This window comes from Amycolatopsis xylanica (genome assembly GCF_900107045.1).
Taxonomy (GTDB): Bacteria; Actinomycetota; Actinomycetes; order Mycobacteriales; family Pseudonocardiaceae; genus Amycolatopsis; species Amycolatopsis xylanica.
Genome location: NZ_FNON01000001.1, coordinates 1029355 through 1087025, shown reverse-complemented (window position 1 = coordinate 1087025; position 57671 = coordinate 1029355). Strand labels below are relative to the sequence as shown.

Annotated in this window: 52 protein-coding genes (2 of these 52 only partly in view); 24 read left to right on the top strand and 28 right to left on the bottom strand. The window is 69.3% G+C overall.

Features of this window, described 5'->3' with window-relative positions:
* The 3 genes from BLV57_RS04775 to BLV57_RS04765 form a co-directional block, all read left to right on the top strand.
* Positions 1-109, top strand: partial view of a response regulator transcription factor gene (locus BLV57_RS04775; protein WP_091287007.1) — the 3' end only. The gene continues 593 nt to the left of window position 1, outside the view; 109 of the gene's 702 nt are visible here — the last part of the coding sequence; its start codon lies beyond the left edge, outside the window; it ends in the stop codon at positions 107-109.
* Positions 99-1856 (top strand): sensor histidine kinase, encoded by a 1758-nt coding sequence (locus BLV57_RS04770; RefSeq protein WP_091287004.1) that lies wholly within the window; start codon positions 99-101, stop codon positions 1854-1856. The genes BLV57_RS04775 and BLV57_RS04770 overlap by 11 nt, the downstream gene beginning before the upstream one ends.
* 69 nt (positions 1857-1925) lie before the next feature.
* The gene (locus BLV57_RS04765) at positions 1926-2546 is read left to right on the top strand and encodes an L-threonylcarbamoyladenylate synthase (protein WP_091287000.1); all 621 of its coding nucleotides are present in this window, start codon (positions 1926-1928) and stop codon (positions 2544-2546) included.
* A gap of 94 nt (positions 2547-2640) precedes the next feature.
* Here BLV57_RS04765 and BLV57_RS04760 read toward each other — a convergent pair whose 3' ends face one another.
* Entirely contained in the window at positions 2641-3135 is a 495-nt protein-coding gene (locus BLV57_RS04760) for a YybH family protein (protein WP_245757152.1), read from the bottom strand.
* Positions 3136-3253: 118 nt separating this feature from the next.
* On the opposite strand from BLV57_RS04760, the gene BLV57_RS04755 reads away from it, so the two are divergent.
* Together BLV57_RS04755 and BLV57_RS04750 are read left to right on the top strand one after the other, a co-directional pair.
* Positions 3254-3541, top strand: coding sequence for an ArsR/SmtB family transcription factor (locus BLV57_RS04755; protein ID WP_245757151.1), 288 nt, complete (start codon positions 3254-3256; stop codon positions 3539-3541).
* Between the two features lie 159 nt (positions 3542-3700).
* On the top strand, positions 3701-4861 hold the full coding sequence (locus BLV57_RS04750) for a nitric oxide synthase oxygenase (protein WP_091286990.1): 1161 nt from the start codon (positions 3701-3703) through the stop codon (positions 4859-4861).
* Between the two features lie 44 nt (positions 4862-4905).
* Here BLV57_RS04750 and BLV57_RS04745 read toward each other — a convergent pair whose 3' ends face one another.
* Genes BLV57_RS04745 through BLV57_RS04735 form a run of 3 tightly spaced genes read right to left on the bottom strand, consistent with a single transcriptional unit; the run spans position 4906 to position 9023 of the window.
* Positions 4906-7605: a cation-translocating P-type ATPase gene (locus BLV57_RS04745; RefSeq protein ID WP_091286987.1), complete on the bottom strand. Its 2700-nt coding sequence runs from the start codon at positions 7603-7605 to the stop codon at positions 4906-4908.
* 14 nt (positions 7606-7619) lie between these two features.
* On the bottom strand, positions 7620-8528 hold the full coding sequence (locus BLV57_RS04740; RefSeq protein WP_091286984.1) for a polyphosphate kinase 2 family protein: 909 nt from the start codon (positions 8526-8528) through the stop codon (positions 7620-7622).
* A 12-nt stretch (positions 8529-8540) separates the two neighbouring features.
* Positions 8541-9023, bottom strand: coding sequence for a hypothetical protein (locus BLV57_RS04735; RefSeq protein ID WP_091286981.1), 483 nt, complete (start codon positions 9021-9023; stop codon positions 8541-8543).
* A gap of 112 nt (positions 9024-9135) precedes the next feature.
* On the opposite strand from BLV57_RS04735, the gene BLV57_RS04730 reads away from it, so the two are divergent.
* The 4 genes from BLV57_RS04730 to BLV57_RS04715 all read left to right on the top strand — a co-directional run bounded on the left by BLV57_RS04730 (position 9136) and on the right by BLV57_RS04715 (position 11721).
* The gene (locus BLV57_RS04730) at positions 9136-9549 is read left to right on the top strand and encodes a DUF7144 family membrane protein (RefSeq protein ID WP_245757150.1); all 414 of its coding nucleotides are present in this window, start codon (positions 9136-9138) and stop codon (positions 9547-9549) included.
* Complete coding sequence (locus BLV57_RS04725) at positions 9546-9788, top strand: LapA family protein (RefSeq protein ID WP_091286978.1); 243 nt, start codon at positions 9546-9548, stop codon at positions 9786-9788. The genes BLV57_RS04730 and BLV57_RS04725 overlap by 4 nt, the downstream gene beginning before the upstream one ends.
* Positions 9785-11131: a diacylglycerol/lipid kinase family protein gene (locus tag BLV57_RS04720; RefSeq protein ID WP_091286975.1), complete on the top strand. Its 1347-nt coding sequence runs from the start codon at positions 9785-9787 to the stop codon at positions 11129-11131. Before BLV57_RS04725 ends, BLV57_RS04720 begins: the two co-directional genes overlap by 4 nt.
* Positions 11132-11226: 95 nt before the next feature.
* Positions 11227-11721 carry a LysM peptidoglycan-binding domain-containing protein gene (locus tag BLV57_RS04715; protein WP_091286973.1) on the top strand — a complete coding sequence of 165 codons (495 nt, stop codon included), beginning with the start codon at positions 11227-11229 and terminating at the stop codon, positions 11719-11721.
* A gap of 58 nt (positions 11722-11779) precedes the next feature.
* On the opposite strand, the gene BLV57_RS04710 is transcribed toward BLV57_RS04715, so the two are convergent.
* Positions 11780-12166: a hypothetical protein gene (locus BLV57_RS04710; RefSeq protein ID WP_091286970.1), complete on the bottom strand. Its 387-nt coding sequence runs from the start codon at positions 12164-12166 to the stop codon at positions 11780-11782.
* Between the two features lie 109 nt (positions 12167-12275).
* On the opposite strand from BLV57_RS04710, the gene BLV57_RS04705 reads away from it, so the two are divergent.
* On the top strand, positions 12276-12782 hold the full coding sequence (locus BLV57_RS04705) for a LuxR C-terminal-related transcriptional regulator (protein WP_091286968.1): 507 nt from the start codon (positions 12276-12278) through the stop codon (positions 12780-12782).
* A gap of 73 nt (positions 12783-12855) precedes the next feature.
* Positions 12856-13875, top strand: a complete 1020-nt coding sequence (locus BLV57_RS04700; RefSeq protein WP_091286966.1) for a helix-turn-helix transcriptional regulator — start codon at positions 12856-12858, stop codon at positions 13873-13875.
* 383 nt (positions 13876-14258) lie between these two features.
* Here the strand turns inward: BLV57_RS04700 and BLV57_RS04695 are convergent, their stop codons facing one another.
* Positions 14259-15695 (bottom strand): glycoside hydrolase family 76 protein, encoded by a 1437-nt coding sequence (locus BLV57_RS04695; RefSeq protein ID WP_425425960.1) that lies wholly within the window; start codon positions 15693-15695, stop codon positions 14259-14261.
* 153 nt (positions 15696-15848) lie between these two features.
* Between BLV57_RS04695 and BLV57_RS04690 the strand changes: the two genes are divergently transcribed.
* Positions 15849-19853, top strand: coding sequence for an NACHT and WD40 repeat domain-containing protein (locus BLV57_RS04690; RefSeq protein ID WP_091286963.1), 4005 nt, complete (start codon positions 15849-15851; stop codon positions 19851-19853).
* A complete protein-coding gene (locus BLV57_RS04685; RefSeq protein WP_176968492.1) occupies positions 19850-22426 on the top strand; it encodes a P-loop NTPase fold protein in 2577 nt (858 codons plus the stop codon). The genes BLV57_RS04690 and BLV57_RS04685 overlap by 4 nt, the downstream gene beginning before the upstream one ends.
* Here BLV57_RS04685 and BLV57_RS04680 read toward each other — a convergent pair.
* Positions 22423-23286 carry an oxidoreductase gene (locus BLV57_RS04680; RefSeq protein WP_091286959.1) on the bottom strand — a complete coding sequence of 288 codons (864 nt, stop codon included), beginning with the start codon at positions 23284-23286 and terminating at the stop codon, positions 22423-22425. The genes BLV57_RS04685 and BLV57_RS04680 overlap by 4 nt on opposite strands.
* Positions 23287-23426: 140 nt before the next feature.
* Between BLV57_RS04680 and BLV57_RS04675 the strand changes: the two genes are divergently transcribed.
* Positions 23427-24257, top strand: a complete 831-nt coding sequence (locus BLV57_RS04675; protein ID WP_245757149.1) for a helix-turn-helix transcriptional regulator — start codon at positions 23427-23429, stop codon at positions 24255-24257.
* 105 nt (positions 24258-24362) lie between these two features.
* Positions 24363-24632: a hypothetical protein gene (locus BLV57_RS04670; protein WP_091286956.1), complete on the top strand. Its 270-nt coding sequence runs from the start codon at positions 24363-24365 to the stop codon at positions 24630-24632.
* Positions 24633-24676: 44 nt separating this feature from the next.
* Here the strand turns inward: BLV57_RS04670 and BLV57_RS04665 are convergent, their stop codons facing one another.
* The gene (locus BLV57_RS04665; RefSeq protein ID WP_245757148.1) at positions 24677-26491 is read right to left on the bottom strand and encodes a fibronectin type III domain-containing protein; all 1815 of its coding nucleotides are present in this window, start codon (positions 26489-26491) and stop codon (positions 24677-24679) included.
* 89 nt (positions 26492-26580) lie between these two features.
* Positions 26581-27519, bottom strand: a complete 939-nt coding sequence (locus BLV57_RS04660) for a helix-turn-helix domain-containing protein (RefSeq protein WP_091286955.1) — start codon at positions 27517-27519, stop codon at positions 26581-26583.
* A gap of 142 nt (positions 27520-27661) precedes the next feature.
* Here BLV57_RS04660 and BLV57_RS04655 point away from each other — a divergent pair, with 142 nt between their 5' ends.
* The gene (locus BLV57_RS04655) at positions 27662-29659 is read left to right on the top strand and encodes a phosphocholine-specific phospholipase C (RefSeq protein WP_091286953.1); all 1998 of its coding nucleotides are present in this window, start codon (positions 27662-27664) and stop codon (positions 29657-29659) included.
* A gap of 48 nt (positions 29660-29707) precedes the next feature.
* Here the strand turns inward: BLV57_RS04655 and BLV57_RS04650 are convergent, their stop codons facing one another.
* The 4 genes from BLV57_RS04650 to BLV57_RS04635 all read right to left on the bottom strand — a co-directional run bounded on the left by BLV57_RS04650 (position 29708) and on the right by BLV57_RS04635 (position 33284).
* Positions 29708-30685 (bottom strand): TolB family protein, encoded by a 978-nt coding sequence (locus BLV57_RS04650; RefSeq protein ID WP_091286951.1) that lies wholly within the window; start codon positions 30683-30685, stop codon positions 29708-29710.
* Complete coding sequence (locus BLV57_RS04645) at positions 30682-31920, bottom strand: MFS transporter (RefSeq protein ID WP_091286950.1); 1239 nt, start codon at positions 31918-31920, stop codon at positions 30682-30684. The genes BLV57_RS04650 and BLV57_RS04645 overlap by 4 nt, the downstream gene beginning before the upstream one ends.
* Positions 31921-31923: 3 nt before the next feature.
* Complete coding sequence (locus tag BLV57_RS04640; protein WP_091286949.1) at positions 31924-32796, bottom strand: alkaline phosphatase family protein; 873 nt, start codon at positions 32794-32796, stop codon at positions 31924-31926.
* A 164-nt stretch (positions 32797-32960) separates the two neighbouring features.
* On the bottom strand, positions 32961-33284 hold the full coding sequence (locus tag BLV57_RS04635; protein WP_218134593.1) for a cupin domain-containing protein: 324 nt from the start codon (positions 33282-33284) through the stop codon (positions 32961-32963).
* A 698-nt stretch (positions 33285-33982) separates the two neighbouring features.
* Here BLV57_RS04635 and BLV57_RS04630 point away from each other — a divergent pair.
* Positions 33983-34777: an alpha/beta fold hydrolase gene (locus tag BLV57_RS04630; protein WP_091286946.1), complete on the top strand. Its 795-nt coding sequence runs from the start codon at positions 33983-33985 to the stop codon at positions 34775-34777.
* Positions 34778-34799: 22 nt separating this feature from the next.
* Here BLV57_RS04630 and BLV57_RS04625 read toward each other — a convergent pair whose 3' ends face one another.
* Both BLV57_RS04625 and BLV57_RS04620 read right to left on the bottom strand, forming a co-directional pair.
* Positions 34800-38621: a discoidin domain-containing protein gene (locus BLV57_RS04625; protein ID WP_091286944.1), complete on the bottom strand. Its 3822-nt coding sequence runs from the start codon at positions 38619-38621 to the stop codon at positions 34800-34802.
* Between the two features lie 186 nt (positions 38622-38807).
* Positions 38808-39299 carry a metallophosphoesterase family protein gene (locus BLV57_RS04620; protein WP_091286943.1) on the bottom strand — a complete coding sequence of 164 codons (492 nt, stop codon included), beginning with the start codon at positions 39297-39299 and terminating at the stop codon, positions 38808-38810.
* A gap of 67 nt (positions 39300-39366) precedes the next feature.
* Between BLV57_RS04620 and BLV57_RS04615 the strand changes: the two genes are divergently transcribed.
* Entirely contained in the window at positions 39367-39546 is a 180-nt protein-coding gene (locus tag BLV57_RS04615) for a hypothetical protein (RefSeq protein ID WP_091286941.1), read from the top strand.
* On the opposite strand, the gene BLV57_RS04610 is transcribed toward BLV57_RS04615, so the two are convergent.
* On the bottom strand, positions 39547-40560 hold the full coding sequence (locus tag BLV57_RS04610) for a YhjD/YihY/BrkB family envelope integrity protein (RefSeq protein ID WP_091286939.1): 1014 nt from the start codon (positions 40558-40560) through the stop codon (positions 39547-39549).
* Between the two features lie 51 nt (positions 40561-40611).
* Between BLV57_RS04610 and BLV57_RS04605 the strand changes: the two genes are divergently transcribed.
* The gene (locus BLV57_RS04605; RefSeq protein WP_091286938.1) at positions 40612-41622 is read left to right on the top strand and encodes a PHP domain-containing protein; all 1011 of its coding nucleotides are present in this window, start codon (positions 40612-40614) and stop codon (positions 41620-41622) included.
* Here BLV57_RS04605 and BLV57_RS04600 read toward each other — a convergent pair.
* Together BLV57_RS04600 and BLV57_RS04595 are read right to left on the bottom strand one after the other, a co-directional pair.
* The gene (locus BLV57_RS04600) at positions 41606-43069 is read right to left on the bottom strand and encodes a serine/threonine-protein kinase (RefSeq protein WP_091286936.1); all 1464 of its coding nucleotides are present in this window, start codon (positions 43067-43069) and stop codon (positions 41606-41608) included. The genes BLV57_RS04605 and BLV57_RS04600 overlap by 17 nt on opposite strands.
* Before the next feature lie 82 nt (positions 43070-43151).
* Positions 43152-43592, bottom strand: a complete 441-nt coding sequence (locus tag BLV57_RS04595) for a MarR family winged helix-turn-helix transcriptional regulator (RefSeq protein WP_091286934.1) — start codon at positions 43590-43592, stop codon at positions 43152-43154.
* Between the two features lie 62 nt (positions 43593-43654).
* Here BLV57_RS04595 and BLV57_RS04590 point away from each other — a divergent pair, with 62 nt between their 5' ends.
* On the top strand, positions 43655-44044 hold the full coding sequence (locus tag BLV57_RS04590) for a DUF5313 family protein (protein ID WP_091286933.1): 390 nt from the start codon (positions 43655-43657) through the stop codon (positions 44042-44044).
* Here the strand turns inward: BLV57_RS04590 and BLV57_RS04585 are convergent.
* From BLV57_RS04585 to BLV57_RS04575, 3 genes are read right to left on the bottom strand one after another with little or no spacing between them, the layout of a single operon-like run.
* Complete coding sequence (locus BLV57_RS04585; protein ID WP_091286931.1) at positions 44041-45201, bottom strand: peptidase dimerization domain-containing protein; 1161 nt, start codon at positions 45199-45201, stop codon at positions 44041-44043. The two genes, BLV57_RS04590 and BLV57_RS04585, sit on opposite strands and share 4 nt — an antisense overlap.
* Complete coding sequence (locus tag BLV57_RS04580; RefSeq protein WP_143046982.1) at positions 45191-46564, bottom strand: RecQ family zinc-binding domain-containing protein; 1374 nt, start codon at positions 46562-46564, stop codon at positions 45191-45193. The genes BLV57_RS04585 and BLV57_RS04580 overlap by 11 nt, the downstream gene beginning before the upstream one ends.
* 53 nt (positions 46565-46617) lie before the next feature.
* A complete protein-coding gene (locus tag BLV57_RS04575; RefSeq protein ID WP_091286927.1) occupies positions 46618-47076 on the bottom strand; it encodes a DUF6292 family protein in 459 nt (152 codons plus the stop codon).
* A 136-nt stretch (positions 47077-47212) separates the two neighbouring features.
* Here BLV57_RS04575 and BLV57_RS04570 point away from each other — a divergent pair, with 136 nt between their 5' ends.
* Positions 47213-47494: a DUF3040 domain-containing protein gene (locus BLV57_RS04570; RefSeq protein WP_091286926.1), complete on the top strand. Its 282-nt coding sequence runs from the start codon at positions 47213-47215 to the stop codon at positions 47492-47494.
* Between the two features lie 90 nt (positions 47495-47584).
* Here the strand turns inward: BLV57_RS04570 and BLV57_RS04565 are convergent, their stop codons facing one another.
* Positions 47585-48253, bottom strand: a complete 669-nt coding sequence (locus BLV57_RS04565) for an HAD family hydrolase (RefSeq protein ID WP_091286924.1) — start codon at positions 48251-48253, stop codon at positions 47585-47587.
* Positions 48254-48349: 96 nt separating this feature from the next.
* On the opposite strand from BLV57_RS04565, the gene BLV57_RS04560 reads away from it, so the two are divergent.
* On the top strand, positions 48350-49789 hold the full coding sequence (locus tag BLV57_RS04560; protein ID WP_091286922.1) for a DNA polymerase ligase N-terminal domain-containing protein: 1440 nt from the start codon (positions 48350-48352) through the stop codon (positions 49787-49789).
* The gene (gene ligD / locus BLV57_RS04555) at positions 49782-50696 is read left to right on the top strand and encodes a non-homologous end-joining DNA ligase (protein WP_091286920.1); all 915 of its coding nucleotides are present in this window, start codon (positions 49782-49784) and stop codon (positions 50694-50696) included. The genes BLV57_RS04560 and ligD overlap by 8 nt, the downstream gene beginning before the upstream one ends.
* A 36-nt stretch (positions 50697-50732) precedes the next feature.
* On the opposite strand, the gene BLV57_RS04550 is transcribed toward ligD, so the two are convergent.
* The 5 genes from BLV57_RS04550 to BLV57_RS04530 all read right to left on the bottom strand — a co-directional run bounded on the left by BLV57_RS04550 (position 50733) and on the right by BLV57_RS04530 (position 53921).
* Positions 50733-51128: a hypothetical protein gene (locus BLV57_RS04550; RefSeq protein ID WP_143046980.1), complete on the bottom strand. Its 396-nt coding sequence runs from the start codon at positions 51126-51128 to the stop codon at positions 50733-50735.
* Between the two features lie 124 nt (positions 51129-51252).
* Positions 51253-52638 carry an FAD-dependent monooxygenase gene (locus BLV57_RS04545; protein WP_091286915.1) on the bottom strand — a complete coding sequence of 462 codons (1386 nt, stop codon included), beginning with the start codon at positions 52636-52638 and terminating at the stop codon, positions 51253-51255.
* 16 nt (positions 52639-52654) lie between these two features.
* Positions 52655-52939: an isoprenoid biosynthesis enzyme family protein gene (locus BLV57_RS04540; protein ID WP_091286913.1), complete on the bottom strand. Its 285-nt coding sequence runs from the start codon at positions 52937-52939 to the stop codon at positions 52655-52657.
* Positions 52939-53214: a hypothetical protein gene (locus BLV57_RS04535; RefSeq protein ID WP_091286911.1), complete on the bottom strand. Its 276-nt coding sequence runs from the start codon at positions 53212-53214 to the stop codon at positions 52939-52941. The genes BLV57_RS04540 and BLV57_RS04535 overlap by 1 nt, the downstream gene beginning before the upstream one ends.
* Before the next feature lie 53 nt (positions 53215-53267).
* Positions 53268-53921: a response regulator transcription factor gene (locus BLV57_RS04530; protein WP_176968491.1), complete on the bottom strand. Its 654-nt coding sequence runs from the start codon at positions 53919-53921 to the stop codon at positions 53268-53270.
* 1702 nt (positions 53922-55623) lie between these two features.
* Here BLV57_RS04530 and BLV57_RS04525 point away from each other — a divergent pair.
* Complete coding sequence (locus BLV57_RS04525; protein WP_091286906.1) at positions 55624-57558, top strand: sensor histidine kinase; 1935 nt, start codon at positions 55624-55626, stop codon at positions 57556-57558.
* 6 nt (positions 57559-57564) lie between these two features.
* Here the strand turns inward: BLV57_RS04525 and BLV57_RS04520 are convergent, their stop codons facing one another.
* Positions 57565-57671, bottom strand: partial view of a TIGR03086 family metal-binding protein gene (locus BLV57_RS04520; protein WP_091286903.1) — the end only. The gene runs 469 nt beyond the window's last position; 107 of the gene's 576 nt are visible here — the last part of the coding sequence; its start codon lies off the right edge, out of view; its stop codon occupies positions 57565-57567.

The following is a 57671-nucleotide window of genomic DNA, read 5'->3' as shown; positions in this document are numbered from 1 at the left end:
GCTCAACCTGCGCAAGAAAATCGAGACGCAGCCCCGGAAACCGGTGTTGCTGGTGACCGTCTACGGCGTCGGATACAAGCTGACCGCGGGGCCCGCCGGTGCGCCGTAGCCTGATCGGGCGACTGCTCGCGGTGTCGGTGCTGGTGGCCGTCTGCTCGATCGCGGCGACCGCGTGGCTCGCCGCGCGCACCACCTCCGGCGCGATCCAGCAGGAGCAGGGCCGCGCGCTCGCCGACGACAGCAAGATCTACCAGGGCCTGCTCGGCTACGCCGCGACGCACAAGGGCTGGAAGGACGTCGGCCCGGTGCTCGCGAACCACGCGGAGTTCGCGGGCAGGCGCGTCGCGCTGACCACCACGGACGGGAAACCGATCGCCGACACCGGCACCGGCCCGTTGCCGACGAAACCGTCGGCGCTGGTCGACCCGCTCGCCGTGGACGCCGATCTGACCACCTCGGCCGACCGCATCGCGCCGCAGGCGACGGGGCCGTTCACGTTGCCGCCCGATGAGCTGGAGTTCCTCAACGTGGCCGCGGCCAGGGTGCTCGACTGTGTGCGGACGCGGTCCGGCCTCGGCTCGATCGTCACCGGGCCGAACGGGCATCCGAGGGTGACCGCGCCCGACGCGTTCGTCGTGTCCCGCTGCCAGACCAAGGATCTGGTCAACCCGACGAAGACCGAGCAGGCGGCGCTCGATCAACTCGACACGCTGACCAACGCCTGCCTGGACCGGCGTGGCCTGCCGCCGATCTCGGTCCAGCTCGATTTCAGCTGGCGCGAGAAGGGACCCAGGGTCGCGGCGCCCGCCGAAGACAACACCGAGGCGAACCAGTCGTGCATCACGACCGCGCGCCACGAGCAGCTCACGCCGTTCGTGGCGCCGCCCGCGCTGCTCTACATCACCCAGCCCGACGGCGACGCGCCGGCGGGGTTCACCCTCTCCCCCGACAACTGGCGCCGGATCGCGCTGGTGGCGGGCGGCGTGCTCGTGCTGGCGGTCCTGGTGACGATGCTCGCGGGCGCCCGGCTGATCCGGCCGCTGCGGGCGTTGACCCGCGCGGCGCAGCGGGTGGGTTCCGGTGACTCGTCGGCGCGGGTGGCGGTGAAGGGCAAGGACGAGATCGGGCGGCTGGCGGTCGCGTTCAACGAGATGTCGGACACCAGGCAGCGGCTGGAGGACAACCGCAAGACCATGGTCAGCGACATCGCGCACGAGCTGCGCACCCCGCTGAGCAACATCCGCGGCTGGCTGGAGGCCACCCAGGACGGGGTGAGCACCCTCGACGACGAACTGGCCGCGTCGTTGCTGGAGGAGGCGATGCACCTGCAGCACATCGTCGACGACCTCTTCGATCTGTCGCAGGCCGACGCGGGCGCGCTGCGGTTGCACCCGGAGCCGCTGGACGTGTCGGATCTGCTGAGCCAGGTGCGTGCCGCGCACAGCGCCCGCGCGGCGAAGGCCGGGGTCACGCTGGTGACCGAGGCCGCGGACGTCGAGCTGACCGCCGACCCGGTCCGGCTGCGGCAGGCGATCGACAATCTGGTCTCCAACGCCGTCCGGCACACCCCGGCGGGCGGCTCGGTCACCGTCACCGCGCGGGCCGACGCCGGCGAGGTGGTGATCGAGGTGGCCGACACCGGGACCGGGATCAGCGAGGAGGACCTGCCGTCGGTGTTCGACCGGTTCTGGCGGGCGGACAAGTCGCGGACGCGGCAGTCCGGGGGCAGCGGCCTCGGGCTCGCGATCGTCCGCAAGCTCGCGGAGGCGCATGGCGGGACCGCGACCGCTGCCAGTCCACCCGGTCAGGGAGCGGTGTTCACGCTGCGGCTGCCCGCGCGTACAGCGGTGCGGTGAACCGCGGGCCGAGGGCGCGGTCAGCGACCCGTCACTGCGCTCTTCGGGTGAAGATCCTAGGGTGGGCGGATGGCGAAGTACTTCGACGTGCATCCAGAGAACCCGCAGAAGCGTTCGATCGGCCAGGTGGTCGACATCGTGCGTGGCGGCGGCCTCATCGCGTACCCGACCGATTCGTGCTTCGCGCTGGGCAGCGCTCTCGAGAACCGCGACGGCATCGACCGCATCCGCACGATCCGCCATCTCGACGACAAGCACCACTTCACGCTGGTCTGCCACGACTTCGCCCAGCTCGGCCAGTTCGTCCACATCGACAACACCGCGTTCCGCGCGATCAAGGCGTCGACCCCCGGCAGCTACACGTTCATCCTGCCCGCGACCAAAGAGGTCCCCCGGCGGCTCATGCACCCCAAGAAGAAGACCGTGGGCGTGCGGATCCCCGATCACCCGGTGGTGCACGCGCTGCTGACCGAGCTCGGCGAGCCGATCCTGTCGAGCACGCTGCTGCTGCCGGACCAGGAGAAGCCGATGACGCAGGGCTGGGAGATCAAGGAGCGGCTCGACTACGTGGTCGACGCGGTGATCGACTCCGGTGAATGCGGCACGGAACCGACCACGGTCGTCGACTTCTCCGGCGGCGCCCCCGAGATCATCCGTTACGGAGCGGGCGACGCGAGCCGTTTCGAGTGAATTGATCGCGCCTTTCCACGGAAATCGATTCTCGCTGATCGCTCCGGCTTAGAGTATTGATTCGGTGTTTGTCTCGTCGTCATTTTCCCCGATTTCATGCGCCGCCGCGCACAGCGTGCTGGTAGGCGCGGAGTGCCTCGGGGTCGTCGATGCTGCCGTGGTGGTGGTACTGCCGCCATCCGGCGGCGGTGAACCGGAAATACCGGCTGGTTCGGATTCGCAGTGGCACGGCAGTGCCTTCGGGTGTCGTATAGCTCCCGGTTTCGGCGCCCGCGAACACGGCGTGGCTGTCGTCGAGGTATTCGACGATGTCGCTGAAGGTCACCTGGACACGGATCGGCCCGTGGAAGATCTTGTCGTAGAGGGCGGCGACCGCGTCACGGCCGCGGAGGATGCCGCCGACCGGATTGTTCAGCTGTACCAGCGGATCGTCGGCCCAGACCTCGGCCAGCGCGGCGCCGTCGCGTGAGTTGAGTGCGTAATAGAAGGTCTGCAGTGCCGCCCGTGCCCCCTCGGCGCCGTGCGCGGTGGCCGCGTCGAGCCGGTTGGCGGAGTCGGGTCCGTAGCGGTGGGTCGCCTGTTGTATCACCGGGTCTCCGATACAGTGTTCGATGGAGGTCGACCACATGAGTGTACGACGATCATCGAACACTGTGTCAAGCGCGCGCGTCCGCGGCTTGACGCACGTGGACCCCTCGGAGGTCTCGTTGCAGACCGCGCTGGACGCGCTCGCCGACCCGGTGCGACGCACGATCGTGCGCGAGCTGGCAGCCCATCGCGACTGGGCCAAAGCCTGCGGCACATTCGATCTGCCGGTCGGCAAAGCGACCCGCAGCCATCATTTCGCTGTGCTGCGTGACGCCGGGCTGGTGGAGCAGCGCGACGAGGGACCGCGTCGCCTCAACCGGTTACGCCGCGCCGAATTCGATCGCGCGTTCCCAGGATTGCTGAAACTCGTGGTCTCGGAAGGAATCACCCCGAATAGCACGGGGTAAAGTGAATAGATCTCGAAGGCGCGAGAAATCGATTCCCTTCGATCCGCCGAACTCAGGGTATTGACTCGATGTTGTATTGTCATTGTTTTCCCCGAGCAGCCTGAGCATCGGAGGAGTTTTGCGCAGTGACGCGTTGAGATCGACTGGCAGGTGCACTCAATGACGAATTCCGACATTCGAGTGATTGACCTCCCGAATCCGCGCACAGACCGTGAGCAAGCCGTTGACCTTGCCGCCGCCGAAGAGTTCTTACGACTATTCCACTCCGAACAGCGCACCAATCGGCATTCGTTCGATCTGCAAGCCAGAATTGCCGAAGTCGATCGTCAGGTAAAGCAAACTGGTTGCTACCGGCACACAACTGCCGAGCTGGAATTCGGGGCGCGTGTCGCCTGGCGCAACTCGGCCCGCTGCATCGGAAGGCTGTATTGGAACAGCCTGTACGTGCGTGATCGACGTTCGGTTTCCACCACCGACGCGGTCGCCGACGAATGCGTCGGCCATCTCCGCGAGGCCACGCGGGGCGGCAAGCTTCGCTCCACGATCACGGTCTTCGCGCCGGACACGGCGGACGGACCCGGCCCGCGGATCTGGAACGAGCAGCTCATCCGCTACGCCGGCTATCTGCGTACGGACGACTCGGTACTCGGCGATCCCCGCAACCTCGCCTTCACCGAGTTCGTCCGGAGCCTCGGTTGGCGCCCACCGGCCCCGCGCACCCGGTTCGACGTGCTCCCGCTGGTCATCGAATGCCCTCGGGGCCGAATCCGGTGGTATGAACTTCCGGCGGACTCGGTACTCGAGGTGTCCTTGAGCCATCCCGACATGCCGTGGTTCTCCCACCTCGGCCTGCGCTGGCACGCCGTGCCCGCGATCAGCTGCATGCGACTGCTCATCGGCGGGGTGCAGTATCCGATCGCGTTTTCGGGGACCTATATGTCCAGTGAGGTCGGGTGCCGCAACCTCGCCGACGAGAGCCGGTACAACCTGCTCCCCATGCTCGCCGAACGGATGGGCCTGCCCACCGACGACGACCGCACGCTGTGGCGCGACCGGACGATGGTCGAGCTGACGCTGGCGGTGCAGCACTCGTTCACCAGCGCCGGGGTCTCCATCACCGATCACCACACCGAATCCCGCCGTTTCCTCACCCATCTCCGCCGGGAGGAAGCAGCCGGACGAACGTGCCCGGCGGACTGGAGCTGGATCGTCCCGCCGATCTCGGGTAGCCAGACCGCGGTCTTCCACCGGTACTACGACGAACCCGACGACACCACTCAACCCGCGTTCATCACCCCGGACGGTCCGTACCTCTCCTGACCTGGAACGGCCAGCCCGGGATAAAGCGCTTTATCCCGGGCGTCCTACCGGCGAGAGCGGGCCACCAGCTTGCCCAGTTCCCACAACACCAGCAGCACCAACGGAGGCACCATCGCCCAGCCGAACTGAAGCGCGTTCAGCTCCGTGAGGCCGAGCAGCCGCTGGAACGGATCCAGCTGCGTCACGAGCACCGCGACAGCGAACTCGCCGAGCACCGCCCAGTTCATTTGCTTGCTGTCGAACGTTTTCGTCGTCAGGACGGACTCTGTCTCACTGCGGCATTCGAGGCCCGCGACGATCAGGCACAGCGCGAACGTGGTGAACGCGATCGAGTTGGCGACGCGCGGATCGCCGAAACGGGACTCGCCCAGGCGCAGGACCACGAGCAGCATCGCACTGATCACCAGGCCCGCGGCGACGACCGTCACCAACACCCCGTTGCTCACCACGGACGCGCCACGAGGACGCGGGCGGCGCTCCATCAGGCCCGGGCTCTGCCGGTCGAACCCGAGTGCGAAACCGAAGGCGGCGTTGACGATGAAGTGGATCCACAACACCTGCATCGGGTTGAACGGCTCCCCCTCGGCGATGCCGAACAGCGCCGCCCCGAGGAAGGTCAGGACGAACACGGCCAGCAGCACCAGCACGAACCGGATGTACTTGGTGAGGTTGTCGTAGATCTTGCGGCCCTGCTCGACCGCGAACACGATGGTGGCGAAGTTGTCGTCGGACAGCACCATCCGGCCCGCGTTCTTGGCTACCTCCGTGCCGCTGCCCATCGCGATGCCGATGTCGGCCGCCTTGATCGCCGGTGCGTCGTTGACGCCGTCGCCGGTCATCGCGACCACGTCGCCCTTCTTCTTCAGCGTCTCGGCGAGCAGCACCTTGTGCTCGGGCGCGACGCGGCCCAGCACGCCGATCCCGTCGATGCGGGACAGCCGTTCGGGCTCGGGCAGCGCGGCGAAATCGGCGCCGAGCATGGCCTCGCCGGGGATGCCGAGTTGGGTCGCGATCGCAGCGCCGGTGATCACGTCGTCGCCGGTCACCATGCGGACCCGGATGTGCGCCTCGCGCGCGCCGGCCACCGCCTCCGCCGAAGTGTCCCTCGGCGGGTCGACCATGCCCACCAGGCTGGTGATCCGCAGCGCCGTGACGTAGCCGAGCAGGTCGCCGTGCGGGTCGAAACGCTCGGGGCTGATGTCGCGGGTGGCGGCGGCCATCACGCGTTCGCCCCTGCTTTCCATGCGCTCCAGGTGTTCCTGGGCCCTGGCGGACAGCTCCGCGTCCCACGGAATGCTGTACTGACCGGTCAGCGCGGAGTCCGCTTTGGACAGTACCGCCGGCGCCGCGCCCTTGACGAAGCAGCGGACGACCGGGCGCCCCGACTCGTCCTCGGCCTGATGGAAGGTCGCCATCAGCTTGTAGGTCGGATCGAACGGCAGCACGGCCAGCCGGGGCAGCTCCGCGCGGGTGGCGTCGACGTCGATGCCCGCCTTGTGGCCCAGCACGAGCAACGCGCCCTCGGTGGGATCGCCGACGACCTTGCCGTCGACGAGCTTCGCGTCGCTGGCCACCAGGTACGGCAGGATGGCGCCCTCGATCGTCTCCGCGGACCCGGCCACGCGCTGCACGCGGCCCGCCAGGTCGTAGCCACTCCCGGAGATCGTGTAGCGGGTGGCCGGGTCGACGACCTCGACCGCGGTCATCTGGTTCATCGTGAGGGTGCCGGTCTTGTCGGAGTTGATCGCCGAGGTGAATCCCAGCGTCTCCACCGAGGGCAGGTCCTTGACGATCGCGTCGCGCTTGGCCAGGTCGATGCCGCCGCGCGAGAGGATCGTCTGGGTCACGGTCGGCAGCGCCTCCGGAATCGCGGCGATCGCGAGCGAGACCGCGCTGACGAACAGGGCGTCCCATGCCTGTCCCCGGCTGAGCCCGAGCGCGAACATCACGATCATCGTCAGCCCCGCGGCCGCGGCGATCCACAGGGTGAGCCGGTCGAGCTCCCTGGTCATCGGCGACGGCTCCGGCCGCGTGGCCGACAGCATCCCGGAGATCCGGCCCAGTTCGGTGGCGGCGCCGGTCGCGGTGACGACCAGCATGCCGCTGCCGTGGGTGACCGGGGTCTGCATGAACGCCATGTTCACCTGGCTGCCCGGACCAATCGGCTCGGCCGGGAGCGGCTGCGCGCTCTTGGCGGCGGGCACGCTCTCGCCGGTCAGCGCGGATTCGTCGATCTGCAGCGCGTCGGCACGCAGGATGCGCCCGTCGGCGGGCACCTGATCACCCGCCGCGAGGAGCACGATGTCGCCGACGACGAGGTCTTCGGCCGGGACGAGCGCCTCGTCGCCGTCCCGGCGGACCCGGCCGGACGCCTTCATCATCGACTTCAGCGCGTTCATCGCGCTGTCGGCCTTGCCCTGTTGCCGCAGCCCCACGATCGCGTTCACCACGGTCAGCGCCAGCAGCAGGATCGCCGTGGTCCACTGCCCGATCACCAGCGAGACCACCGCGGCGACGACCAGGATGATCTGCATGTAGCTGCGGTATTCCTCGAGGAACAGCAGCCAGCCCGGCCGTGGTTTCTCCTCCGGCAACGCGTTGGGACCGTTGGCACGCAACGAGTCCGCCGCCTGAGCCGCGGAAAGCCCGCGGCCGGGGTCGACACCGAGTGCGGCGGCGACCTCCTCGGCCGGTCGGGCGTACCACGCCATGGCGGGCGCCGGGACGTCGAAACTCCGTGTCATCTCGCCACCTCGTCTCAAGCGCGGGCCGGAGGCTTGTCTTCGGCTTCGAGCTCCACCCAGGCCTTGCCCAGTTCGTCGCGGGCGTCCTCGCTCACAGTCGGGTACCGGGGATCGAGTCGCACCAACGTGTGTGCCAGCACCGCTCCTGCGCTCAGGCGCGCGAACCATTTCCGGTCGGCCGGGATCACGTACCACGGCGCCCAGGGTTTGCTCGTCGCCGACAGCATCTCGGAGAACGCGAGCTGATAGTCCTGCCAGAAACGCCGTTCCCGGATGTCGGCGGCGGAGAACTTCCAGTTCCGGTCGGGCGTGTCGATCCGTTTCAGGAACCGCTCGCGCTGTTCCTCCCACGACAGGTTGAGGAAGAGCTTCACCACGGCGATCCCGTTTTCGGTGAGGTACCGCTCCCAGTCGTTGATCTCGCGGTAGCGCATGGTCCAGAGGTCTTTGTGCCCGGGAAAGCGTTGCCGGTCCAGGTTCTGCGGGTGCACCCGGACCACGAGGACCTCCTCGTAGTGCGAGCGGTTGAAGATCCCGATCTCACCGCGCGCGGGCAGCCGGCACGCGTAGCGCCACAGGTAGTCGTGGTCGAGCTCCTCGGCCGAGGGCACCTTGAAGCTGCTCACCTTCACGCCCTGCGGGTTGACCCCGCTCATCACGTGCCGGATCGTGCCGTCCTTGCCAGCGGCGTCGAGCGCCTGCAGGCACAACAACACCCCTCGGGTCTTCTCGGCGGCCAGCTTGCGCTGGTACTCGGCGAGCAGTTCGACCCCGGTGCGCAGCAGCTCGCGGCCGTCGCGCTTCTTCGTGACCCCGGCTTTGAACGCGGGGTCGAAATCCCTGGCGAGCCGCACCTTCGAGCCCGGATCGACGCGCAGCGGCTGGATGAAGTCCGCTATCCGCTCGGCTCGTTCGTCGTTCATTTCCCCTCCTGCTCAGTGCAAGCGAACCAGGACGAAGTTCTTCATCAGGATCATCACGACGCCGAGCAGCCCGGCCGCGCAGGTCGCCCCGATCAGCGCTGGCCCGCGCAGCCGGGCGGCCCGTGCGGCCGACCACGCGTGGCACACCAGCAGCACCACCGCCGCGGTCAGCCCGGCGTTGGCCGCGGTCATCGGCTCGGCGCCGGCCAGCCGGACGAGCAGCAGGACCGCGAGCGGGCCGTAGGAGGCCGTCACCATCGGCCAGCTGGCCCGCAGCTCGGCGGCGATCTGCGCCCTGCCGGGAACCCTGCCGTCGTGCACGTGCTCGCCGAGCAGTTCCGCGTACTCCTCGGCCGTCCAATAGACCAGGAGCGTGACCACGACCGCGATCGCGAGCGGCACGGTGGGCAGCTGACCGCCGGCCGCGGTCAGGATGGCCGCGGTGACGATCGCCCCGTATATCCCCGCCGCTCGGCGGCGCCCGGCGATCCGCATGCCGCGACGTTAGGAGCGCGGCGGCCTGGCACGCATCACCCGCGACAGGCGAGGAAACGACGCCGCCCGGTAGAGCACGCTGGCAGCCAGGTTTTCCGGATTGGAGGCGGCGATGTCCGAGCAGTACTTACCGAGCACCCCACGAGCGTCCAGCCGGGCCGACGAGGGCTGGCTGGTGTTCGCCGGGCTCATGGTGATCCTCGCCGGGCTGTTCACGGCGGTCATGGGGGTCGTCGCGCTGGTCGCGGACGAGCATTACGTCGTCGGCCCCGAGGGGACCTGGCTCATCGACCTCACCGGCTGGGGCTGGCTTCACCTCGCTGTCGGCCTGTTCGCGGTCGGGATCGGTGTCGCGCTCGGGACGGGAGCGACCTGGGCGCGGGTGGTCGCGGTGCTGCTGGCGTGCTTCAACGCCTTGTCGCATCTGCTTTTCCTGGACACGTCCCCGCTCCGGTCGGCCATCGTCATCGCGCTCGACGTGCTGGTGATCTGGGCGGTCGTGACCCATCCCGCGGAGTACCGGTGACACCGCGCCCCGGCGGCGCCCCGAAACCGGCGCGGGCCAAGCGAAAGGTCCCGGTCAAGCTGATTCTCGCGGCGGCGCTGGCCGCGGTCGGCGTGACGTTCATCCTGCAGAACCGCCAAACCGTCGACATCCGCGTGTTCACCACGACGATCAGCGGACCGCTCTGGGCCGCGCTGGCCGGGGTGTGCGTGATCGGGCTGCTCGTCGGGATCCTGCTCGTCCGGGGCACCACGCGGTGACGGCCGTCCGTTCTCCCGCGGCCCGGCGCGGTTTCGCGTTCACCGCGCTGGCCTGCGGCGTCGCGGCGCCTGTGCTGACGCTCGTCGTGCTGGTGCGCGATCCGCTCGAGCTGATCGCCGCCGTCGTGCTCGTCGGCTGCGCGGTCGCCGCCGCGTGGGCGGCGCTGATCCGGCGCGGATGGCGCCGTATTCCGGCCGCCGTGCTCGCCGTGCTCGCGTTGACAGCCACCGCCGCGCTGCCGGATGTACGCGCCTACCTGTGGTTCGCCGTGGTGGCCATGCTTGTCGTGTTCTCCGCGGGCGCGGCGAGGGCCGCGCTGGGCCAGGCGCCCGTGGGCACCGTCCGCCGGACCGCGCAGGCCCGTCACGGCGTGCTGTTGCTGAACCCGCGCTCCGGCGGCGGCCGGGCCGCCCGGTTCAAGCTGGCGGACAAAGCCCGCGTGGCCGGGATCGTGCCCATCGAGCTGCGGCCGGGCGACGATCTGCGCGCGCTGGCCGAGCAGGCAGTCACGGACGGAGCGGACGTGCTCGGCATGGCGGGTGGCGACGGTTCCCAGGCGGTGGTCGCCGACGTGGCCCGCCGCCACGGCGTGGCGTTCGTCTGTGTCCCGGCGGGCACCCGGAACCACTTCGCGCTCGACCTCGGCCTGGACCGCGACGATGTGCCCGGGTCACTGGCCGCGTTCGGCGACGCCGTGGAACGACGCGTCGACCTCGCCGAACTCAACGGCCGCGTCTTCGTCAACAACGTCTCGCTCGGTGTGTACGCGACCGTCGTCCAGTCGCCCGACTACCGTGACGCCAAGGCGGCGACGGTGGTGCGGCGGCTACCCGACCTCCTCGGTCCCGACTCCCGGCGCCCGGACCTGCGCTTCGCACTGCCCGACGGCACCCGCCGTGAGTCGGCCGATCTCCTGCTCGTCTCCAACGACCCGTACCGCCTCGAGCATCTGAGCGGATTCGGCACCCGCGAGCGTCTCGACGCCGGGGCCCTCGGCATCGTCACGGTGACGGTGAACCGGGCCGCCGACGTCCCCGCGCTGATCTCGGCCGAGGTCGCCGGCCGGCTCTCCCGGTTCCCCGGATACCGGTCGTGGTCGGCGCGGGATTTCGTGGTCGACTCGGAATGTCCCCTCGTCGAGGCGGGCGTCGACGGCGAAGCGGCGCGGCTCGCGCCGCCACTGCGTTTCCGGATCCTGCCGGGCGCGTTGCGGGTCCGCATCCCGCGCCACGCACCCGGCGCGTCCCCCTCGGCCCTGCTCCCACCGGGAACGCCGGCCACGATCGTCGCGCTCTTTCACGTCATCACCGAGGCCCGGCCAGGGCCAACGGCGCCCCGATAGAGGCCCAATTCCTCTATCCGCGAGCACGGCGGATATCGATCATTATCGCTATCGCGAGTCGTTATCCGACCAATGGGCAAAAAAAGGGGCGAGCCTTGACGATTTATCTCGAGCAACCTCGAACGCACGACTTGGTCGACAACTTCATCCAGGTCGCGGGAATAGCGGGCGGAGCGTTCGAAGCGAATTTCAACTACCGTATCCACGACGGGCACGACGAGGTGACCGGCTCCTTCCTGGCCGGTGACGGCGGGGGCGGGCACGGCCAGTTCCAGATCACCGTCGATGTCGGCGGCGCGAGTTTCAAGCTGGACCGGTTGTCCGTGGAGTTGTTCCACACCTCCGGGAATGACGGTTCGGAGCTGGACAAGGTGATCGTGCCGGTCGTCTTCGGCCCGATGATCGTTCCGGGCTACCGCGCCTACCTCGAGCACGTGGTGGTGCCCGGTGAGACGCTGTCGGGCATCTCGGCCAAGTACTACGGCAATGCCACTCTTTACCACCGCTTGGTCGCGGCGAACCCCGACACGATCACCGATCCGAACCTCATCCACCCGGGTGACCTCATCCGCGTGCCCCAAGGCGACTGACAGGTGATAGCTGGAAACCCCCTTCGATCAGCCGGAGGGGGTTTCCGCATATGTCGGCTCATTGACGCTTGAGGAATGCCCAAAGGAGCTTCAGGGGTTTGATGAACTTGCCGAGGACCGTGGTGGCGACGGCACTGCAGATCCAGTGGGAGGTGCAGCCCTTGTAAAGGCTCTCCCAGGTGGTCGACGGGCCGTAGTTCCAGCGGGCCTTGAAGACGTCGAGCTTGTAGTAGATCGAGTTGTCACGGGTGCTCTTCACCGAGATGACGCCGTCGTAGCAGTCGCCAGGGTCATTCACGCTGCGCACCCAGCCGTGCATACTGCACTCCATGTAGGAGCCGTTGGGCTCGGCCTGCGCGGCCGGGGCGACGGCGCCGAAGAGCGAGGCGATCATGGCCAGCAGCAGCGCCGGGACGAGACGACGAGCTTTCGAATAGTTCTTCATGTCCGGATTGTGATCATGCCAATGCCCAGGCGCCGCCCAGATCCCGCCCAGGCGGTATCCCCAGGTTTCGGGATACCGCGCACGTTCCGCTCCCGCGACGCTGCGATACATGGGTGCGGCAGGGACGACAGTGCTGGTGTGCGATCCGGGCGCGGATGGGCTCGCGCTGATCGCCGAGCGGGTGCGCGCGGCGCCGGGCGCGCGGGTACTGGTGGTCGCGCCGCGGTGTGACGACGAGTCCGTGCTCGCGGCGCTGCGGGCGGGCGCGCACGGCTACCTGCTCGACACCGCGGATCGCGACGACGTGGCGCGGGCCGTCCGTGCGGTGGACGCGGGCGGGCTGGTGCTCGCGCCGCCGATCGCCGACCGGCTCGCGAACCTGCTTTCGGCGCCGGAGTCGTTCGACGAGCTGACGGCCCGGCAGCGCGCCGTGCTCGATCTGCTGGCCGCCGGCATGGACAACGCCGTGATCGCGCGGCAGCTGCGGCTGGCGCCGAAGACGGTGCGCAACCATCTCAGCGCGATCTTCGCGCGCTACCGCTTCACCAGCCGCGCTGACGCGATCACACGGGCGCGCGCGGCCGGTTTCGGGCGGGACAAGCCGCAGGTCGCCTGAGGCGCTGCCCGATCGGGCAGCTTGGGACAATTCGCGTTGCGGCGCTGGGAAACGAGCGGCCAGACTTGACCTCGTGACTCGATCGGGGGACCGCCTCGCGCGGGAGTTCGCCGCCTCCGCCCGGCAAGGGGCGAGCGCGGTGGAGACGGCCGAGCTGATCTCGCGGGCACTCGCGCCGGTGGTGGCGCACGACGCCGTGCGGCTGGCGGGCAGCAACCCGGCCCCCGGCTGGGACATGGGCTCGTTCGGGTTCTGGCACGGCTACGAGCCCGCGCTCGTGGTGGAACTGCAGAACCGCTATTTCCTCGGCGACGACCCATGGGCGGTCGACGCGATCGCCCGGCGGCCGGTGCCGGTCGCCATGCTCGGCGTCGGCGATCACGGCGCCCAGCGACTGCTCGCCGAGCACGGCGTCGGCTGTGAACTGAGGCTGGTGCTGCGGGACGGGCGCGGGGTGTGGGGCGTGCTGACACTGGCACGTGAGCTCGGCGGCCGTCCGTTCGACGCGGTGGACGCCCGCCGCGTGCTGGACTTGACGCCGGAGCTGATCGCGGCGCTGCGCGGGTACGTCATGGCCGTCCCGCTGCAGTCCGGAGCACCCGCGCTGCCGCCGGGTGTGGTGATCATGGGACCCGACAACCGCGTCAAGACGGCGACCCCGCAGGCTTACCGCTGGAAGGAACAGCTGAGCCGCGAGCGCGGGGTTCCAGCCTGGATGGGCGAGCTGTTCTTCGCCGGGCTGGCGATGCGCGCCCGCGACCCCCACGCGGTGCCGAGCACCGTCTACGGGCCCTCGGTGACCTACGGGCGGTGGACCGGTTTCCACGCGGAACTCCTCCCCGAAACGGGCGAAGTCGCGATGGTCATCGAGGCGGCGTCCGGCAAGCAGCTGCTACCGGTGTTCTGCGACTGGTACGGCATCACCGCCCGCGAACGCCAGGTGCTCACCGAGGTGCTCGACGGCGCGCCGCCGAAGCGGATCGCGGGCAGGCTGGGCGTCTCGCCTTACACGGTCAACGACCATCTCAAGGCCATCTTCCGCAAGACCGGCGCCGGCGGGCGGGACGAGCTGGTCACCGCGGTCACCGGCTGAACCGGGTCGTGAGTGTTGTGTCCGGTTACTGCTCGGAAGGCCAAATGTGGCGTGATCGCCGCTTGCTGGGTGAGGGTCTTCCTCGCCCAATCCGACGTGGATGAAGGCTCACGGACATGCCCTGCTGTGCCGTTTCGCTCCGAAGCGCACTCAACTCGGCCCTGCAGACTGGGGGTCGTGAGTGTTTAGGCCGGTTAGAACCGGCCGGAACGCTCACGACCCCCGGCCCCCACAAGTCAAGCAAGTTGACTGAGGGGGATTTGAGGCGTTGAACGACCCATTTCCCCCTCAGTCAACTTGCTTGACCTTGCCCGCAGGTGGCTAGCCGCGGCGAACGGAAGGATCTGGCCGCACAACGTCCAGATTCGTCCACTCACGACCAGCTACGGCGCGGCGTTCATGAGGTCGAGCGCGCTCTGCTGGCGGGCCGCGTCGATCGCGTCGATGGCGGCGTACCAGTGCAGGCCGTACTGATCGAGCGCGTTGCGGTCGACCGAGTAGGCCCGGTCGGCCTGGCGTTTCAGGTACGCCGTGTACGGATGGTCCGCCAAGGCGGCGTTCAGCGCCGCCAGTCCCCGCACGTCCGCGCCTTTGAACGACGGCCCGTCGGCGCCGCAGTCACCGCCTTCGCACGGGTCGCGAAGGATGCCGTCGCTCGTGTTCAAAGCGGAGGCCGTGACGTTCGCATCGCCGAGTTTGCGGGCTGTGGCGAGCAGGGCGCTTTCCCGGGTGGCGCGATGCAGCTCGGTGAGCGCGTGGATCAGGACGCCTTGGTTGTAGGACCAGACGGCGCTGCCGTTGTTGCGGCAGGTACCGAGGTCGACACCGTCGTTGACCAGCGAGGATCCGTTGACCATGCCGGTGCCCTGGAACCAGGTCCAACCGGCCTTCGCGCGTCCTAAGTAGACGGTGTCGCCGCCGATGCGGTTGTGCAGCGCGGCGTTGAGCTCGATGTAGAGAGAGTTGGCGATGGCGTTCTTGTAGGTGCGCGCGGTGCTCCACCAGACCCCGCCGCCGCAGGTGCCGTCCCAGTAGGCGGCCATGTGGTCGGCGTCGGCGCGGGCGGTGGTCAGGTAGCGGCGGTCGCCGGTGACGTCGTAGGCGGCGATCCAGGCCAGGCCCCACCAGCCGGTGTCGTCGATGTACTCGTTGCGGAACTGGCCGAACGCCTTGCCGAGGTTGAGGTCGTAGGTGCGCGCGATGGCGTAGCGGTAGCTGCCGAGGCCGGTGACCTGCATGTTCCGGATCAGCGCGGTGAGCGCGTTGGCCGAGTTCCACCAGCCGGTGGTGTCGAACAGGCCGGTTCCCTTGTTGTAGAACATCATCTGCGCGGTGGCCGCGGCCGTCCGCCGGTCCCCCGCGTTCCAGGTGCTGCGCGCCCACGCGGTGCACGCGATCTCGACGCGATCGCCCGCCTTGCCGCAGGCGCGCAGCGCACCGACGCCCTGGTTGTTCCAGTCGTCATTGTTGTACATCCCGGTCCGCCAGCCGGTGGCGCCCGCCGGGATCTTGGTGCTGCCCAGCCGTGAGCCGGACGCCCAGCTCCGGCCGCCGTCGAACGAGCGGTCCAGCCAGATCTCGTCACCGGGGCTGCCGTGGTCGATCGTCGCCCAGCCCATGGCGTCGGCGTCGTCGAAATGCAGTGCGATCGCCCGGGAGAACAGCGTCACCGACACCGGCCTGCGATCACCGGGCGAGGTCGCCGGATCCGCGCCGTCACACCGCTTGTTGCAGATGGCGGCAAGTTCGGCGGGTGGCGACGGGGTCGTGGTGGTCTCGTCCGCGTGCGCGGTGGACGTCGTGGACAGGAGTATCGCCAGAACCGCCAGCAGAACCTTCACCGATGACCCCCTTGAAGTGAAATCAGCGTGTGTCCGCGACTGGCGCAGTGTCAATACGAATGCCGATATTGGTCCAGACAAACGTGGACAAAATCAGCGGTTTAAGCTCTCTCCCTCGGTGAGGGAGGAACCGTGGAACCTGGCGACCCCGAAGACCTGCTGGCCCGCGTCGGCGAGGTCTGCAGGCTTTACTGGGCCAAACGCGATCACCCGGACATCGACGCGCGCGAGGAGCTCGCGGACGGGCTCCACTACGTCCGAGTGTCCTATGTGGACGCGAAACTCACCAGGCACGTGTTCATGGGCGCCCACGAGGGCACCCTCGATCTCGCCACCGTCGACGCGTTCACCAGGCTTTTCGACGAACACCCCGAAGCCCGCGTCCGCGAATTGGTCTATCTGGGTGAACCACCCGCACCGGAGGTCGAGGACGCCGCCGCCCGGTCGTATCTCGCCGTCCGGTCGTTCCGCGAGTACCAGGACCTGCTGTGGAACTCCACCGGCTACCTCGCCGCCCAGACCGGCAGGCTGACGCAGGACGGCGCGTATCCGCTGCACCAGCACGTGGACAAACGCTGGGCATTGCTCGGCCAGGAGCCGGGCGAAGTCACCGCCGCCAAGCAGATCCTGAGCTGGCTGGACACCGACGGCCCGCGGTTCGTGCTGGTACTGGGCGATTTCGGCACCGGCAAGACGTTCCTCGTCCGCGTGCTGGCCCAGGTGCTGGCAAAGCACGACGACCTGGTCCCAGTGCTCGTGACCATGCGCGACCTGGAAAAAGGACGCACCCTCGACGAGCTGCTCGGCCAGCACCTGGCCCGGCATCGCCCCGACGACTCCTTCCACGCGAACTCGTTCCGCTACCTGTTGCGCGAAGGCCGGATCGTCCTCCTCTTCGACGGCTTCGACGAACTCGCCCAGCGCCCCACCTACGACCGCGTCAAACAGCACTTCGACACCCTGCGCCAAGCCGCCGACGGCTCCGCGAAGATCGTCGTCACCAGCAGGCACCAGCATTTCGCCACCGACAGCGAGGTGCTCAACGAACTCGGCCGCGACGCACGCGCCCTGCCCGGCGCCCGCATCATGCGCCTGGTCCCCCTCGACCCGCAGCAACGCCGCGACCTCGTCGGCAAGACCCTCGACGACGCCGCGGCCGCCGACTTCCTCCGCGACCTCGAAGCCGTGCCCAACCTGCCCGAGCTGGCCGCCAACCCGCGCATGCTCACGTTCATGATGGCGCGCCGCGACAGCATCACCCGCCTGGTCAAGGCGGGTGCCAGCTTCGAGCCGATGACGGCGGGCAGGCTGTACGGGATCCTGCTCGCGGATTGGCTCGCGCACGAGGTGACCAGGCAAAGCGCGCCGGGCGCCGCCGACCCGCTGACCGCCTATACCCGCCACACCGCCGTGCGGGCACTCGCGGTCCTGATGTGGCGGTCCGGCCGGGACAGCATTCCCCTGTCCGAACTCGGCGAGTTCGCCGAGGGCATCGCCGAGCTGAGCACGTGGCAGACCCAGCCGGGCGAAGCCGCGCACGCCATCGGGTCCAGCACGGTGCTCGTCCGCACCGACACCGGTGAGTTCGCCTTCATCCACCGATCGGTGCTGGAGTGGTTCGTGGCGGACGCGATCCGCGACGACCTCATCGTGGGCCGCACCTGCTTGCTGCTGGGGGAAACCGCCCTGAGCCCACTGGTGGCCGACTTCCTGTGCGACCTCGCCGGCACCGAACGGATCGCGGGCTGGGCACGCGCGACAGTCGAGTGGGACGGCGACGCGACCGGGCCGAAGGCCACGACGAACGCGGCGCTGTTGTTGCGCCGCACCAATCAGGCCGTGCAGGTCGACTACACCGGGCAGGATCTGCGGGGCGCGGATTTGTCCCAGGAGGACCTTACGCATGCGAGGCTGGCCAATGCGTTGCTGGAAGGCGCAGTCCTGTCCGGCATCATGACGGGCGCCGACCTCAGCGGAGCGCAGCTGGTCAACGCGCGACTGGCGGGCGCGGACCTGACCGGCGCCGATCTGACCGGCGCGGATCTGACCGGCGCGTGGCTCGCGGGTGCGAATCTCACGGGCGCGAAGCTCGACGGCGCGAAGCTGGATCGAGCTGTCCTCCTCGGCGCCGTCGTGGATGAGAGCGAGTTGGCCGGCGCCAGCACTTTCGGCGCGGCGCTGCCGGGCGCGACCCTGACACCCGAGGTCAGCGGTCGTTCGCAGATCAGCGCACTCGCGACGTTCGGAGACATCCTCGTGACGGGCCACCGTGATGGTGCGGTGCGGTTGTGGGAGGCGGCCACCGGTAGACAGGTGCGCACACTCATGGGCGGCACGAGACCGATCGACGCTGTGGCCGTGCCCTTGGACGGTTCGTGGGTGGCCGCGGCGAGCACCAGTGGCTCGGTCCGGATCTGGCGCCCGGAGACCGGCGAGTTGCTGTGCCGCCTGCCTTCCCAGGCCGCTGCGATCTCGGTGCTGGCGGCCGAGCCGAGTGGCCGGTGGTTGGCGACGGCCGGTCGACGGGATCCTGTCAGGTTCTGGGATCCCCGCACCGGCACCCACGAGGCCGAGATTCGCGGCTCGACCGGTCAGGTCGAGGCGATGGCGGTGTCCGCGGATGGTGCCAAGCTGGTGTTGTCCTGTCGCCACGCCGCCACTGAGGTCTGGCATCTCGGTACCCAGTGGTTCGAGCTGGTGCACACTCTGCCACGCGACGGCAAGAACGTGAGGGCCTTGGCGATTGCTCCCCAGGGCGACTGGGTGGCCACCGGTCACGCCGACGGCACCGTCCAGGTGTGGGACCTCTCTGTCCCGAGCGCACGGCAGCTGACCTCGTTCAGTGGGCGGAGGCTCACGACCGCTGTCGAGGCATTGACCACCAGCGCCGATGGGCGGTATCTGGCTGCCACCGGCGGAGGCGAGATCCGGCTCCTGTTCCCGCGCACCGGCAGTGTCGGGCAGGTCATTCGCACCTCGCTGAAGAATTCTCCCGCGGTGACCGCCGCGGCCGACGGCTCCTGGCTCGCCTTGGTATCTAGCGACGGCACCCTGCAACGATGGGATCCCGAGACAGCGGAATCGCTGCCTGGTATCCAGGACGGCGTAGTGCCGGTCGATGGACTCGCGATCACCACTGAGCCCCCGTTGCTCACGATCGGCACCAGGGACACGATTCTGCAGTTCGACGCGAACGACGGCTACTGCGTTGAACAGATGATCGGCATGGCGGTCACCTTCGCGGGGGACATGCAAAGGCGGTTGGCTTTCGCCGTCGAGGACACGCAAGGCGTGGCGGTTCAGGTCGGATATCACCTGGGGGAAGTCCTCGACAGCGCAGGTCGGTACCGCGCCAGGAAGCCGGTGCTCGCAGTGGCGCCGGACGGGAACTCGGCGGCTGTCGCCGATTCCACCCACAGGGTCCTGCTGCGCCGTCTGCCCACAAGCGAGCATCTCCGGACTCTGCAAAGGCATGAGAAAAGAGTGTGCGCCTTGGTCTTCGATCCCGCCGGGCGCTGGCTCGCTTCCGCCGGTATCGACGGCGTGATCCACTCGCGCGACCCTGGCACCGGCGATGAACTCTGGACGCTCGCGGCCGGCGTTGGCCCCTTATACGCACTGGCGGTGGCCCCGGACGGTACTTGGCTGGCTTCCGCGGGTACAAGCGAGATCATTCGGATCCATGACCCCGCGAGCGGCAGTGAACTACTCCGGCTGAACCACAGCGGCGGGAGAGTGTTCGCGCTGGCGGCGGCACCGGATGGCTCCTGGCTTGCTTCGGCAAGTGCGGACGGGTGCATCCGCCTCTGGCGCACTAAGGGTTCACAGCCGCCCCTCCGGGTCATGCGTGGCAGCCCCAGTGCGGTACGGGCTTTGGCGGCGGACCCCGATGGCCGCTGGCTCGCCGCCGCGAGCGACGACGGCGCCGTGCGGCTGTGGGATCCCCGAACCGGCGCTCTGCTGAAGCTGTTCGTAGGTAACCACGGTGGCTGGATTGCCGCGCTCCCCGAAGCCACGGGCTACCTCTACGAAGGTGATCCAGCCGGGTTCTGGTGGACGACGGGGCTATGCCGGTTCGATCCCGCGGAACTCGAGGACCTGCCGATGGAAGCCCGAGCGCTGGCCAGGCTGCCGTGAACGAGCCGAGCGCCAAATGGCGTCCGGACGCCCCCGCGCGTGCGGCTCTGCGCTGGGCCGAAGCGGCCGGTCTCGCCTGGACCAAGTCCGGCGAGCGGCCGCACGTGGGCTCGCGTGAGTTGCTGGTCGGGATTCTCCTCGCGGATCTGCACGAGAGTCCCGCACGGGTGTTCCTCCACCATTTCGGCATTCCCGTCGGCGCGCTGCTCTCCCCCATGCCGCGACCGCTGGACCCGGCCGAGCTACTGACGCTGGTCGACCGCGTGCCGGAGAACCCACCGGTCGCCGACGCGCTCAAGGACGCGACAGCCACCCTCGCGGGCCCGGGCAAGCTGATCTCGGTGCGTGAGCTTTTCGGCGCGCTGCTCAGGGCGAGCGATGAGTTCGGGGTCCGGCTGGCGCAGTTGCTGGCGGCCAGGGGCGTCGACCTGTGGGAGGTGATCACGGCCTACCGCGAGCACCTCGCCAGCCGGATCCCGCTGGCCGAGCTGCTGCGCGAACGGTTTCCCGGTGCGGGCGCCCGGGTGCGGCTGCCGGCGTATCTGCCGGATCAGCCGCGCCGGGACACGGCGGATCTGGTCGGGGTGACCGAGGAGATCAACGCCTTCGCCAACCTCATCGCGTCGCGGCAGCTGGTGCCGCCGCTGGCGATCGGGTTGTTCGGGGATTGGGGGTCCGGGAAGAGCTACTTCTTGCGGGGGCTGCGGGACCGTGTCGGCACGATCGCGCGGGACGCGGCCGAGGACACGTTCCTGCGGCATGTCGTGCAGGTCGAGTTCAACGCGTGGCAGTACGTCGGGGGTGATCTGTGGGCGAGCCTCCTGGAACATCTGTTCCGTAATCTGCGGCGTTCCGGTGACGACAGCGATGATCTGCTCGGGCAGCGGCAACAGTTCTGGGTCGGCAAGATCCGCGACGCCGAGACCGAGCACGGTATGGCCGTAGAAGACCGGGCTGCCCTCAAGAAGGAACTCGAAGCAGCGCAACGTACCGTCGCGCTGAAAGAACAGGAGCAGCGAGACGCGCTCGCCGGACTGGCGAGAGCGCGCGAGAAAAACCCTTTCGCGGCCTGGAAACCGTCCGCTGAGCTTCGCGAGAAGATCTCCGAAGCCGCGGCGAAGGCCGGAATCGACGTGGTGGGTGAGCGGGCCGAAGAACTCGCCGCGGAGCTGGGGAACGCGCGGAAAGCGTTGGGGGCGGCCGGAACCGTACTGGCGCCGTTGCGCACCGGCGGGTGGCGGTATGCGGGCGCGGTCGGCGCGTTGCTCGTGCTTCCGGTGATCGTGGGTTTCGCGGTGCGGCACGCGGACGCGCTCGCCGGGGTCGCGGCGACCATCAGCTCCGTGCTGGCCTCGGTCATCGGGTATCTCAAGCTCGGCACCGGCGCCGTGACCAGCGCGACGAGCAAGATCGCCCAAGCGCAGACGGAACTCGCGCAGGCCGAGGCGGAGCAACGCGAGCGGTTCGAGCAGGAGATCAAGGAAGCGGAAACCACACTGACCGAAGCACAGTCCGCATTGGACAGTGCCACCTGTCAGGAACAAGAGCTGGCAAGCAAGGTCGTCGGGCTGAAGGCCGAGCTCGCCGCGATGACTCCGCGCCGGGTGCTCAGTGACTTCATCACCGACCGGCTCGCGAGTGAGGATTACCGCAGTCATCTCGGTGTGCCCGCGCTGGTACGCCGAGACCTGGAGCGGCTGTCCCGGCTCGTCGCCGCGCATCGGGACAACCCGGCAGGCGAGCCGGTGCCGGAGGACTACGCGATCGACCGGATCGTCCTCTACATCGACGATCTTGACCGCTGCCCGCCCGAGCTGGTGGTGAAGGTGCTCGAAGCGGTGCACCTGCTGCTCGCGTTCCCGCTGTTCGTGGTGGTGGTCGCGGTCGACTCGCGCTGGCTCACCAGCTCGCTCGAGAAACACTACGCGCAGCTCGGCGGGGATGGCGCGTCCCCGGACGCCTATCTGGAGAAGATCTTCCAGGTCCCGTTCTGGGTACGGCCGCTCGGCGCCGGCACGCGGCAGGACATGCTGCGTGCGCTGCTCGCGCCGAGCCTCGCCGCCGAGCCGCGGGTGAGCGATGCGGAACCCGAGCAGGGAGCCGAGCTGCAGCCTGCCGACTTCGCGGTTTTCGCCCAGCGGGTGGCTTCGCTGTCCGGTGCGCGCCGGGACGAGACCTCGGGGTTGACGGCGACCGGGCTCACCTTGACCGCTCGGGAGCTCAAGGGGGTCGAGGACGCCGCCGGGCTGCTCGGCGACACGCCCCGCGCGATCAAGCGCTTCGTCAACACCTACCTGCTCGTGAAGTCCATGAGCGTCGCACGCGGCTGGTCGATCCCCGATGACCGGCAGCTCGCGGTGCTGATCGCGCTGGTCACCTGGCACCCGGGTGTCGTCGAAGACCTGCTGTCCCGGATCACGCCCGAGGACGGAACGCTCGGCAAAGCACTGGCGGACCGGCCGATTCCGGTGCTGGAGCGCTGGATCGCCGAGAAGCCGGACCGTGCCGAGCTCGATCTGGCCCCGTTCCGGGACTGGATCGAGCTCGTGGCCCGGTTCCGGTTCTCCCGCTAGCCGATCTTGTCCAGTTCGGCGAGCGCGTCGGCCGCGAGTTCGAGTCCGGCGCCCGCGACGTTCTCCCGCAGGTGCTCGACCGACGACGTGCCGGGGATGAGCATCATGTTCGGCGAGCGGTGCAGCAGCCAGGCGAGCGCGACCGACATCGGGGTCGCCTCGAGGCGGTCCGCGACGGCGTGCAGCGCGTCGGACTGCAGGGGGCTGAAGCCGCCCAGCGGGAAGTACGGGACGAACGCGATGTCCTGGCTCGCGGTGAGGTCGACGAGCGCGTCGTCGTCGCGGCGGGCGACGTTGTACATGTTCTGCACGCAGACGACCGGGGCGATCGACTGGGCTTCGGCGAGCTGGTCGGCGTTGACCGTGCTGAGGCCGAGGTGGCGGATGAGGCCTTGCTGCCGCAGCTCGGCGAGTGCCTCGAACTGCGCGGCGAGCGAGCCGGGCTCGGGGGTGTCGAAGCCGCCGACGCGGAGGTTGACCACGGCCATCTGGTCGAGGCCGAGGCGGCGCAGGTTGTCGTGGACCTGGGCGCGCAGCTCGTCGGGGGTACGGGCGTGCGGCCAGCCGCCCTGCTCGTCGCGTCGGGCGCCGACCTTGGTGACGATGTGCACGTCGTCGGGGTACGGGGCGAGCGCCTCGCGGATGATCTCGTTGGTGACGTGCGGGCCGTAGAAGTCGGCGGTGTCGATGTGGTTGACGCCGAGTTCGACGGCGGTGCGCAGCACGGCGATCGCCGCGTCGCGGTCCTTCGGCGGGCCGAACACGCCGGGTCCGGCCAGCTGCATCGCGCCGTAGCCGACACGGGTGAGTTCGAGATCGCCCATGCGGTAGGTGCCGCCGGGCAGGTCGTGGGATGACATCGGTTCCTTCCAGCTCGCGGCCTGGGTGCCGCGAGCACCCTCTCACGATGCACTGGCGCCCGCCGCGCAGGCAGTGCCCCGCGCATCCTGGGGGTGACGGGACCAGGCAGCGCCGCCGCGCCGAACCTATAGTTGGGGTCGTGACCGGTTCGAACGCGCTCGGCGAGTACCTGCGGGCGCGGCGCGAGCTGGTCGACCCGGCGGACGCGGGCCTGCGGGTCACCGGGGTGCGGCGCACGCCGGGGCTGCGCCGCGAGGAGGTCGCGACGCTGGCCGGGATCAGCGCCGACTACTACCTGCGCCTGGAACAGGGCCGCGACCGCAACCCTTCGCCGCAGGTGCTCGAGGCGCTCGCCAGGGTGTACGGGCTCGACGCGGCCGCGACCGAGTACCTGCTGAGCCTGTCGACGGCCCGTGCGGCGCCGCGGCGGCCGCGCCGTGAGGTGGTGCCCACCGGGGTGCGGCAGCTGCTCGACACGATCGGGTTGCCCGCGTTCGTGGAGAACCGCCTGTTCGAGGTGCTGGCGGCGAACCGGCTCGCGACCGCGCTCTCCCCCACCATGGCGCCGGGGATGAACCGGCTGCGCGCGGTGTTCCTCGATCCGGCCGAGCGGGAGCTGTATCCCGAGTGGGAGCAGGCGACCGCGGGCATGGTGGCGGCGTTCCGGTCGTCGATCGGGACCGGGGTCGACGATCCGCGGATCACCCAGCTGGTCGGTGAGCTTTCGCTGGCCAGCCAGCGTTTCCGGACGCTGTGGGCGCGTCATGACGTCAAGCCGCTGAGCGGCGGGCCAGCGCGGATGCTGCATCCGGAGGTCGGGATGCTCGAGTTGCGGCGGGAGAAACTAGCCATCGGTGACTCCGATGGCCAGCTGCTGGTCATCTACCACGCGGAGCCGGGGTCCGAAAGCGCCCAATCGCTCGCTCTACTTGGGTCTTTTGCCGAGATCGGGATTTCCGAAAACGGATGATGCTAATGCAAGTGCGTCCGCATTTGCAGATATTGACCGCTCAAGAATTGGGTTACGATTTTCTCCGAGAGTTCAGCCGGAAATCATTCTTGGGGAGTACGCCATATGCGCCGCTGGGTTCGCTACCGACTTCCCGTGCTCGTGTGCGTGGACAGCGACGACCGGCAGGAGCGGCACACGGTCACCCACGTCGTGATCCCGACACCTCAGGAAGGCAGCACGCTCGAGCTCGATCCGGCCGGCGAGTTCCTGATCTACGACCAGAACATGCGGCGCACCAACGACAACGAGGTGGTCGTGCACCGGGTGGTGGCCGCGGCGGAGAACAAGGCCGAGTGGCCGCCCGCGACCAGGGGCCGCCGACGCCAGTCGTGAGTGTTGCGGCCGGTTCTAACCGGCCGCAACACTCACGACCCCCCTCAGAGGGTGACGGACCAGCTGTCCAGGACGCCGGTGTCACCAGGCCCGTAGTCGGTCACCCGCAGCTGCCAGCGCCCGCCCGCCGGGGACGACGCGTTGGGCACGGTGAAGGTGCGGACGCCGGTCCAGGCGGTGCAGGTGGCGCCGCCGCTGTACTTGAGCGGGTAGCCCTTGCCTTTCGGGTCGAGCAGGGTGAGGCCGAGGTCTTCGGCGCAGGTGTGGTCGATGGTCACCGCGACGGTGAGCGGGGTGGCCGCCTGCCCGGTCAGTGTCGAGGTGATCGGGCTGAAGATCTGCTGATAGTCGCGGATCGGGTAGTCGGTGCCATTGCTCAGGGTGCGGCCTCCCCCGGCCTGGGTGCGGGCGGACACCGGGGTGCTCGCGGGTGAGAGGTTGCCCGCGGCGTCGCGGGCCTTGATGGTGAACGTGTAGGCGGTGTCGGGGTTCAGGCCGGTGACCGTGGCGGTGGTGCCGGCGGACGAGGTCGCCAGCGTGGAGCCGTTGTAGACGTCGTAGCCGGTGACGCCGACGTTGTCCGTCGCGGCGTCCCAGGCGAGGGAGACGCTGTTCGCGGTGGTGCCGGTGGCGCGCGGGTTGGCGGGCGTGCTCGGCGGGGTGGTGTCGTCTTCGCCGCCGCCGGTGACGAGCTTGAGCTGCCACTTGTTCAGCGCTTCGGCGACGGGCTGGAAGAGGGACATGTCGCCGTCGCTGGGGTTTTCGACGCACTGCGAGGGGCCGCCGTCGTGCAGGCCGGTGGCCTTGCTGCCGAGCAGCCAGCCGCCGCCCGAGTCGCCGCCGAGTGAGCAGGCGGTGGTCCAGGTGAGGTCTTCGATGATGAGCCCGCCGCCGTAGTCGACGGACTTGTGCGTGTACTTGACCTCGCCGCACTTCCAGTGCGAGGTGTTGCCGGAGTGGCAGACGCGGTCGCCGACCATGGCCTCGGCCTGGCCGGTGACGGTGATCGCGGGCTCGCCCCAGGTGTTGACCGCGGCGGAGAGGTTCCAGCCCGCCTCGGTCACCGCGACCACGCCCATGTCGCCTTCGCGGGCGTTGACGCTGTGCGTGCCGCCGACGTTCGAGGTGCCGATGCGGTTCTGCTGGCCGGAAGCGCCGTACGCGGCCTGGTCGCGGTCGTTGGTGCAGTGCCCGGCGGTGAGGAAGTGCTTGGCGCCCGCGGAATCGGTCACCGCGAAGCCGACCGAGCAGTTGCTCTCGCCGCCCGGCCACCACGGGCTGCCGGTCTGGATGGTGCCGGACTGCTGCTGCGGCGATGAGGTCGTCTCGGTGATCCGGACGCCGAGTTCCTTGGCCCGGTAGAGGAAGCTGTCGGTCGCGGCGGTCGTGCGCGAGCGGTCGACGGACACGCCGACGCTGTTGTCGCGCACGTCGATGCCCCAGCCGAACACCCCGGGAACGCCGGTGCCGACGAGGGCGCGGACGGCGTCGTCGGTGCGGTCGAGGTCGGCCTGGGTTCTGGTGACGAGCTTGGCTTCGGCGCCGCTCGCGCGGGCCGCGTCGGCCGCCGCGGGGGTGGTGACGGCCAGTGTCAGCTTGCCGGTGGCGGCGTCGAACCAGTGCCCGGCCGACTCCGCGCGCAGCGCCGCGGGCAGCGCGGCGGCCACGCGGTGGGCGTTGTCCTGGGCGGTGAGCTGGGCGCGTGCCTGGTCGGCGGTGAGGCCGAACGCGGCGGCCACGCCGTCGACCGCGGCCTGGGGTAGCGCGGGGCCCGGCGGCGGTGCGGCGTCGGCCGGGTGCAGGCCGAGCCCGAGCGCGGCGACGCTCATGAGGGAGACGAAAGTGCTGCGACGGCGCATGCTCACTCCTTGAATCGGAATCAGATGCGCTGAAGGTAATTCCCGGGAACGCCGGAATTGTAGATCCGCGAGTAGTTAACAATTAAGAGCTACTCGTCCCACTTCCAGTCGAACCCGTAGCGGCCTGGCCCGAAGTTGAGCGCGACGCCGTGCACGGAACCGTTGCCCGGAACCACTTCCGCCGATTCGGCGGGGTGACCGTCCACTTCGGAATAGCGGCGGCAGCGCACTGGGACGGCCTTGGGCGAGAAGCGGATCTCGAGGACGTACTCGCGGACCGGGAGCCGGAATTTGCGTTCGTAGTTGGTCGCTTCCGGGCAGGGCCTGCGGTTGACGAGGGTGTGCTCGGTGAGCACGGTCTCGCCGCGCGCGAGTGGGTGTTCGAAGAGCAGCTCGACGACGAGCAGGCCGTCTTCGGGCCGGTGCACGCTGCGGCCGGGGCGGCAGCCGCGCAGTGACCGCAGCGCGGGCAGTGGCCGGTCGTGCTCGTCGATGTGCAGGATGACCACCCAGCGGTCGGGGCCGTCGGCTTCGGCGCGCAGCACCTGCCGTGACCGGATGGCGAGTTCTTCGCGGCCGGGCCCGACGGTGACCACGTCGTGCTGGCTGATCCTGGTGAGCCGCTCGTCCCAGCGGGTGTCGACGTCGCTGACGGCCGCGTCGATCCGGCCGCGGTCGGGCCAGAACCGCCCGATCTCGGGCAGTCCGTCGTCCGCGCGGCCAGGCCATCTGCCTCGCGCGCGGGGTGGGCCGAGCAGCGCGATCAGCGAACCCGGTGGCACTTCGAGCAGCTGTTCCAGGTGCCGGAGCCCGAGCACGGAGTCGCGGCGCTCGGGCCTGCTGCGCCCGGATTGCCAATAGCTCAGTGTCGCGGCGGTGATGGAGACGCCGCGGGCGTGCAGGTGCTCGCGGAGCCGGTCGAGGCTGAGCCCGCGTGCCTTGATGGCCTCGCGCAGCGCGTCGGCGAACGGCCCCGTCCGCAGCAACCGCTCGAACTCGGGCGCCTGGCCCGCTCGGCCGCTCGTCATGCCTGATCGTAGATCCGCCTTGATCGATGACCAAGCGTTAACAGTTAAGAGCTTCACTTAGCTCACATCGAAAGTTCGTAGACAGGGCCCGTGGGCTCCGGTCCACTGTGCGAGGCGTTTTCCGGGACGAGGAGGCTTCGCGATGGCGGAAGTGAGCAGGCGGACGTTCTTGGCGGCGACCGGGGCGGCGGCGCTGGCGCCGTCATTGCCCCAGGCGGCCATGACGGGCACCATCGCCGACGTCAAGCACATCGTGATCCTGATGCAGGAGAACCGCAGTTTCGACCACTATTTCGGCACCATGAAGGGGGTGCGCGGGTTCGCCGACCGCGCCACCATCCAGCTGCCGGGCGGGTTTTCGGTGTTCAACCAGCCCAATGGGCTCGGCAGGCAGTATCCGTTCGCGCTGCGCGGGCCGGGTGGCAACGCCGAGACGCTCGCGCAGTGCCAGGGCGACATCGCGCATTCGTGGAGTGATCAGCACGGCGCGTGGAACCAGGGCAAGCTCGACCATTGGATGGCGTCGAAGAACAAGATCGGCTGCCTCGGCTATCTCGACCGGACCGACCTGCCGTTCCACTACGCGCTGGCCGACGCGTACACGATCTGCGACGCCTATCACTGCTCCGGGCTGACCGCGACGGGTCCGAATCGGACGTTCCTGTTCAGCGGCATGATCGACGCGGCTGGCCGGTATGGCGCGCCCGCGAAGGACGGTGGCGAGGAGTCGGGGCTGACCTGGCAGACCTATGCCGAGGTGTTGCAGAACGCGGGCATCACCTGGCGGGTGTTCCAGAACGCGAAGAACAACTACGGCGACAACGGGCTCGCGTATTTCAAGCAGTTCGCGAACGCGCAGCCCGGTTCGCAGCTGTACGACCGGGGCATGGCCAGTGTCCCGGCGGTCACGGGCAACACTCCTGACGACATCCTCGCGGCGATCAAGGCGGCCGCGGTGGGTGGCACGCTGCCGCAGGTGTCGTGGGTGGTGACCGATCAGATCACCTCCGAGCACCCGATCGGGCCGCCGGTCAACGGCGAGCGGTTCGTCAGCGGCCTGCTCAAGGCGCTCGCCGCCGACGCCGACACGTTCAACAGCACCGCGGTGTTCCTGAACTACGACGAGAACGACGGTTTCTTCGACCATGTGCCGCCGCCTTCGCCCGCGGCGGGCACGGCCGATGAGTTCGTCAGCGGGACGCCGGTGGGGCTGGGGTTCCGGGTGCCGATGATCGTGATGTCGCCGTGGAGCCGGGGCGGCTGGGTCGATTCGGAGGTGTTCGACCACACCTCGGTGATCCGGTTCCTGGAGACCTGGTCGGCCGCGATCGGCAAACCGGCGAAGTGCCAGACGATCAGCGCGTGGCGCCGGTCGGTGTGCGGGGACCTGACCTCGGCGTTCGACTTCGCGAACCCGGTGTACGGGCTGCCGTCGCTGCCGACGCCGGGGCCGCCGATCTCGGGCGGCACGTGCGCTCCCCTGCCGAACCCGACGCCGCAGAACAACGCGCTGCCGCCGCAGGAGCCGGGCACGAAACCGGCGCGGGCGTTGCCGTATCAGGCGAACGCGTCGATCTCGTCGTGGGTCTACGGGGCGAACGGCGAGATCAAGCTCAACATCACGATGGCCAACGATGGCCCGCAGGCGAAGAAGTCCGCGCATTTCTCGGTGTACGCCAACGCTTTCCGCAGTGGCGGGCCGTGGCAGTACACGGTAGCGCCCGGCGCCCCGACGACGGACTTCTTCAACTGCGGCAGCGGGTTCGGTGACGGGAACTACGACTTCACGGTGGTGGGGCCGAACCGGTTCCTGCGCCGGGTGCGCGGTAACGCGAGCAAGAAGCTGGAGGCGCGCTCGCGGATCGCGGTCACCGAGAGCACCGGGAAATTGGCGCTGTGGCTGGATTTCGTCAACGACTCGGCGGCGTCGACGACGTTCACTGTGACGTCGAACAACTACCGGAGCGACGGCCCGTGGACGTACACGGTCGCCGCCGGGACGACCGGGAGTGACTACTTCAACGCGGTCGCGTACAACGGTGGCTGGTACGACTTCACGGTCACCACGGCCGCGGACGGGGGCTGGTCGCGGCGGTTCGCCGGGCACATCGAGACCGGGGCGCCGAGCGTCACCGGCTAAGGGCTCGTGAGCGTTGCGGCCGGTTAGAACCGGCCGCAACACTCACGACTACCCCAATGCCGAGGGTGACTCGGCGTCCGCGACCAGCAGGCGAGGTGTGCCGGAGCCGTTGGCCGGGACGGCCCAGACGTCGGCGTGGCCGCCGTCGCGCCGCAGCGCGTAGGCGATGGTGCGGTTGTCGAGCCAGGCGGGCTGGTCGTCGACGCTGTGGGTTTCGGCGAGCGCGGTGACCGTGCCGGTGGCGAGGTCGAGCACCGACAGGCGCCAGCCCTTGGCGGGGTCACCGTCCACTGCGGACTTGTAGGCGATGCGGCGGTTGTCGGGTGAGAGCGACGGGCATTCGACGTTGTCGCGGACGGTGCGCGCGGTGCGGGCGGCGGAGTCGCCTTCGACGAGGTAGCGGTGCGAGCCGGTGGACATGGTCGCGTAGAAGTGGTTGTCGTCCTGGGTGAAGGTGATGCCCCAGAAGTTGAGGTCGGCGGCTTGGTAGGGCTTGCCGTCGACGGTGACCGCGAAGTCCTCGAGTGTGCCTTCGAGGTCGCCCGTGCGCAGGTCGAGGGTGCCGGCGCGGGTGGAGAAGCGGCCGCCGTTGTAGGAGTCGCCGGTGACGAACACCGTCCACGCGGCGCGGTGCCCGCTGGCGGAGACGCGGGCGCGGTTGGGCAGGCCGACGAGCGGGATCTCGCGTTTCGGGTTCAGCTGGGCGTCGAGCACGACGAGCTGGTAGGTGGTGAGCCCGGCCTCGGGGCGCAGGCAGAGGCCGGTGCCCGCCGCGGCGTAGACGCGGGTGCAGCTCACCGGCGAGACGGCGCGCACGCCGTCGGCTTCGAGGGTGGCGAGGTGGCCGCGGTCGGCGTCGGCGGTGCTGACGAACAGCAACCGGGGGCCTGGGGTGAGGGTCACCGCGCCCGCGGTCCCGGCGGCCGAGGCGTCGTGGTCGCGGGAACCGGCGAGTCCGATGTAGACGACGGCGGCCGCGAGGAGCACGAGCACTCCGGTGGCGGCGATGAGGATGCGGGTTTTCACGCGCGGGCCTGACGCAGCAGCGCGAACGTTCCGGCGATCGCGGCGAGTACCAGCACGGCGGCCGCCGAGATGGCGGTGGTGGCGCCCCAGACCTGCCACGCCAGTCCGAAAAGGACAGAAGAGACCAAATAGGACAGTGCCTGGCCGGTCTGGATGAGCGAGATGCCGGTGGTGCGCAGCGCTTCGGGCAGCACCGGACCAGCGAGTGCCATCAGCACGCCGTCGGTGGAGGCGTAGAACGCGCCGTAGAGCCCGAGTGCCAGCGCGAACAGCGGCCAGCCGCGCAGCGGGCTGGCGAGCAGGAGATAGACGGCGACGAGGCCGCCGTAGCCGGCGAGCAGGACCGGCAGCCTGCCGACGCGGTCGGCGAACGCGCCCAGTGGCGCGGCCAGCAGCAGGTAGGCGAGGTTGGTGCCGACGGCGAGCAGCGGGAACCAGCCGGTCGCGATGTCCTCTTTGCGTTGCAGCAGCAGGTAGACGAACCCGTCGCCGATCGTGGACATGCCGAGCACGCAGGCCGCGAGCAGGAGCCGCCGCACGCCGGCGGTCCGCAGAAGCGCCAGCGCGGCGCGGGGCGAGACGGTGCCCGCGGGCGGACGCGCGGTGCGGCGGTCGCGGACGAACAGCACCAGCAGCAGCACACCGATCGCACCGATGCAGAAGCTGGTGAAGAAGACTGCGTCGAAGGCGCCGGCGCCCGCCGCGGCGAGCACGGCCAGTGCGACCAGCGGTCCGGCGAACGCGCCCGCGCTGTCCATCGCGCGGTGCACGCCGAACGCGCGACCGAGCATGTTCTCGGGCGCTGACAGGGTGATCAGCGCGTCGCGGGGCGCGGTCCGCAGCCCTTTGCCCGCGCGGTCGGCGGTGATCACCGCGCCGATCGCGGCCGCCGACGAGCCCGCGGCCATGAGCCCGAGCTTGGCGACCGCGGAGATCCCGTAGCCGAGGCCCGCGATCGCCTTGCGCCCGCGGACCCGGTCGGCGAGGTACCCGCCTGCCAAGCGCAGCAGCGCGGTCGCGCCGGTGTAGAGCCCGTCGACCAGCCCGTACGCGGCAGGGCTCAGATGCAAGCCGAGCAACAGGTAGACGGGCAGGATCGCGGTGACCATCTCCGAGGAGATATCGGTGACCAGGCTGACGCTGCCGAGTGCGAAGACGTTGGCGCCGACGGCGGTGAACGTGCGCCGGGACCCCGCTTGGGCGTGGTCCCGGCGACCGATGGTGGACAGGTACAACCGCTATTGCCAGACGTCGGTGATCGGCGACTTGCTCGCGGCGTTGTTGATGCCGGGCAGGCCGTAGGCGGCCTCGATCGTGCGGAGCACGGTGTAGTGGTTGATGGATTCGCTGTAGCTGCCGACCTTCACGTTCGCGCCGACGAAGGCGGTGAAGATCTGGTTGACCGAGGTGCCGCTGTCCTCGTCGAAGGTGACGATGAGCAGGCTGTTGTGCGTCTTGGCCCACTGGGCGTAGGCGTCGAGGTGGCTCTTGAGCCACTTGTCACCGGTGCCGACCGCGCAGTCGTGCATGTCGTTGCACATGTCCGGGGTCACGAACGCCACGGTCGGCAGTTGCGTGAAGTCGCTCGGGAAGGCGGAGTTGCGCAGGTTCGCCGAGGCCGGGATGTTGCTGAAGTCGACCCAGCTGTTGTGCTTGCGCCGGTAGGTGCCGCTGGAGCAGCCGGTGTAGCCGTCCGACGGCATGGCCTCGGAGTAGCCCTTGAACGTCTTGCCCGCGCCGGCGAGCTGGGAGCCGAGGTTGGCCTTGGCGCCGAGGTTGATCGGGCAGGCGTCGTCGGTGACGCCCTGCGGTGAGCCGGAGAACAGGGCGACGTAGTTCGGCTGGCTCGGGTGGGTGATCGCGAACGAGTTGGTGAACTTCGCGCCCTGCGCGGCGAGCGAGTTGAAGTACGGCGCGCTCGAGCTGCCGTTGATGGAGGAGTACTTCTTGTTCTCGAACATGACCAGCACGATGTGGTCGAAGGCGGGAACCACCGACGCGGTGGGCTTGATCGCGGGCGCCGAGGGTTCGGCGGCCTGGACGGCGGTGAACACCCCGGCCGCGACCAGCGTCGTGGCCGCGAGCGCGGTCACGATCCGCTTCCGGAACATGAGACCTCCTGCAGGGTCTGGGTGAGGGCGCCTCATGGTGGCCATGGCAGTGAGACGACTCGTGCCTCGCCGTCATCCAACCGGTGCCCCGGATGTGAACAACAGAAGTCGCCCCCGACCGGCGCAGGCTGAAAGTGGAGAACGACCCAAAACGGAGATTCCCGCTATTCCAGCCATTCGGTGACAATCTCGGAGCTGGCATGGATGTTGACCAGCTTCGCCACCCCGTCGGTGTGGTTGACGAACTTGTGCGGCGTCCGCGGCGGCACGACGGCGATGTCCCCCGCGACGGCGACGGCGCTCTCGCCGCCGATGGTCACGGTGACCGAGCCTTCCTGCACGACGAAGACCTCTTCGTACTCGTGCTGGTGCAGTTTGGGCCCGTCACCCGGGTTCGCGGTGACGAGGAAGAACGAGAAGCCGACGCCGCCATGGTCCTTCCCGGTGAACTGTGACCCCGGCAGCTCGCTCTGGTTGACGATCAGCACGGTGCTTCCCCTCCGCTCGGACGGCTTTTCGTCGAACCTACCCCGGGGTCGTGAGTGTTTAGGCCGGTTAGAACCGGCCGGAGCACTCACGACCCCGGTCCTGGGGAACCCTGGGGTCGCGCCCGCGCCCGCGCGCTCGGGGTTCGCGTGGGCACGCGGGCTTGCCTGGGTCATGGTGGCCCGGCTTGGGCTGTATGAGGGGAGCCTTCATCGCGTATGGCTGCATGAAGGGAGCCTTCATTCAATCCGGTAATCACCCAAATGCGACATTCGGCACCAAAAGTCACCCGCTGGGGTCCTTAGTGGACGGTCGGCGGCCCGCGAAGCCCGCTGGGCAGTGAGGGCCTCCCTCACCCAAGCCGTTGGGTGAGGGAGGCCCTCACCCACCCGGGCCGAGTGAGGGAGGCCCTCACCAAGCCGGACTGGGTGAGGGAGGCCCTCACCAAGCCAAGGGGGTCGTGAGTGTTCCGGCCGGTTCTAACCGGCCGGAACACTCACGACCCCGGGTGACCAGCGGGAGTTCGCGGCCGCAGGGTGCGATGATGTGGCTTTTGGGCCATCTGGCGGCCCAAAAGCCACACCATCGATCGGAGCGCACCCCAGACTTGCGCTTTCCCCGCGGTAGAACCGGCCGGAGCACTCACGAGTCCGCCCTTTTGGGCAGGACCGGCGCCGCCGCGCGGCCCTAGCATGCGGGCATGAGTGTGCTCGGCTCGGTGGTTTCGCGGGATGGTTCGGTCGTCGGGTTCGAGGTGACCGGCCACGGCCGGCCGCTGGTGCTGGTGCACGGCGGCACCGCCGACCGCAGTCGCTGGGCGCCGGTGCTGCGCCAGCTCGCGGACCGGTTCACGGTGTATGCGGTGGATCGGCGCGGCCGCGGCCTGAGCACGGCCGAAGCCGAAACCTATGCGCTGGCGCGCGAAGGTGAGGACATCGCCGCCGTCGCTGAGGCCGCCGGGCGTGATGTCTACGTCGTGGCGCATTCCTACGGCGCGTTGTGCTCGCTGGAGGCGGCCACGATCACCGACGCGATCGGGCGGATGGTGTTGTACGAGCCCCCGATCCCGACTCGGGGCAACCCGGTGTTCAGCGCGAAGGTCCGGGACCGCATCCGGTCGGCGCCGGATCCGCAGACGCGGCTGGAGACGTTCTTCCGCGAGGTGATCCACGTGCCGGAGTCCGAGCTTCCGGCGATGAGGCGCACCCCGGTGTGGCAGGCACGGCTGGCCGCGGTGCACACGATCGTGCGGGAGCTCGACGCGGTCGAGGAGTTCACGGTCTCCGACCGCCTCACGCGGATTTCCGTGCCGGTGCGGCTGTTCCTGGGCACGGAAAGCCCGGCGTACTTCGCCCCGGCCGCCGAAGCCGTCGCCGCTGCGCTCCCCCACGCCGACGTCGTACCGCTGCACGGCCAGGATCACCTGGCCATCGATCGGGACCCCGAGCAGTTCGTCGCCCAAGTACTGGGGTTCGTGAGTGGTATGGCCGGTTAGAACCGGCCATACCACTCACGACCTAGATCCCGTTGATGGTGAAGGTGGACGTCGTGTTGCGCACGTTCACCGCGTTGTTGCCCAACCTCAGGTTGTTGAACGTGACCGAGCCGACCGCGGGCCCCTGACCAGCCTCCGGCAGCTCGTTCGCCCACAGGCCGAAGCCGGACTTGGCGTCGAACGCGTCACCCGACTTCTGGGCGCCGGTGATGCTGACGTTGGTGAAAATGGTGTCCTTGATCGGGAACTGGGGCTGGCCGCCGACGTAGTTGGTCTGGAACATGATCCCGCTGTACGTCGGGTCGACGATGTCCACATCGGTCACCCTGATGCCCTGGAACACCTTCGACGCCGAGAAGATCCAGATCCCGGGGAACGTCTGCGCGCCCCAGAAGTGCCCGCCGGCGCGGACGATCGAGATGTTCTGGAAGTTGGTCGGGTCGGGGCCGAAGCCGTTCATCGGGTAGCCGAAGTCGAGCGAGCTGATCGTGATGCCCGCGTAGACCAGGGTGTCGGCGATGTAGATGTTGCGGAACGTGTTCGAGTAGCCGCCGTAGACCGCGACGCCCGCGGCCCGCCAGGTCAGCAGCGAGGTCAGGTTCTCGTAGACGTTGTTCTTCTCGTCGGCGCCGCCGGCGTCGATGGCCGAGAACAGCGCGAAACTGTCGTCACCGGTGGAGCGTGCCTCGATGTTGGTGACGTGGTTGTCGGTGCTGCCGTTGGTCATGTTGACGCCGTCGGCGAAGGTGTCGCGGATGCGGGAGTTGGAGATGGTGATCCGGTCGGTGTTCGCGCCCCAGTAGAGGCACACCTGGTGTTCGGCCCAGATGTTGTCGATCGTCATGTCGGCGACGTTCGAGAAGTCGAACACCTTGCCTGGCCCGTCGATGCGCGAGGTGTAGTTGCCGAAGTAGGCGAAGTTCGCGAACGTCGACCCGTTGGCGGCGGCCTCCGCGCGGAACCCGATATCGGTGTTGTCCTGTGTGGACGGTGCGAGGAACCGGGTGAACCACGGGCCTGCGCCGATCACCTTGACCGGCTTGCCGTACACCTGGAACTTGCTGGCCGTCTGGTAGTCACCGGCGGGCAGGTAGACGCCGACGAGCGCGCCGGTGGTGTCCATCCGGACCTTGTCGAGCGCGTTCTGCACGTCCTGGTGCCCGAACCCGGCCGGGACCGCGTAGTGCGCGGGGTCCGGGTTCGCGACCGGGGTCGCCTGCTCGAGGTTCACGAAGTCGATCGCGTAGTTCGTGCTGTTCGCCGCGTCCTTCTGCAGCTTGATCTTGCTGCCCGCGGGCACGGTGGTGCCGAGCAGCATGCTGGCCTCGTCGTAGATGTGCCGCGGCCCGCCCGCGCCCGGCGAGTTGCCGGGCCCGGCTTCGGCGCCGTAGAGCCACGAGTACTTCGAGGTCAGGTCGAGTGCTTTGAGGAAGGTGCCGTTGACGTAGACGTTGATCGTCGAGTTGATCCCGCCGCCACCGGCCGAGTCCGGGATCGAGAACCGCGTGACCAGCGTGTTCGTGCTGGCCCGGGTGGTGAACTCGACCGCCGCGCCCGTCGAGTTGAGCGTGACGGCCTTGCGCCCGGACGCCTCGCCGGCGAGGTCGCCGATGGTGCGGTTGGGGCCGACGACGTTCGCGCCGCCGCTGAGCACGCCGTCCTCCGCCTCGTACATGTCATACGGCAGGTTCGCGCCGCGGCCGACGAACAGCGGCTGGCTGCTGGTGTTGTTGCCCTGCTTGACCGGGAGTTCGTTGGCGTCGGTGGCGATGACGGTCTTGACCGTGTACTTGCCGTTGGCCGCGGTCCAGGTGCCGAGCGCGACCGGCGGTGACGTGGCGCCCGCCGCGAGCGTCCCGGTGTAGGACCCGGTCAGCGTGCGCAGCACCGCGCCGGTGGTGGCGTCGGCGACGGTGAGCGTGATGCCGTGCGCGCCGCCCGCCGAGGCGACGGTGCCCTGGTTCTTGAGCGCGACGGTGAAACTCACCGCGTTGCCCGCGGACGGGTTGCCCGGCGACCACGCGACCGGCGAGGCGATCAGGTCCGAGGTCGCCACCGGGGTGACCACCAGCGAGGACGGGTTGGTGAAGGCGTTGTTGGCCTCGTTCTGCTCGATGACCTTGTTGCCCTCGTCCACCTTGGCGCTCACCGGATACGTGCCCGACTCGCGGGTGCCGATGTTCGCCGAGACGGTCGCCGACGCGCCCGCCGCGAGCGCGCCGACCGGCGCGGTCCCGGCGCGGGTGGCGCCGAGGTAGAGGTTGACGTCGGTGGCGCCGGAGGCGACCGGGCCCGCGTTGCGGACGGTGGCCGACAGCGTGACGGCGTCGGTTTCGACCGGCGACGCCGGTGTCCACGACATGCCGGTGACCACGAGGTCCGGGTTCGGCGCCGGGACGCCGATCACCTGGAATTCCGCGGCCTGCCCGCCGCCCGCGCCGGTGTTGGAGGTGATCCGCAGCCGCACGTCGGCGGCGCGGCCGGTGACGGGGATGGTGACCGTGTTGCCGGAAGCCGGGTTGAACGTCTGCGCCGACGCGGCGGCGAGCGTGGTGAACGCCGACGCGCTCTGCTCGCGGCCCTGCACTTCGATGGTCTGGGTGCGGGTGCCCCAGATGCTGTCGGGGTTGAGCTTGACCACCACGGCGCTGACATCGGCGTTGGACCCGAGCGCGACGGTCAGCAGGTTCGGGTAGTCGCCGCCGCCTTCCCAGTAGGTGCCGGTGTTGTTGTCGTTGGCGTTGGCGGCGACGAAGTTCTGCACCGTGGAGGAGGCGGTGATCGGCTTGCCGACCGCGAGGTTCGTGCCGGTGGTGGTGCCGGTGCGGGTCACGGTGTTGCTGTTGGCCGACTGGTTGCCCGCCGCGTCCTTGGCACGCACGAAGTACGACACGCTGGTGCCGTCCGGCTGGTTGTCGGTGTAGGTGAGCACGCCCGCGCCGACGCTGGTGCGCAGCGTGTTGTTGGCGTAGACGTCGTAGCCGGTGACGCCGACGTTGTCGGTCGAGGCGGCCCAGGTGAGCTTGATCTGCCCGGTGCCCTGCTCGGTGAACGCGAGGTTCGACGGCGCGCTCGGCGCCTGCGTGTCACCGGAGGCGGGGCCGTAGACCTCGAACTCCGAGAGCTGCCCGGCGGGCCAGCCGGTGTTGGCGGTGATGTTCAGCCGCACGTAGCGGGTGGTGGTCGCGTTGAAGGTGATCGTGACCGTGTTGCCCTGCGCGGGATCGAACCGGTACCCGGCCGACGCGGCGAGGTCGCTGAAGGTCGAGCCGTTCGTGCTGCCCTGCACGCTCAGCGTCTGCGTCCGCGCGCCCCATCCGGACGGCAGTTTCAGCACGAGCCTGCTGGTGCTCAGCGACGCGCCGAGGTCGGCCTGGATCCATTGGGGGAACGCGTTGTTGGTGCTCTCCCAGTAACTGTTCTGGTCACCGTCGCCCGCCCGGGCCGCGGGGTACTCGCCCAGCGCCGAGCTCGCGGTGATCGTGGCCGCGAGCTTCGCCTCCGACTCGGCCGCCTGGTGCGCCTCCAGCTTGCTGACCCGCGCGCCCTCCGCGCGGACGTAGCGGGCGAGCGTGGGTGGGAAGCTGATCTTCGCGGTGCCGCGGTCGAACGCGTAGGACGCCTCGCCGACGATCGTCGAGTACTGCTTGCCGTCGAGGCTGCCCTGCACGGCCAGTGTCCGGGGCGCCGAGGACGGCGCGGTGAGCGTGACCTGGTCCAGGTTGGTGACCGCGCCGAGGTCGAGCACCGGCGCGGCGGTCGAAACAGCAGGTACGGCCGGTATGAGCAGACCGGCCAAGAGCGTCGCGGCTGCCGCGCGCGCCAAGAATCGCCTGGTTCTCATGCTGAGCCTCTCCGTTGAGGTGGCAAGCGGGGACACACGCGCCCGGGAGACGGCGCGCGGGAAGTTACAACTCGTTGCTCAGATCTTGCAATGGTTCGTCCAAGAGTTGCAGACCGGTCGGACCCAAGTCAACGGTCGGGCAGCACGAAGCCCGGGATAAAGCCCGCTTTATCCCGGGGTCGACGCTCAGAGTTCGTGGAGAACGACGGCCGCCAGCGCGCCGTCGTGGACCTCCGCGGTCAGGTACGTGTGCTTCGGCTGACGCCGCCGGTCGGTCGGCGAGCCGGGATTGAGCAACCGCAGCCCCGAAGGCGCGACGGTGTCCCAAGGGATGTGGCTGTGCCCGAACACGAGCACGTCCGCGTCCGGGAACTGGGCGGCACACCACGCCTCGCGCCCCTTGGCCTGCCCGGTCTCGTGGATCACGGCGAACCGCACGCCACCCAGCTCGGCTCGCGCGATCTCCGGAAGCCGAGCACGCAGCCCCGGCCCGTCGTTGTTGCCGTAGACCCCGATCAGCGACCGCGACCGCCGCTCGAGTTCGTCGAGCAGCGACTCCGAGACCCAGTCCCCCGCGTGCACGACGACATCGGCCTGCTCGACCTCACGCCATACCTGTTCAGGCACCACTCGGCCGCGCACGGGCACGTGCGTGTCGGAGATGATCAGCAGCCGCATCAGACCTCCACCTTAACCACGGTGAACCCGGCGCGGCCACGATCCGTATCACCAGCAGGGAGGTGCCATGGACCAGCAGACCCGCGAACTCAGCCGCGCGCTGCTCGCGGCCAACGAGCACATCCCCCGCGTCGCGACCGAACTGCTCACCGGCACCCTCCCGCCGAGCCGCCAGCACGAATTCGCCGAACTGCTCATCGAACTCGGCGAACTCCTGCACGTCCACGCCGACGACAAGCAGGCGTGACTACTCGTCGCGCCTGCGCCGCCGGAAAACCCGGCCCAGCACCAAGGTCAGCACACTCCCGGCCACGGCGCCCGCCAGCACCCGCGGGCCGGAACGGCGTGGCCGCATCACCGGCGCCAGCACGAACGGACCCGGCGGCGCGACCGCCTTGCGCGGGGCGTCGAAACCCGTCGCCGTCCACGCGGTGATGAACACCAGCAGCCGCGACACCAGCGCGATGAAGAACAACAGGCCGATCACCGACCCGAACGCCGCACCCGTCGGCGTCCCGCCGACGATCCCGAGATAGATCCCGCCGGCCAGCTTCAGCAGCTCGAACCCGATCGCCGCGGCGACCGCGCCCCGCATCGCGCTGCGGATGCCGACCGGCTCACGCGGCAGCCGCGCCAGCACCCACAGGAACACCAGCCAGTCCGCGAGCAACGCCAGCGGGATCGACAGGATCGACACCGCGGTGTGCGCCCAGCTCGCGTCGTCGACGCCGGCCAGGCTCAGCAGGAACGTCCCGAGCGTGCCACTCGACGCCGTCAGCGAGAACGACACCGTCAGCGCCACCACCAGGCTCAGCAACGCGAGCAGGTCCTTCGCGATCGTCCGGAAGAACGGCAGCGCCGGACGCTGCTGCTCCCACATCGCGGTGAGCGCGTCCCGCAGCGCGTTCATCCAGTTCCAGCCCGAGTACAGGCCGATCGCCAGACCCAGCACACCGACCTTCGTCCGCTGCTCGATGAACCCCTGCAGCAGCTCACCCGCCTTCGTGCCCAGCGGACCCGGCACCGCGCTGGTGATGCCGTGCAGCAACTGGTTGAGCACGCCAGGCTGGTCCGCCAGCACGAAACCCGCCACCGACAGCGTCACCATCAGCATCGGGATCAGCGACAGCAACGTGAAGTACGCGATCGAGGCCACGTAGTGGTACCCGTTGTGCTCGATGTACCGGTCGACCGCCCGCGCCAGATGATCGAGCCAGCCATACCGTTCGCGCGCCCGCGCCCACCAAGATCCCACGCGCATATCTACCCACACACCCGGCCGGACCCCGCACTTCGGGGCAGAATCAGACCCATGGAGCCCGTCGCAGCCCTGCAGAGGATCGCGTTCCTGCTCGAACGCGCGGGGGAACCGTCCTACCGCGTCCGCGCCTTCCGCAAGGCCGCGAGCGTCATCGACGGACTCAGCAACGCCCAGCTCGCGCAGCGGATCAAAGCAGGCACCCTCACCGCGCTCCCCGGCATCGGCAAGACCACGGCCGCCGTCGTCACCGAAGCCGCCGCGGGCGGCGAACCCGCCTACCTCACCGAACTGCTCGCCAAAGGCCTGCCCGAACTCCCCGACGGCGGCGAGCTGCTCACCCTCCTCAAAGGCGACTGCCACACCCACTCCGACTGGTCCGACGGCGGCAGCCCCATCCACGAGATGGCACTCGCCGCCCGCGACCTCGGCCACGACTGGATCGTGCTCACCGACCACTCACCCCGCCTCACCGTCGCCAACGGCCTGTCCCCCGACCGCCTCCGCGAACAGCTCAAGCTTGTCGAGCGGATCAACGACCAGCTCGCCCCGTTCCGCGTCCTCACCGGCATCGAGGTCGACATCCTCGACGACGGCTCACTCGACCAGGAACCCGAGCTGCTCGACCGGCTCGACGTCGTCGTCGCGAGTGTCCACTCGAAACTCCGCATGCCCAAGGCCGAGATGACCCAGCGGATGCTCAACGCCGTCGCCAACCCCCGCGTCAACATCCTCGGCCACTGCACCGGCCGCCTCGTCACCGGTCGCGGCCGCCCCGAATCCGAGTTCGACGCCGAACGCGTCTTCCAAGCCTGCCTCGACACCGACACCGCCGTCGAGATCAACTCACGCCCCGAACGCCTCGACCCGCCGATGCGCCTGCTCCGCCTCGCCGCCGAACTCGGCTGCCGCTTCTCCATCGACACCGACGCGCACGCACCCGGCCAGCTCTCCTGGCAGGCCTACGGCTGCGAACGCGCGAACAACTGCGGCATCCACGCCGACGACGTCGTCACCGCCATGACCGCCGACGACGTCGTCGCCTGGGCTAGGTCTGGGCGTTGATCAGCCACTTCCCGTTCTGCTGGATCAACGTGTACGTGTGGTTCTCGGTGAACGTGCGGCCCTTCTCCGTGTAGGTCAGGCGCGCCGACGCCGAATTCGGGCCGGACGCCGTCACCGCCGCGCTCACCGCGCTGAACCTGTTCCAGAAATCGGCGTACCGCTGGAAAGTCGGGCTGTGCTTCTGCTTGAAAGCATCGCTCAGCGTGGCGTACCCCGCCTCCAGATTCCCGGGAAGCAGCTTGAAGTAATCCTCGATCGCCTGCGCGGGCGTCTGCTCGGCCGGAGCGCTCGGACTCGTCGACGGCGAAGTCGTCGTCGGCGGCGGCGTCTCGCTGCTGCTCACCGGCGGCTGTTCCGGTGCCGGAGACGAAACCTGCGACGACGGCGGCGGGGTGGGCGTCGGCGTCTGCTGCCCCGCGGTGTCGTCCTTCTGCCGGAGCGCGAACAAGATCCCCGCCACCACCGCGATCACCACGACCACGGCACCCACCGCGACCGCGATCAGCGCACCACGCCGCCGCTTCTCCACCACCGGCGGCGGAACCGGCGCGGGCATGTGCCCTTCCTCGATCCGCCGCGTCGCGGGCACGGTCGCCGCAGGCACCTCCGGCGGCTCGTCGCCGTCGAACGCCGCCAGCATCCGGAGCTCGGTGAGCACGTCACCCATCTCCGGCCGATCCTCCGGCTTGACCTCCAGCAACCGCAGCAGCAACGGCTTGAGCTTGCCCGCCTTCACCGGCGGCACGATCTCCCCGCTGGAAACCCGGTACAGCAACGCGATCTGGTTGTCCGCCGTGCCGAACGGCGGCGCGCCCTCGATCGCGGTGTACAGCGTCGCGCCCAGCGAGAACACATCCGACGCCGCCGTCGCGTCGACACCCCGCGCCACCTCCGGCGCCAGGAACGCCGGCGTGCCAGAAATCTCCCCGGTCGCGGTGTACGTCGCGTCCCCGCTCGCCCGCGAGATCCCGAAATCGGTGACCTTGACCGTGCCGTCCTCACCGATCAGCACATTGCCCGGCTTCACATCCCGGTGCACGATCCCCGCCTCGTGCGCCGCCTGCAACGCCGACGTCAGCTGGATCCCGATCCGGATGACCTCGTCCACCGGCAGCGGGCCGTCCTCGGCCAGCACCGCCGACAGGCTCTTCGACGGCAGATACTCCATGATCAGCCACGGCCGGTCCTCGTGCTCGACCACGTTGAACACCGTGATGGCGTGTGGATGCTGCAGCCGCGCGGCGATCCGCGCCTCCCGCATCGCGCGGTTCTTCGCCTCGGCGGCCTTCTCTTCCCCGCCATGGCCGAACGGCAGGATCAGCTCCTTGACCGCGATGACGCGATCGAGCGAGGTGTCCTCACCGCGCCAGACCATGCCCATCGCGCCGCCGCCGATCAACTCGACCAATCGATAGCGACCGGCGATCTGCCGAGGTTCTTCGGTCAACGGAATATCCCTTTATGCCTTCGAAAACGTCCAGCCGAGCGTGGTCAGCATGCCAGGAACACGTTCACCCCGAGCAAGCGGTTCAAGCGGTCGCGGCGATCACCCGCGACAGCATCGCGTGCAGCTGTTCCAGCTCCGCCACTTCCATCCCCAAGATCTCCACCACACGGTACGGGATCTTCTCCGCCTCGGCCCGCAGCCCACGCCCGGACTCGGTCAACTCGACCATCAACGACCGCTCGTCACGGGCATTCCGCGTCCGTGTGACATAGCCGACCGCCTCCAGCCGCTTCAGCAACGGCGACAACGTCGCGGGCTCGGCACGCAACGCCTCACACAACTCCTTCACCGACCGCGGCTCCCGCTCCCACAACGCGAGCATCACCAGATACTGCGGATGCGTGAGCTTCATCGGCTCCAGCAACGGCCGGTAGATCGCGATGACACTGCGCGACGCCACGGACAGCGCGTAACAGACCTGCCGCTCCAGCGCGAGCGGGTCCGCACCCAGGTCGATCGTCATGGCCCTCACCTTAGCGTTCGTCACATAGTTAGCGTACTAATCATTAGGGTACTATCGAAACCATGGACACCGTGACAAGGCCCGGCCCCTTCCGCTGGCTCTGGTACGCGCTCGGCGGCCGGCTCCCCGAGAAACACCACACCTGGGTGCTGCACGACGTCACCGGCCGCGGCTGGCTCTGGCGCCACGGCGCCCGCACCAGCGTCCTGCTCACCCCACTGGTCTTCGGGTGGCTCCTCATGCCCGCACCACTCGGACTGCGCCTCGCGCTCTGCCTCATGGCCGCGCTCGTCGGCTACTTCTACTCCTACGCCTACGCCGAAGAAGCAGGCGAACACCGCCTAGCCCGCCACGGCTTCCCCATCGGCACCGGCCGCCGCATCCGCGGCGAAGCCCGCGAAGCGGCCGAAGCCGAGGCACACGCCAACTACCTCACCCGCTACCGCACCTAATCCCCAGCACGCTCCGCCGCCTCACGATCCTTGAAACACGCCCACGTCTCCGTCACCAGCGAAGCGTGCCGCAGCAGATCCACCACCGTCCGCGCCAGCCCGCCCGCCGCCGCCATCGTCGCCGACCGCGCACGCGCACCCGCCGCCGCGGCCGTGAACGCCGGCGTCCGCAACCCCTGACACGGATCCGCGATTGCCACCAGCGGACAGATCGTCGGCACCACCGTGCTCACGTTCCCCACATCCGAAGACTCCGAGACCGCCACCGGATCCGGCTCACCCGCGTGCACCCCGAGCTCCGCCAGATGCCGCGCGAACCGCGCCGCCAGCACCTCGTTCGCCCGGAAATGCCGATGCCCCGCACCCAGCCGCGCCACCTCGACCGTCGCACCCGACGCGCCTGCGGCGCCGTCGGCACACGCCGTCACATCCTCGACCAGCCGATCCAGCGCCCGCGCCGTCGGCGCCCGCACCCCGAACCTCGCCCGCGCCAGATCCGGCACCACATCCGTCGCGTCCCCGCCGTGGGTGATGATCCCCTGCACCGACGCACCCCGCGCCAGCCGCCGATGCAACGCCGCCACCGCCGTGAACATCTGGATCAACGCCGCCAGCGCGTCCACCCCGGCCGCCGGATCACCCGTCACATGCGCCGCACGCCCATGGAACGCCACCTCCAGCTCCACCTGCGCCGACAACGGCGCCCACGTCCACGTGTGCACCCCCGGCTGGAACATCAGCACCGCGTCCAGCCCGTCGAACCACCCGGCACGCACCGCCGACTCCTTGCCCTCCGCAGGCGTCCCGATCACCCGCAGCGTCCCCGGCACCTCCCCCAGCGCACCCACCACCGCCAGCGCCGCGCCCAAGCCGGCGACCGCGACCAGGTTGTGCCCCAACGCGTGACCCAGCCCCGGCACCGCGTCGTACTCCACGAGCAAAGCCACACAAGGCTTCTGATCCGTACCCACCACAGCCGTGAACGCAAGCCCGTCACGCTCGACCTTGAACCCGCCCAGCTCGAGCTCCTTCGTCAGCAACCGCACGGCCAGCTCCGGCTCCGGATCCGCGTGCAGCGTCACCCCGATGTTCCACAGCCGTTCCTCGAGCGACGCCAGCTGGTCGTCGACCAGGTCGTACAGCTCTTCATCCTCCACGCGCGGGCTCCCCTTGATCACAGTTGTCGCAGTTGCCACACGGCTCACCGCGCACCTCACCGAGCGAACCCAGCAACGTCCGCCGACGGCACTGGCACGTCTGGGCATACCGCCGCACCATCGCCGCCCGCGCGTGCTCGATCGCCCGCCCGCGCAGGAAGACCGCCGACGCCAGCTCCGCCAGCCGCTCGTCGCTCTCCCCGACCGCCGCATGCGTCAACGCCCGCCGCCCGATCTCCCGCACCGCACCGACCTGCCGCAACGCGGGCAAGATCCGCGCCAGCTCCACCCGCCGCAACCCCGCCTGCCGCGCCAGCTCGGTCCGCGACAACCCACCTGGCCACCGCAACGCCCGCACCACCCGCGCCATCGCGCCCTCGTCGAACTTGTCCTCGGCGGCGCCCGCGTCCCACGACGGCCGATGCAGCAACACGGCACGGCCGGGCATCCGGTCCTTGCCCACCCGCCGCACCTGCTGGTGATAAACGTCCACCGACGACGGATCGTCGGCGTGCACCACGAACCGCACGTCCTCCTTGCCACCCGCCCACTCGCCCGACCCGGCGACCACGACCACCCGCACCAGACCGGCCAGGAACGCGTCGCGCACCTCCGCCCGCCGCCTGCCGGGCATCGCGTCGTGATGGACCGCGACCCGCTCACCACGCTCACCGAGCACCCGCGCGAACCACTCGGCACGCGCCCGATCCGCGACGTGCACCAGCCCGCTGCCCTGGCTCGCGAGCACCTCGGCCTCCGCGAGCCGCCACCTGCCGTCCTCGTCGTCGACATGCCGCACCGCCAGCCGGACATGCCCATGATCCACATCGCCCGCCACATGCCGCGCGTCGGACAACCCGAACTCCGCGACGATGTCCTCACGCACCCGCTTCGCCGCGGTCATCGTCAACGCCAGCACCGGCGGCCGCACCCGCAGCCCGCTGACCACCGCCGCCAGCCGCACGTACTCCGGCAGGAACTCATGGCTCCACTCGCTCACGCCCTGCGCCTCGTCGACCACCAGCACCGACGCGCTCGACGCGGCGACCGCGGCCGCGACGTCCGGCTCGGCCAGCTGCTCGGGCGCGAGCACCAGGAAACCGACGCCACCTGCCCGAAAGCGGGCCAGCACCTGACGGCGAAGGCCCGCTTTCGTGGTCACCGGCTCAGCGACCAGGTCTCTCGCCCGGAGCACTTCGAGCCGGGCGGCGGGCCGGGGTGACACGACCACCACCGGCCTGCCAGGCCACAGCTCGGCCAGCGCCGCCAAGATCAGCTCACCGCTGGTCGTGACCAGCACGGTGTCGACCCGCCCCGCGGATCTCAGCGCCTCGGCATGATCCGGGCAATATCTCACAATCACGTCACCCACCCGGGTGACGTACCCCGGATCAGCGGATCTTATGCACGTGTATGTCACGCTGGGGAGCTGTTCGATCTCAGTGCATCACCGGCGATACGGAAACAGTCCAGCAACTCCTCGTGCCTGCCGGACCGCCGGAGCCCCGGCGGATCCGGCTGACCGATCGAATGGTCATCGGCACGCACCGCCGCCAGCAACGCGACCACCGAGGCGGGCTCCGGCACCAGCCGATCCCCGCCCAGGTAAGCGAGCACGATCGCCCGCTCCCCGCCCGGCTCCTCCACGGCGACCGCCCAGCCGTTCACCTCGTCCCACAGCAAGGCCACGTCCCGCCCGGGAAACCGGGCCAGCCGCCAGTCGAGCGCGATGTAGGCGGAGACCGGCTCGTCGAGATCGACGGTGCACGACTCCCAGCCGACGCCCACCGCCCGCGCCGTCACACTGAGGTAGCCACGCAAGGCCCGGCTCAGCCGGTACCCGATGTCGTTCCCGAAGTCGACCACACTGCTCACGGCTTCCCTTTCTCGCCGATGGAGGGGACGGCGCCCGGGTACCCGGCGACCTGGCGAAAAACACATCGATTTCGACGTGTGATTCGCGCGGCGCCTGGGTATCAGCCGAGCAGACGCCGTCGCGAAGGGGCGAATCATGCTCAGCCATCACGATCGCCAGGAACTGCAGAAGATCGAGCAGTGGTTCGAGCTCGCCGACCCCGCGCTCGTCGAGTCCTTCCGGCGCGGCTCCGCGCGCAAGCCCTTCTGCCCACGCCTCGGCTGGGTGATCGTGGCCGACGTGTTCGCCGTCATGATGGTTCTGCTGGCGAGCATCACCTCGAGCGGCGCGCTCGTGTTCACCTCACTGGCCACCATCGGGCTGGCCGCCTCACTGCACGTCGTGCGCGCGATGGAGCTGAAGTCCCGAGACGGCTGACCGCCTTCTCTCTTGGCGGGTTGAAAGGTGTGGGTTCCGGTTCACCGGGACCCACGTTTTTTACTCTTCAGGGCGGAGCGGTATAGGACGTTATACACTCAGATAGCCGGCCAGCGGGCTGTCATCGAGGTTCCGGAACAGGTCCGCCGGATCTTGGTAGACCGCCACGGCTCCCGCCTCACGCAGCTCGGCCTCGCCCGTGCCGCCGCAGCACAGGCCGATCGTCGGCACTCCCACCTTCTTCGCCGCGATCACGTCCCACATCGCGTCACCGACGAAGATCGCCTCCCCCGCCGGCACTCCGGCGCGGTCCAGCGCGACCTCGACCAGCTCCGGATCGGGCTTCGCGGTGTCGACGTCCTCCCCCGTGGTGATCGCCGTGACGACGTCGTCCAGCTTCAGCACCTCACGTAACCGGCTCGCCTCCTCCGGCGCCGCGGAAGTCGCGAGCACCACGCGGGCACCCCGGCCGGCGAGAGCGGACACCAGCTCGCGAGCCCGCGCGAACGGCCGCAGCAAAGCGGATTCCGCCAGATAAAGCTCGGTGTGCCGGTCCTGCACCCGGTCGCCGATCTCGGCGGCGAGCTTCTCCCCGACCAGGTTTTCCAGCAGCTGCGACCCGCCCATCCCGATGGACCGGTGCACCCGCCAGGCGTCGACCGGATGCCCGGCTTCGGAGAACGCGCGCGACCACGCGCAGGTGTGCAGGTAGACGGAATCGACCAGGGTGCCGTCGACGTCGAAGAGAACCGCGCTCATGATCGATGGGTTCCCGCTTGCCACCGCGGGGAAACTGGAGTTTCGGGCAGAGCACCGCGGGTAACTCCCCGTGCGCGACGCGAAAGGACGGTATCGGTGGGCGAGCTGAGTGAGTACCGCGGCAAGCGCGACCCCGAGCGAACACCGGAACCAGTCCCCCAGACCGACGAGGTCGTCCGCGGCGACAACGACGTGTTCGTCATCCAGGAGCACCACGCCAGGCGGTTGCATTGGGACATCCGGCTGGAACGCGACGGCGTGCTCGCGTCGTGGGCGGTGCCGATGGGGCTGCCGTCGGAGCCGGGGACCATGCGGCTCGCGGTGCACACCGAAGACCACCCGATCGAATACGCGACGTTCTCCGGCGAGATCCCGGCTGGCGAGTACGGTGCCGGGAAGATGCTGATCTGGGACCACGGCCGCTACGAAACCCTGCACTGGAACGACCACAAGGTCGAGGTGGTCTTCCACGGCGAGCGCGCCCGCGGCAAGTACCTGTTCCTCAACCGGCACGACCCGGAGTCCGAACGCGACTGGCTGCTCCAGCGCGTCGACCCGCCCGAACCCGGCCACACTCCCCTGCCGCCTTTCATCGCGCCGATGCTGGCCAAGCCCGGCAAACTGCCCTCGCTGGCCGAAGACGGCGACTGGGCCTACGAGTTCGACTGGTCGGGCCGCCGCATGTCGGCGAAGGTCGCCGGCGGCCGCTGCACCCTGTTCGACGACGGCGGCAGCGACGTGACCGCCCTGTTCCCCGAGCTGCGGTCGCTGGGCGAGCAGCTGGGGTCGGCCGAGGTCTATCTCGACGGAGAGGTGATCGTGCTGGAGAACGGCAAACCGAGCCCCGGCGCGCTGGACCGCCGGATGGGCGCGGCCCGGTCCCAGGCCAAGCGGCTCTCCCAGCACGTGCCCGCGCTGTATCTGCCGTACGACGTCCTGCACCACGATGGCAGGTCCTGTGCGGACCTGCCGTACGTCGAGCGGCGGCGCGTGCTCGGCGACCTCGATCTCAACGGCCCCCACTGCCGGATCCCGGACTTCTTCATCGGCGACGGCGGCGCGGTCGCCGAGGCCAGCGTCAAGCACGGCCTCGCAGGCATCATCGCCAAACGAGCCGCGAGCCCTTATCAAGCGGGCAAGGCCAGCGCAGACTGGCTCGCGATCCCCGGTGTCCGCGTCCGCGACGTCGTCATCGGCGGCTGGCGTCCCGGTGGCGGCAAGCGCGCGAGTTCGTTCGCCTCGCTCCTGCTCGGCATCCCGCACGGCCCGTCACTGCGCTACGTCGGCAATGTGGGCGCCGGCTTCAGCGAAGACGACCTCCTCCAGCTCACCGCCCGCCTGAAACGGTCCGAGCGCAAGAGCTCACCGTTCCATTCGGTCCCGCCGGGCCAGGCCCGCGACGCGCACTGGGTGACACCGCGACTGGTCGGCGAGGTCGTCTTCACCGGCTGGACCAAAGCGGGCTGCGTCCGCACACCCCGCTGGCGCGGCCTGCGCCCCGGGCGCAAGGCCGATGAGGTGACCGAAGATGCCTGAGTCGAAGGTGCTGGTCCAGGTCGAAGACCAGCGGCTGACGCTGACCAACCTCGAGAAGGTGCTGTACCCGTCGAACCAGTTCACCAAGCGCGACGTGATCAGCTACTACACCCGCATCGCCCCGATCATCCTCCCCTACCTCGCCGACCGCGCGACCACGTTCGTCCGCTTCCCCAACGGCGTCGAAGGCAAGTCCTTCTTCGAAAAGGACGTCTCCCGCCACGCCCCGTCCTGGGTCCGCACGGCGCGCCTCCCTGCCGATTCCCGCCGCGGCGGCAGCGACCTGATCGACTACCCGGTCATCGACGGCCTCCCCGCGCTGGTCTGGGCAGCGAACCTGGCGGCACTCGAACTCCACGTGCCACAGTGGACAGTCGGCCCCCGCGGCGCCAAACACAGCCCCGACTTGCTCGTGTTCGATCTCGACCCCGGCGCGCCCGCGACGATCGTCGAGTGCTGCCAGGTCGCGCTGAAACTCCGCGACCTCCTGGCCGAGGACGGGCTCGTCGCGTTCCCGAAAACCAGCGGCTCCAAGGGAATGCAGCTCTACGTCGCGGTACGCACGACCCGCGACGAGCAGACGTCGGAGTACTCGAAGTCCCTGGCCGAGACGTTGAACTCCCGGTATCCGCGCGAGATCGTCGCGAAGATGGCGAAGGCGTTGCGCCCCGGCAAGGTCTTCGTCGACTGGAGCCAGAACAATCCGAACAAGACCACGATCGCCCCGTACTCCTTGCGCGCGCGGGAACTGCCGACCGTGTCGACCCCGCTGACCTGGGACGAGGTCGAGTCGTGCCGCAAGCCCTACGACCTGGTGTTCACGGCCGAGGACGTGCTCGACCGTGTCGACGACCTCGGCGATCTCTTCGCGGATCTCGACGGCAACCGCACCAAGATTCCCAAATGAAGGTTGGGGCCGGAGCGCGCTCCGGCCCCAAGCCCATCAGCTCTTGCAGCGCGAGCCACCGTCGACTGACGTCCACGTGGGATAGGGAGCGACCTTCGCGAAATTGAACTTGGTGCAGCTGTTCTTGGACTTCGCGATCTTGGACGTCGCGATCACCACCACGAAGCCGACCCCGCAGGCATAAGTGCCGGGCGGCGGGATCTTCCCACAGGCCACAGTGGACGCGAGCCCGCCGTTGTCCGCGATGAAGTTCGTCATGCTCCGCGTGAAAACATAGCTGCAGCTGACAATCCCGCACTCGAACTGCGACTGGATGCTCACCTGGCCGTCTTCAGCGGCCGGGCTCGCCGACGCGGCCGCCGGTGCGGCGACCGCACCGGCGGCGACCGTGGCCGCGACCGCGATCCCCGTCATGAATCGTCGTTGATTCATCGATTCCTCCCTGTTTTCACAGCTTCCAGTGAACGGAACCGACGGTCGCAGAGCCCTTGCCCAGATCGCGCCCAGGGCATGCCCACACCACCTCATGAAGCCCACCGCGCTCTTCTCCTTGAGATCACTGGGGCCCGAACCATTGATGTAGGGCCTCGGTCAGGCCCGCACCCCCGGCCCAGGCGACATAGCCGTCCGGGCGGAGCAGTACCGCGCCGAAGCCTTCGGCCGTGGCGGCGGTGACGTCCACGCGGCCTTCCCAGCCGGTCAGCTCGGCGCCGATCAGCACACCGCGGCCGGGAGTGAGCAGCTGCGCGACCGTGCGGCCGTCGCTGAGCGCGACGTCCGGCATGCGCATGCCGACGAGCGGGTGCGCGCTGTCGCCGTAGCGGACGTCGAACCCGCTGACCATGCCGGCCAGGTGGCGTGCGACGTCCGGGATCGCGATGAGCTCGGCCATGACCGAGCGCAGCGGGTCGACCTCCTCGCCGTTGAGGAAGAGCATGCCCTGGGCGAGGGTGTTGCGGAGCACGCGCGCGCCGACGGGATGGCGTTCCGCGTGGTAGGTGTCGAGCAGGCCGTCCGGCGCATGGCCGTTGACCGTCGCGGCGAGTTTCCAGCCGAGGTTGGCCGCGTCCTGCACACCGAGGCTCAGCCCCTGGCCGCCGGCGGGCAGGTGGATGTGCGCGGCGTCGCCCGCGAGCAGCACCCGGCCCCGGCGGTATTCGGTCACCTGCCTGGTCGCATCGGTGAACGCGCTGACCCAGCGTACGTCGGCGCCGTGCAGGCTCTCGCCGGTCAGCTTCTCCCACCAGTCGGCGACCTCGTCGAAGCCCACCACCCGGTCGGTGTGCGGGACGCCGCGCGGGCAGACGATGATCCGGTCGACACCGTCGCCGAGCGGCGCCGACATGACCATGCCCTCCGGCACCCGCTCGCCGATGAACCGGGGCCGGATGTTCCGGCCAGCCACGTCGGCCAGGTACATCTCCCTGGTGGCCTCGGTGCCGGGGAAGTCGAACCCGGCGAGCCGCCGGACGGCGCTGCGGCCGCCGTCGCACCCGACCAGGTAGGCCGCGCGCAGCTCCGAGCGCCCGTCCGGCCCGTCGACCAGCGCGAACACCCGCTCCTCGGTGTCCTGCAGGCCGATCAGTTCGTGGCCGCGCAGCACGGTCGCGCCCAGCTCGGTGACCCACTCCTCGAGCACCTGCTCGATCCGGTGCTGCGGGATGCCGCGCGCGCCGAAATGCGCGCCTTCGAGCACGCCGTAGTCCATCGGGATGCCCCCGAAATGGCCCTGCCTGCTGGTTTCCACCGTGCCGAAGCGCTCCAGCAGGCCACGCTGGGCGAACACCTCGGTGGCACGCGCGGTGAAGCCGAGCCCGCGTGACTCGCCGGTGGGCGTGTACCGGCGTTCCAGCACGACGACGTCCACCCCGGCCAGGCGCAGTTCGCCCGCGAGCATCAGCCCGACGGGCCCGGCGCCGACGACGACAACGGTCTTGTCCATGGCTACCCCTTCGACTTCAGCGCACCGGGTGCGGCACGCGGTCGTGCTGAGTGGTGCGGTTGATGCGGATCGCCCGCGCGATATCGCCGAAGGTCCGCTTCAGCACGCCCGCCTTGACGGACGTGCTGGGCTTGAAACGCGGGCTGAGATGCTCGAAGCCGCTCTTCTCCATTTCTTCGAGGCGCATCTCGTTGGCCACCAGCTCCCCTTCGACGAAGGTCCGCGAGGTGCGATGCAGCTTGCCAGGCCAAGCCCGGCCCTGCTCGAGGTGTTCACTGGCGAGCTTCGCCTCGAAGGCCATCAGCGCACGCGGTGAACTGCTGATCCGGCCTGTTCCCAGCTGGTTTGGTAGCCGCGCGCGGCCGGCTCACGGGCGGTCGCGGCGCCGATCCCCCGGCTCGAACCGCTGACCAGCGCGACCATCTTCGCTTCGGGCATGTCGTACCCCAAGCCAGAGCGGGTCGCCGGGAAAGACGTGAACCGCGACTCGGCGTTGTCGTTCCACCTTTCCAGGAAAAGCGCGGACTCCTCGGGTGGCACGGTGAAGACATTGATCAGGGTGACCGCTTGGTCCACTGCCCCGCCGGAATTGCGGGCAGCACAAAGAAAGGGGTACTGCCGATTCGTTGTCAGCTGGCCGCTTGGGCTTCGCCGAGCAGGCCCAGGCGCAGGCCGACGCCGTGCACGGTCACGATGAGCGACCGGCGGCGCAGCTTCTTGCGCAGGCTGTTGACGTGCGTGTCGATGGTCCGGTTCGACTGCGCCCACGCGTCGCCCCACACGAGATACATGATCTCGCGCCGCGTGAACACCCGCTCCGGATCGGACGCTAGCAGCCGGAGCAGGTCGAACTCCTTGCGTGTCAACACAACGAGCCTGCCGTCGAGACGCACCTCGCGCGACCGCGAGTCGATCACCAGCGGCCCGCGCTCGATCCTGGCGACAGCCTGGCGGCCCGCCCGCAAAACCTCATCGACCCGTGCCAGGAATTCGCTGTCTGGATACGGCTTGACCAGGCAGGAGTCGGCTTCTTCACACAGCCCGAGCACCCGGTCCCGGTCTTCGTCCCGCCGGGTGGTCCCGATGATCGGCGCCCGGCTCTTCGCCCGGATCCGCCGCCACAGCTCGAAACCGTCCACAGTGGAAATATCGAGCACCACCAGATCAGCCATCGGCGCCTTCACGACCGCCGACGGCGCGTCGGCGGCGGCGCACACGTCGAAACCCCGGCCACGCAGCGCGTGAACGGTCCGCAGCGACTCTGCAGGGTCGCTCTCGGACACCAAAATTCGCACCATTCGTTCCCCCAGGAACAGTTAGGTAACTACCCCAGCGGCGGCAGATCACGCCGCGACGGCACGCACGCCTATCAGATACGCGGTCCCCACCGCGCAGCCGATCGGCTCCATCCCCAGATGTGCACGCCACGCCCGTGGCCACCAGATGACTCGAGCATAGGTCGATTCTCACGACCACGCAAACAACCCAATAAGTTGTGCGAACGCCGCCCTCGACCGGCCCCACAATTGTCAACCCTTTCCCAGACGATCAGTTCCCGCGGAACACTTCAGGCAGCTCCGCCGTTCCGCCCACCCACGTACTCGCACTCCCACCCACGTCTTTGCCGCTCCCATACGCATCTTCGCCGCTCGCGCACACGTCCTTGCCTTCGTGTCGTCCGTTCATGCACGCGTGTCGTCCATCCAGGTACGCGTGTCGTCCGGCTGAGTACGCGTGTCGTCCGTTCAGGAACGCCGAGTCGGCCCTGCTCCACATGGAATGCCGAACCCACAACAAGGTGCCGCAGCGCGGAACACGCCCAACCGGAGCGCGGGACACGACCTACGGGAACGTGGGACACGGCCGACCCGAATGGTCGACACGCCACCCTCCCAACGCTCCGAGCCTCCCATGCCCGAGTCCCACACCCAGGCACCACGTGTCCCGCACTTGGGCACCCCGTGCCGCCCAGTCGGGCACCTCGCACCTCACACCTGGGCCTGGCGAGTCCACACACCTAGGTGGTACCTCGCCAGGCCTGCATTCGAGCCTCGCGTTCCACCCCAGGTCGACGAGTGCCACCCCCGAGCCCGATGAGTTTCGCGCCCCAATGCCGCATGGACGCGGGTTAGCCGAGCGGAAACCATCGCGCAGGCGGCGGGTGCGAAGCGGCGCCATGCGCCTCGATGAATGGGTGCGTGCCCATCCGGCCGGCGTGCGAACCCGAGCGGTCGGGACACGTGCCCGGGGAGTCGGCAAGAGCGCCTGGCCGATCCGGACGCATACCTGGCCGGTCGGCGCTCGCTTGGAGAGTCGGCGTGGCACGTAAGCACTCGAGACGCTTGCTTGGCGGTCTGGGCGCAGACCCCGGGCGGTCGTGCGCGCCTGGGAAGCGGGCGCAAGCGTGCCCGGCGAGTCGGCGCGTGTGCCCGGCGAGTCGGCCGTGCGCCTGAGCGGTCGGCGCGCGTGCCTGAGCAGTCGGAAAGCGAACCTGAGCGGTCGGGACGCGAGCCCGGAACTCGGTCGCGGACGGTGGGAGGCGGGGCGCCGGCCTGGAGTCGGTGTGTGGGCGATCGGCCGGAGGCGGCCAGGCCTGGCAGGTGAGGCGGCCCCGGCGAGGCCGGGGTGGGCGAGGCTGGAGCGAATGGGCCGCGGTGGGGCGGGAACGAGTCCGGGCGGGGTCGCTGTCGGCTGCGACCCCGCCCGGGGTGTTGCGTCACCGAACCCAACTGCGATCAGGTCGGAGGCACTGTAGAAGAGCCCGGTGGGCGGCCCCAGATACATTGAGCGTCGAAGACGGGGTCCGAACTGGGGAGAACGTGCTCTGCACGTCCTCCGCGCGGGGCGCGTCGTGGACACTTGGGCCCGGTAGGCTTCGCTGATTCAAGATCATTTCGGGGCTGCCGGTGGAAGGGGTGCTGACCCATCGAGCGCGACTCAGCCGGGAAGCGTGGTCCGGCGGGATGGCTGGTCTTCACGATCGGGGTGGCCGAGCTGCTCGGCGCGGCGGGGTTGTGGATCGCCAGCGGGCTGGGGTGGACTGTCGCCTTTGGGTCTTTCGTGGTGACCGACGGGGTGCTGGGGCTGGCTTTTCTCGGGTGCGGGGTGCTGCTGGCGACGCAGCGGCCGCGGAATCCGATCGGGTGGCTGATCTTGGCGGGCGGGTTCGCGCACGCGACGACCGCGGTGGCCGTCTCGGCACTGGCGTTCGGGGTGGGGGTCGAGTGGCCCGTGCCGTTGCTGCGTTCGCTGGACACCGTCGCGCATTGTTCGTGGCCTTGGGCGCTGGGGGTTTGCATCCCGTTGGCGTTGCTGCTGTTCCCGGATGGTGAGCTGCCGAGCCGGGCTTGGCGGAAGGTGACCGTCGCGACCGCGGTCTATGGCGTCTTGTTCGTCGCGTGGACGGCGACGGACACCGGCACTTATCCGGTCAGCGCGGGTTCGGGGTACTCGGCCGTGCCCGCGTTCGCGCCGATGCTGCCGTTGCGGGGCAAGATCGAACTGGTCAGCATCGTCCTGTTGCTGCTGCCCGGCCTGATCGCGATGGTCAAGCGGTACCAGCGCGGCGACGAGAAGCTGCGGCGGCAGATGCTGTGGCTGATCCTGGCGGTCGCCGGGTTCGTGCCGTGGAGCCTGTTCGGGGTGGCGGCGGACGCGGTCCAGCTGCTGGTCGTGCTGCAGCCGATCGCCATCACCGTCGCCATCCTGCGGTACCAGCTGCTCGACATCCGGCTGGTCATCTCGCGCGCGCTGCTGTACCTGGTGCTGTCCGCGGCGATCATCTGCGTGCACGCCGGCGCGGTGCTGCTGCTCGGGCTGCTGCTGCACCAGGAGTTCGGCTGGGGCAGCGCGGCCGTGGTGACCGTCGGCGTCGCCGTGGTGTTCAACCCGGCCAGGGTGTGGCTCCAGCAGATCATCGATCGCTGGGTCTACGGCATCCGTGACGATCCGGTGCGCGCGCTCAACCGGTTCGGCACCAAGCTCGGCACCGAGACCGACTCGCTCGAAGGCCTGCTCGCCACCATCCGCGACGCGCTTCGCCTGCCCTACGCCGCTTTCCTGCTCGACGGCAGGGAGGCCGCCACTTCTGGGCGCGCGTTCACCGCGATGGAAGTGGTGCCGCTGACCGGCTCCGGGGACACCGAACTCGTGCTCGGCGTCCGGCCAGGGCAGGAACAGCTCGACCCCGAAGACGCGCGGGTGCTCGAGGTGCTCGCCGTGCCGCTCGGGATCGCCTTCCGCGCGACCGTGTTGTCCTCGCAGCTGCAGGCCGCCCGTGAACGCCTGGTCTCCGCCCGCGAGGAGGAGCGCAGGCGGCTGCGCAACGACCTGCACGACGGCCTCGGCCCGACGCTCGCCGCGGTCTCGCTCGGCCTGCCGATCGCTCGCAAGTGGATCGAGCAGGACCCGAAAGCGGCGGGCGAGCTGATCGACGAACTCGGCGAGGAGCTCAAGGGCGCGATCGCCGAGGTGCGCCGGGTCGCCTCGAACCTGCGGCCCTCCGCGCTCGACGAGCTCGACCTCATCGCGGCCATCCGCGAGCACACGGACATGCTCAGCAGCAGGCTCGACGCCGACGAGGTCAGGATCAGCTTCGACGCGCCCTCACCGCTGGCCGACCTGCCCGCCGCCGTCGAGGTGGCGGCGTACCGGATCGTCTGCGAGGCGCTGGCCAACGTCATGCGGCACGCGCACGCCCGGCATTGCCAGGTCGAGATCACCCGCGACGACGACCTCGTGCTGACCGTGACCGACGACGGGATCGGACTGCCCGACCGGCCCTCACACGGGGTCGGCATCGACTCGATGCGCCAGCGCGCCACCGAACTCGGCGGCGACTGCACCGTCGCGCGCCTGGCCGAAGGCGGCACTCGCGTCCACGCCCGGCTCCCGTTGCGAGTCCCGGCCGACGTGGCCTGACCCGGGCTACACGGCGCACCAGCCAGGGTCACGGCCGGAGAGACCGATGAGCCGATCGACCTCGGAGGCGTCATCGGGGACCGGCACCACCGGGCCGAAGGCATCGCCTGCCT

Coding starts and splice junctions, on each gene's coding strand:
- BLV57_RS04605 (WP_091286938.1), top strand. CDS start 40,612: ATGGAGCCCGTCGCAGCCCTGCAGAGGATCGCGTTCCTGCTCGAACGC.
- BLV57_RS04710 (WP_091286970.1), bottom strand. CDS start 12,166: ATGAAGAACTATTCGAAAGCTCGTCGTCTCGTCCCGGCGCTGCTGCTG.
- BLV57_RS04765 (WP_091287000.1), top strand. CDS start 1,926: ATGGCGAAGTACTTCGACGTGCATCCAGAGAACCCGCAGAAGCGTTCG.
- BLV57_RS04730 (WP_245757150.1), top strand. CDS start 9,136: ATGTCCGAGCAGTACTTACCGAGCACCCCACGAGCGTCCAGCCGGGCC.
- BLV57_RS04625 (WP_091286944.1), bottom strand. CDS start 38,621: ATGAGAACCAGGCGATTCTTGGCGCGCGCGGCAGCCGCGACGCTCTTG.
- BLV57_RS04620 (WP_091286943.1), bottom strand. CDS start 39,299: ATGCGGCTGCTGATCATCTCCGACACGCACGTGCCCGTGCGCGGCCGA.
- BLV57_RS04630 (WP_091286946.1), top strand. CDS start 33,983: ATGAGTGTGCTCGGCTCGGTGGTTTCGCGGGATGGTTCGGTCGTCGGG.
- BLV57_RS04740 (WP_091286984.1), bottom strand. CDS start 8,528: ATGAACGACGAACGAGCCGAGCGGATAGCGGACTTCATCCAGCCGCTG.
- BLV57_RS04595 (WP_091286934.1), bottom strand. CDS start 43,592: ATGACGATCGACCTGGGTGCGGACCCGCTCGCGCTGGAGCGGCAGGTC.
- BLV57_RS04640 (WP_091286949.1), bottom strand. CDS start 32,796: ATGTTCCGGAAGCGGATCGTGACCGCGCTCGCGGCCACGACGCTGGTC.
- BLV57_RS04745 (WP_091286987.1), bottom strand. CDS start 7,605: ATGACACGGAGTTTCGACGTCCCGGCGCCCGCCATGGCGTGGTACGCC.
- BLV57_RS04545 (WP_091286915.1), bottom strand. CDS start 52,638: ATGGACAAGACCGTTGTCGTCGTCGGCGCCGGGCCCGTCGGGCTGATG.
- BLV57_RS04665 (WP_245757148.1), bottom strand. CDS start 26,491: ATGCGCCGTCGCAGCACTTTCGTCTCCCTCATGAGCGTCGCCGCGCTC.
- BLV57_RS04750 (WP_091286990.1), top strand. CDS start 3,701: ATGACGAATTCCGACATTCGAGTGATTGACCTCCCGAATCCGCGCACA.
- BLV57_RS04615 (WP_091286941.1), top strand. CDS start 39,367: ATGGACCAGCAGACCCGCGAACTCAGCCGCGCGCTGCTCGCGGCCAAC.
- BLV57_RS04680 (WP_091286959.1), bottom strand. CDS start 23,286: ATGTCATCCCACGACCTGCCCGGCGGCACCTACCGCATGGGCGATCTC.
- BLV57_RS04540 (WP_091286913.1), bottom strand. CDS start 52,939: ATGGCCTTCGAGGCGAAGCTCGCCAGTGAACACCTCGAGCAGGGCCGG.
- BLV57_RS04655 (WP_091286953.1), top strand. CDS start 27,662: ATGGCGGAAGTGAGCAGGCGGACGTTCTTGGCGGCGACCGGGGCGGCG.
- BLV57_RS04550 (WP_143046980.1), bottom strand. CDS start 51,128: ATGAATCAACGACGATTCATGACGGGGATCGCGGTCGCGGCCACGGTC.
- BLV57_RS04570 (WP_091286926.1), top strand. CDS start 47,213: ATGCTCAGCCATCACGATCGCCAGGAACTGCAGAAGATCGAGCAGTGG.
- BLV57_RS04590 (WP_091286933.1), top strand. CDS start 43,655: ATGGACACCGTGACAAGGCCCGGCCCCTTCCGCTGGCTCTGGTACGCG.
- BLV57_RS04565 (WP_091286924.1), bottom strand. CDS start 48,253: ATGAGCGCGGTTCTCTTCGACGTCGACGGCACCCTGGTCGATTCCGTC.
- BLV57_RS04735 (WP_091286981.1), bottom strand. CDS start 9,023: ATGCGGATCGCCGGGCGCCGCCGAGCGGCGGGGATATACGGGGCGATC.
- BLV57_RS04660 (WP_091286955.1), bottom strand. CDS start 27,519: ATGACGAGCGGCCGAGCGGGCCAGGCGCCCGAGTTCGAGCGGTTGCTG.
- ligD (WP_091286920.1), top strand. CDS start 49,782: ATGCCTGAGTCGAAGGTGCTGGTCCAGGTCGAAGACCAGCGGCTGACG.
- BLV57_RS04670 (WP_091286956.1), top strand. CDS start 24,363: ATGCGCCGCTGGGTTCGCTACCGACTTCCCGTGCTCGTGTGCGTGGAC.
- BLV57_RS04610 (WP_091286939.1), bottom strand. CDS start 40,560: ATGCGCGTGGGATCTTGGTGGGCGCGGGCGCGCGAACGGTATGGCTGG.
- BLV57_RS04705 (WP_091286968.1), top strand. CDS start 12,276: ATGGGTGCGGCAGGGACGACAGTGCTGGTGTGCGATCCGGGCGCGGAT.